Origin of the sequence: Bartonella sp. A1379B, assembly GCF_002022485.1 — a bacterium.
Lineage (GTDB): Bacteria > Pseudomonadota > Alphaproteobacteria > Rhizobiales > Rhizobiaceae > Bartonella > Bartonella rochalimae.
The window spans coordinates 173,014-230,684 of record NZ_CP019780.1 but is presented as its reverse complement, the minus strand read 5'-3'; the positions used below and the strand labels follow the sequence as shown (position 1 = coordinate 230,684).

Genomic DNA, 57,671 nt, shown 5'->3' with positions numbered 1-57,671 from the left:
TAATGTTTCAGCTCCAATTCTTTTTTATAATAAGGATATTTTTAAAAAAGCGGGGCTTGATCCAGAACAACCACCCAAAACATGGAAAGATATAGAAGATTTTTCACAAAAAATTCTTGATAGTAAAGCTGCAAGTTGTGGTTTTACAATGACTTATGCTGCACAATGGATTGGCGTAGAAAATTTTTCAGCATTTCATAACATTCCTGTAGGAACAAAAAGAAATGGACTTGATGGACTTGATGCAGAACTAACATTGAACAGTCCTTTGCAAATACGCATGTGGACAGATTTTAAAAGATGGTCAGATAAAGGTATTTTTCGTTACGGTGGCCCAGCTGGTGCACTCGATTCAACACCAATGTTTATGGCACAAAGTTGTGCAATTTTAATACAATCATCAGGATCACGTGGTGGAATCGTTTCAGAAGCCCAATTTAATGTTGGATTTGGTATGCTTCCCTATTATGATGATGTAAAAGATGCACCACAAAACTCAATTATTGGTGGTGCTTCTATTTGGATTTTGAAAGGTCATACATCTAAAGAATACGCGGGTGCAGCAGCTTTTCTTAAATTCCTCTCACAAACAAATAATCAAGCTAAATGGCATCAAAAAACAGGATACCTTCCTCTCACAAACGCCGCTTACGAATTAAGTCGAGAACAAAATTTTTATGATAAGAATCCAGGTGCAGATATTGCTATTCAACAAATCAATTTAAATCCACCAACAGAAAATTCAAAAGGAATAAGGTTTGGTAGCTTACCGCAAATTCGTTCGATTCTTGATCAAGAATTAGAGGCTGTTCTAAATGGTTCTAAATCACCAAAAGAGGGATTAGATGAAGTAGTTGAACGTGGTAATAAACTTTTACGTGAATTTGAAAAAGCCAATCATTAACGTTTCATGATCATTGTTCAAAGTTGAAAAATTAGATCTTGAAAAACGGTATATTTCAATTCCTTTTTCCCGATGACTCTTATTAAAGAGCCCTGCACATGCAAGAAAAACATGCATATTTCAGAAATAGCCTCCTTCCTTATTGGCTACTTTTTCCTCAACTTGTGGTAACTTTTTTATTTTTTCTTTGGCCCGCTGCTCAAGCAATAAAATCGTCCTTTGAACGTGAAGATCCTTTTGGTTTCTCAACAACCTTTATTGGTCTTGAAAACTACATAACTATCTTTTCTGATACTACTTATATACAATCACTGCTGACAACGATCATATTTTCTATTTCTGTCACACTTGTTTCGATGACAATATCACTTCTTCTAGCTGTTTCTGTTGACCGTGTTATTCGTGCAAAAAAAGCTTATACTATGCTTTTACTTTGGCCATACGCTGTTGCTCCTGTATTAGCAGGTGTATTATGGTTGTTTATTTTCCATCCAACTATCGGTACTTTTCCTTTTCTCCTTAAAAAAATAGGTATTATATGGAACCATCGTATTAACGGTGTGCAAGCTATGATTCTGGTTGTAATTGCTGCTAGCTGGCAACAAATTTCCTATAATTTTCTCTTTTTCTTTGCTGGTCTCCAATCCGTTCCTCACTCGCAAATAGAAGCAGCTGCCATTGATGGTGCCGGTCCTTTTAAACGATTTTGGACGATAATCTTTCCACAAATTTCACCAACAACTTTTTTTCTACTGATCATCAATATCAATTATGTCATGTTTGATACATTCGGCATTATTGATAACATGACTTCTGGAGGACCTGCACGAGCAACCAGCACAATCGTCTATAAAGTGTATGAAGATGGCTTTAAAAATCAAATGATTGGTGCATCAGCTGCACAATCAACCATATTAATGCTGATGGTTATTATTTTAACATTAATCCAATTCCGCTGGATTGAACGTCGGGTCCAATATTAGGAGAGAAGTTATGGTTGAAAACCGCCCTTTTTTGAACTTTTTAACTCATTTCATTCTCATTATTGGTATTCTTATCATCTGTTTTCCAGTCTATATTGCCATTATTGCATCAACACATAATTCAGCAACATTTAATGGAGGGACACTTCCACTCTTACCAGGACAATATGGCTTAGAAAATTATAAAGCAATTTTTGGTGATGGCCTTGTAAAACTTGGTCTTCCACGTCTCTGGCCACTTTTAATGAACTCATTTATTATGGCTATTGGCATTAGTATTGGAAAAATTACTATTTCACTCTTCTCTGCTTATGCAATTGTCTATATGCGTTTTCCCTTTCGTAAAACTGCTTTTGCTCTTATCTTTATTACATTAATGCTTCCTATAGAAGTCCGCATTATTCCAACATATACAATAGTTGCACAATTAGGAATGATAAACACTTATAGTGGAATGATTATTCCATTAATTGCATCAGCAACCGCTACATTTTTATTTCGTCAATTTTTCCTTACTGTCCCTGATGAGCTCTTAGAAGCTGCCCGCGTTGATGGTGCAGGACCATTGAAATTTTTTAAGGATATTGTTCTCCCTCTTAGCAAAAGCAATATTGCTGCTTTATTCATCATTATGTTCATTTACGGATGGATACAATATCTCTGGCCTCTTATTGCTACAACAGATCAAGACCATCAAACTGTTCTTGTTATCTTAAAACAACTCATTGTTGAATCACTTCAACATGATCCTCAATGGAATATCCTTATGGCAGTAGCGGTTGTTGCTATGGCCCCGCCCGTTTTAGTCGTTATCTTCATGCAGCGGCTTTTTGTCAAAGGTCTCATTGAAACGGAGAAATAATTGTGGCTACAATCCAACTATTTAATATAATGAAACAGTATGATAATGATAGTCTGGTTATTAATGACTTGAATTTAACTGTTTCTGATAAAGAACTTCTCGTTCTTGTTGGTCCATCAGGATGTGGAAAATCAACCCTATTACGTATTATTGCAGGACTTGAACAAGTTACCTCTGGTGAGCTCTATATTGACAATGAGCTTATTAATAATCGTGAGCCTGCAAATCGTGACATTGCTATGGTTTTTCAAAACTACGCACTTTATCCGCATATGACTGTACGTGGAAACTTAGAATATGGCCTCAAGAATCGAAAAACGCCTAAAGAGGAAATGAACAAACGTATTGCTCATGCTGCAAAACTTTTAGAAATAGAACCATTTCTTGATCGTAAACCGCGACAATTATCAGGAGGACAACGCCAACGTGTTGCAATGGGACGTGTTATTGTTCGCCAACCACGTGTTTTTCTCTTTGATGAACCACTCTCAAATCTTGACGCAAAATTACGCGCTCAAATGTGCATTGAAATTAAAACACTCCAGCGTTCATTAGGAACAACGAGCCTTTATGTCACACACGATCAATTAGAAGCTATGACATTAGCTGATCGAATAGTTGTCATGAATAAAGGACGTATTGAACAAATTGGAACGCCAATGGAAATCTATGATTACCCAGCTACAATCTTTGTTGCTGGCTTTATTGGTTCTCCACCTATTAATTTTCTTGATCGTCAAATCTTAGAGCAATATTTAGGCTTCTCATTTTCTTGTAACAAAGAAACTGATATTTTAGCATTTAGGCCAGAAGCGACTTTGTTGGGTGAATATCCGGAACAAGGGCCTGTTTTTCATGCACATATCGAACTTATAAAACCTGTAGGCACAGGATGCCATGTTTTAACACGTTGGAACAATATTATTTTCACTGTTGAAATCAAAGAACGTCTTACAAATGATTATGGACAAAAACTAAGCTTCACTGTTCCCAATCAGAATTTTCACACTTTTAATAAACAAACAGGAAAACGCACATAATCAACCTAGAAAAATTTTCTTCCAGATTACTTAATCAGTAAGAAAAGCTCTCTTTTTTCATTTTTGCGAACGTAATCGTAAAGCAAGATCAGGTTGGTCGGTTGTAATATAATGCACTGGCATATCAAGCCAATGAGCCAAACGAGACACTCCATTGACCGTCCATACACCTACATTGAAGCCAGAATCAAGAGCCGATTCAATAAAGTCTCGTGATACAATAGAGCTATCCAAACTTAGATCAGAATACCCTAATTTTTTCCATTCAGAAAAACAACAGGACATATCACCTTTAAAACTATCAATACATGGCCCAGATGTTATTCCTGCTTCAATAAAAGGACGAAGACTCCTAGCATCAAAACTAATTGCTGAAACTCGTTTTTCTAAGTTTCGACTTTTGATCAATTCAAGCGCTCTTTGAGATAAAAGAGTTTCACGCTCAATTTCACCACATGTTTTGATTTCAAGATGAAGCGCTACATTGGTTGGCACCAAAAGATCAAGTAGCTCTTCTAGTAAAGGAGGTGCTTCAGTACTCCCTTTCACACGGAGTTGCTGACGTGTGTCATTATCGATCTCATGAATATATCCTTTTTTCCCAATCAATTGTTCAAGGGAGAAATCATGAAATATAACAATTTCACCGCTTTTAAGAAGGTGAATATCGCATTCAATTTCGTCCACTCCCAATGCAATCGCATGACGAAATGCTGAAAGTGTATTTTCAGAATAAAGACCAGCTCCACCACGATGAGCTATAATTTTTTTTTTAAGCATATTTTCAAACTTCTCTTAATTTCAAATAATATTCGTTAAATAGGATTAATGACGATTAAAAATCATTAATACAAAGCCTTTAACAATTTTCTTTTTTTATTTTTTCTAATTTTCTGAAATGCTTTATCCTAAAAAACTATATCTTTACTATTCTTAATTTCAATCATTCCCACTCAATAGTCCCAGGAGGTTTGGAAGTTATATCGTAAACAACACGGTTAATACCCTCGACTTCATTAATAATACGTGTTGCCACTTTACTCAAAAATTCCATATCATACGGATAAAAGTCAGCGGTCATACCGTCTACAGATGTTACAGCACGAAGAGCGCAGACAAACTCATAAGTACGTGCATCACCCATTACACCAACGGTTTGAACAGGAAGAAGAACAGCAAAAGCTTGCCAAATTTTATCATAAAGGCCAGCTTTTCTGATTTCATCAAGATAAATAGCATCTGCCTCACGCAAAATTTCTAATTTTTCGCGTGTAATTGCACCCGGACATCGAATTGCCAAACCAGGTCCTGGAAAAGGATGACGCCCAATAAACTGCTCAGGTAAACCTAATTCTCGCCCTAAAGAACGAACATCATCCTTAAAAAGTTCACGCAATGGCTCTACAAGTTGCATTTTCATCCGTTCTGGTAGCCCACCTACATTATGATGACTTTTAATCGTTACGGCTTCACCAATCGCTGAAACACTTTCAATGACATCTGGATAAAGGGTTCCTTGTGCTAAGAACTCGGCGCCTCCTATTTTTTTTGTTTCTTCTTCAAAAACTTCAATAAAAAGGCGACCAATTATTTTCCGCTTTTTTTCTGGATCTGTTTCACCTTCAAGCGCATTGATAAACATATCAGCAGCATTCACATGAATCAGCTTTATATTATAATGTCCTCGAAAAAGTGTAAGAACTTCTTCTACCTCATTTTTACGCATCAACCCATGATCGACAAAAACACACGTTAGCTGATCGCCTACAGCCTCGTGAAGTAATATAGCTGCAACAGATGAATCAACACCACCTGAAAGACCGCAAATTACATGACTTTTTCCAACCTTTTCGCGTATTGCAGTAACTGCCTGTTCACGATAAGTAGCCATTGACCAATTACTTTTAAGACCAGAAATTTTATGAACAAAATTTTTTAAGAGTTTTGCTCCATCTGTTGTATGAACAACTTCAGGATGGAATTGCACTGCATAAAAACGACGTTTCTCGTCAGCAATAGCAGCATAAGGAGCTCCTTGTGATGCTCCAATGACATGAAAGCCTTCTGGCAAAGCAACCACACGATCACCATGACTCATCCAAACTTGATGGCACGATCCTTTCTCCCAAACACCATCAAAAGAGCACTTTCTTCTTTTATATCTAACAAAGCGCGTCCAAATTCACGTTCATGCCCTCTTTCAACTTTTCCACCAAGCTGAACACACATAACTTGCTCACCATAACAAATACCAAGAATCGGAATACCAGCATTAAAAATCTCCATTGGAACACGTGGCGAACCATCATCGACAGTCGAATAAGGACTGCCTGATAAAATAACAGCTTGAGGCTCGATTCGCTTAAATCCTTCTAAAGCAGATTGAAAAGGAACAATTTCAGAATAAACACCTATTTCTCGCACCCGTCGTGCAATAAGTTGCGTAACTTGTGAACCAAAATCAATGATAAGAATAGTATCTGAACGCAATGTGCTCATAAAAAACCAATCAATAATTACCTAAAATAAAAAAATGTATTATTCAATCTCTCTCTTTTCACAAGTCTATTGACGTAAGAAAAAGGTTATTGCCAATACAAGCGCGAAAAAAATCAAGATACGCATTAGAATTCCTTTTGTAAAATAGATAAAAAGAAACCATCTGTTTTAGTTGCTGCTGGTGATAAAGTCAGTCCATAATCTGAAAATGCCGGTTGCATAATTGAGGAACTAAAATGTCTATACCAAAGTTTCTGCATATTAATTGGAAGAAAATTAGAATGCTTTTGAAGAAACCGAGAAATTTGTTCTTCATTTTCATCATTAAAGAGAGAACAGGTAATATAAACTAAACGCCCTCCTGGCTTTATATAAATTAAGGCTTCATTCAAAATAGCGAACTGTTCTTCCTGACGTTGTTGCACTTTTTGTAAGGTCAAACGCCATTTCGCATCTGGACGACGGCGCCATGTTCCTGTCCCACTACATGGAGTATCCAATAAAACGATATCCATTTGACCTATTAATGATTTTAATTCTTCTTTATATACTCGTGGTTGTACATTATGAATACCAGCCCGTTGAAGTCGATTAAAGATAGGAGCCAAGCGAATCTTCTCTGAATCATAAGCATAAATTTGGCCTCGATTCTCCATATTGGCAGCTAATGCTAATGTTTTCCCCCCAGCTCCTGCACAATAATCTAATAACTGCATACCTGCTTTTGCTTCTACAAGATAAGAAACAAGTTGAGATCCCAAATCCTGTATTTCAAAATATCCTTTTTGAAAAGCGGGCTCAGCTTGAACATTAGGATGGCGCTCAAATTTTTCAATCGGTTCAATCCTTAATGCTTGCTGAAACCATGAAAAAGGCTTAACCTTTGTTTTTTCTAAGGCTTTAAGAACCTTCTTAGGCGTTGCCTTTAAACTGTTCACACGTAAATCTAAAGGAGGACGTGTTGCTAAAGCAGCTGCTTCCTTAATCCAATTATCTGCAAATAAAGGATATAGATGAGCTTTACACCATTGGGGAATATCAGCGCGAATATAGTCTGGTGCATTTACCAACTGACGTTGTTGCCATGCTTTCCTCTGCTGAGGTGCCAATAACTGCGGTGCAAATCGATCTCCCTCTAAAACTTTATCAACTTGCTCAATCGTTAACATACCAGAATCGAACAAAGTACCAAAAACTACATCTCGAATATTATTGCTATCCATACGCCATTGCAATGAATAACGCCGCCTTAAAGCATCATACACAATCGTCCCAATTGCTGCACGATCATTTACCCCAGCAAAACGATGAGAAAGTCCCCAATCTTTTAAAGCTTCACCCGCAGGGCGATAACGCGTTTCTATTTCTTGTAGAATATCTATTGCGGCCTGCAATCGCCCACCCAATCGCATTTACTTCTCCTATTCAATCTCTATACAATCTAAATGATTTAACTCAAAAACAAAAACTATCGTACTTATTTTTTAGCATTAACTTTAAAACAATAAAAATGGATATCGAAAACCGAATAGTGCTAGTACTATAACCTAGAATGTTTTATTCTAATGTGAAAGGGGGGCAATCATCTTATAATTTATAAACCCTAATAAAACTAATGAAGTATTCTATAACATGACAACATTGAGAAACTAGCAATGACAAAACCAATACTCGCTCTTATTGATTCTTCAATATATGCAAATCCTGTATGTGATTTAGCTTTATGGGCTGCTAAATCTATGCAAACAACAATTCGATTGTTATATGTATTAGATAAATCAGAAGAAGAAATTCATTTACCAGATACACAACAAATGGATATTAATAGCAATATCCTAAATCCATCTCTCCTAGCACAACAAGATCCCACTCTTGCTAAAGCACTCCTTGCTCAAAAAATCGGACAAACCGCTTTAGAAGAAGCCAAAAATTATCTCAATTCTCAAAGTCAAATCGAAGTTGAAATACGCCTGCGTCATGGAACTCTTTTAGATGCATTAAATATTTATACGAAACAATCATCAATGATTGTAATTGGAAAACGCGGTGAACAAACAGGACTTGATAAAAAGCGGTTAGGACTCAACTTCGAAAATATCGTACGCTCTTCTGAACTTCCAATTCTAGTTGCCTCCCGTCATTTCCAGAATATTCAACGAATTCTAATAGCCTTTGATGGTGGCCCATTAATTATGAAAGCTATTGATTTTATTTGCACACAAGAATTTTTTAAAAATGTAACCTTTATATTAGGGATGGCAGAACAGCAAACACAAACCATACAAAATAGCTTTGATGAAACCTTAACGCGGTTACAATCTGCAGGATTTAATGTTGAACCGCTTAGAATAGAAATTAATTTCGAAGAAATGGTTCTTCATAATATAAAACCACTTAATCTGAATATGCTCCTTATGGGTGCTTTCCATCATTCTAAAATGCACAATTTTTTATTTGGCTCTAAAAGTCAAACTATCATCCACAACGCACCTATTCCGGTCATGATTATGAGAGAATTATAAATTATTATCAAATCAGTAAAAACAAACATTGATTGCCTAAATAGGCAACTATAAATATTCAAAAGATGATATTCTGCAGAATTTTATTTTTCTGTGAAAAATGAAAATACATTTGAAAACATTCTATAGATTTATCTCTCCTCCTCAAAAAGCATAAACGAACTTTTTAGAAAATTATTGGAACTACTCTCTAGCATGACCGTTTGTCTTACAATTGGTATATGCCAAATAATTAAAAAGGAGAAAATAATGAAGACTTCTAGTCATGGAAAAACAACTGCATCCAAAAGCAGCCAAAATAAAATGCCCTCAAACGGTAGCAAGAAATCCGTCCAAGGTGATATGGCTAACAATCGCCAATATGCATCAAAAACAGGACGGAAGAACGTAAAAAGTTAACTTTATTTATATAACTTCTACATAACTACAACTTCCAGAAAGAATTGGAAATTAATACTCCAATTCTTTCCTTTTATTAAGTCTGAAATAATTAAAGAGGAAAACTCTTTACAAAGTAATCAACACCTTAATTATTTCATTCTAAGTACTGATAACCTTTACATATCAAATAGGTCCGCGATAATTCGGACTTTCACGCGTAATAGCAACATCATGTGTATGGCTTTCATAAAGACCAGCATTGGTAATACGTACGAAAGTTGCTTTTTCACGAAACTCAGCTAAATTTTGTGCTCCAACATACCCCATAGAAGCACGCAATCCACCTGCCAGTTGATGTAAAACTGATGCGATGGGGCCTTTATACGCCACTTGCCCTTCAACACCTTCAGGCACTAATTTGAGTGTATCTCGAACTTCAGCCTGAAAATAACGATCTGCTGATCCCCTTGCCATAGCACCAACTGACCCCATACCACGATAAGCCTTAAAGGATCGGCCCTGATAGAGATAAACTTCTCCTGGACTTTCTTCTGTACCAGCTAGAAGAGAACCAATCATAGCGGCACAAGCACCACCTGCTAAAGCTTTAGCAAAATCACCGGAAGCTTTGATACCCCCATCAGCAATAATAGGAATGCCTGCTTTATCAGCAATTTCTGCAGCTCCCATAATAGCTGCAAGTTGAGGAACACCAACGCCTGCAACAATTCGCGTTGTGCAAATAGAACCAGGCCCAATACCAACCTTTACCGCATCGGCACCACTATCAATCAAAGCTTGTGTTGCTTGAGGAGTTGCTACATTACCAGCAATAACAACCGTAGAAAAGGTCATTTTTTTAATACGTTTAACCATATCCAATACACGTTGAGAATGACCATGAGCCGTATCAATTACTAATAGATCAACGCCCGCATCAATTAAGTGTTCAGCACGTTCGATTCCTTCATTCCCCACACTACTCGCAGCAGCAACACGCAAACGACCTTGAGAATCTTTTGCAGCATTCGGATTTAATCGTGCCTTTTCAATATCTTTAACTGTCACCAAACCAACACAGCGATCTTGTTCATCTACAACAAGTAACTTTTCAATACGATGATGATGTAAAAGATATTTTGCTTCATCTAGTTGAACATTTTCACGCACTGTAATTAAATTTTCATGCGTCATTAATTCATAGATTTTTTGTTTTGGATCTGATGCAAAACGCACATCCCTATTCGTCAAAATGCCAACAAGTCGACCAGAAATTTTGCCTTTAGCACCACTTTCAACAACTGGAATACCTGAAATACTATGAGCACGCATCAAATCCTTAGCTTCTTCAAGTGTTGCATCAGGACCAATGGTCACTGGATTAACAACCATACCGGATTCAAATTTCTTCACTTGACGTACTTCTTCAGCTTGCTCCGCAGGAGACATATTCCGATGAATAACACCAAGACCACCCGCTTGAGCCATAGCAATTGCTAAACGAGACTCTGTAACCGTATCCATTGCAGCAGAAAGGAGTGGTAAATTCAACTCAATATCTGCTGCAATACGGGTTTTAAGATCCACTTGGCTAGGCATAACGAGAGAATGACCTGGCTGCAAAAGCACGTCATCAAAGGTTAGTGCCAATGCACCTGTGCTTGTTTCAATAATTTTTGCCATAGCCAAATTCCTCTAATACTAAAACACTGTGACAGTTATAGGGGCAACTTTAGTTCTCTTAAGTCACGAATTGGCGATCAATTATGCCATGTGACCGATAAAATGAAAAGAGAAAATAAATATTTTTCTAAAATAGAACGTGTACAATCTATAACTGCGACTCAATGGGTAACCAACTCATTATTTTTGCAAATGCACGACGCTTCAAATTACTTTCTGGTTCATAATCAACGCTGTATTTTTTCTCATTTTCAATAAAATCCCAGTAAATACGATCATTATCACCAAGACGTAAACAATAACTCATTTCACCGGTCGTTTCTTCAGAAAAAAGCAAATCTAATCTCGTTGCTATTGGTGGGCATTCAAAAAGAATCCCCATTTCTGTATTCAATGAAACGGAACGAGGATCAAAATTTAAAGATCCAATAAAAGCAGTTTTACAGTCAATTAAAAAAGCTTTTGTATGCAAACTCGCCTTATTAGATCTAAACAACCGCAATCGGTGAGTTCCTCCATCTGGTTTTAGTTCATAGAGTTGAACACCACTTTTCAATAACACTTTACGATAAGGCGCATAACCTCCATGTACAATGGCCACATCAGTAGCTGCCAAAGAATTAGTAAGAATTTTGACATTAATACCTTTTGATACCAAATTGCGGAAACTCCGTGTTCCTTCTTTACCCGGAACAAAATAAGGCGATGTAATCTGAATTGTTTTTTTTGCGCTATCAATAACCTGTGAAAGAGCTTCCATCAACCAATTTGCCGTATGCTTCCGTAATGCCTTTTCTGGAGGATCTGAAAGAACATCTACTTTATCTGCTACAAATAATCGTTTACCTATTTGAATAAAATATTCAAAATTGATATGCTTATTGACATAAGTTAAATAAACTTTGGCAACTTTTGAATTACGGAATTTACGTAATTTAGCTTTCCAAATATCGAGATCTCCTTCTCTGTCAGGAACAACCAAAGTATGTATCGGTAAAACCACAGCGCTATTCCAAAAATTATCAAAGATCGTTTCTATTTTTTTAACCGATGGTCCAATTAACATGAGATCTAAATCTCGAAAACTTGACTGTTTATTTACACCCAAATAAGCATCTGAAAGATTTCTCCCTCCTACTAAAGCTACACGCCCATCAACAATAAAGGCTTTATTGTGCATTCTGCGCGTTACCATAATCGCCCGTAATATAATCTCTAAACCACGGCGTAAACCACCTTTACGTACGCGCCCTGGATTAAACACTCTCACCTCAATATGAGGATGTTTATCAAGTGCAACATAAGCCGGATCACGCCCCTGAGCATTAATATCATCTAAAAGAAGACGCACTCGTACACCACGATCAGCTGCCTTAACTACTTCGCTAAGCAGCAAACGGCCTGTTAAATCATCATTCCAAATGTAATACATCAGATCAAGACTGCGTCCAGCTTTTGCTGCACCTATCGCACGAACACAAAATGCATCTAAATTGCTTACAATAAGTGAAAGAGCATCCTTATCAATTCCCACTCCATTTGTCTCTTTTGCTAATCTGCTTACTATACGATCAATTTCAGTCTCACTTTTCTCAACATTTAGTGCATAAGAAGACTCTCCTCTAGCACTTCTAATGAAACAACCATAAGTATAAATTGCTAACATAGAAGCAATAACGAAAAGTGCAGTGAAGCCAACAATAATGTTTAATAACGTCAAAGAGAGAAACTTTCTTTCTAAAAAATATCATACACTCAATAAATACGTAAAGAAACATTAGAATCAATGGTTCTATCTTTTAATCTGTAGAAAAAAGAATATGATCATTTTCTATAAGATATAACAAAAAACATCATTATTTTTAAAACTTTGATGTTCATATTCAAAAATTCTAAGCAACTTTACTATTGTTGTCCGAAAATATTTGAAACAAACAAATTATTGCAATAAATGACATTTCATTTTTATGGCTAATTTATGGCTAAAAAGACTTCTTTTTTGATGATAAAACAATCACACTCTGTTGAACTATTATAATTCGTAGATACAGATGTTTTGTTAAAAATTTTATTACTGCTTTTGATTATTTATTGTCTTCAATTCCTCTATTTTACGATAAAGAGTAGAACGCCCAATCTGAAGACGTCGAGCAATTTCACTCATACGTCCTTTATAATGTGCAACTGCCTTTTTAATAATATCACACTCCATCTCAGAAAAAGTGCGTACATGCCCATCAACATTAAAAAGTCGTATAAATTTTCTTTCATAGCGTTCTTGAATATCATTATCAGTTATCTTTGAAATATTCATGTGTGGATTTTTTATTAATTGCGGAAAATCTCTCACAGTTAATAATGGTCCTTCGCTCATCAAAACCGCACGAAATAGCAAATTTTCCAGTTCTCTATAATTACCAGGCCAATCATACTGCATAAACATAGAAATAACCGTCCCTCCTAAACCATGCACATGCGATTGCCCGGTTTCAGCAATAATATAGTCAATCAAACACTGAGAAATTTCTGGAAGTTCACCTCTCAACTCTCGCAAAGCAGGTATATTAATATATAATTGGGAAATTTTTTCAAAAAAACTATGTGTAAAAAAACCTACCTGGACTAAATCTGCAAGACGCGATGTTGAAAGAGCAATAATGCGAAAAGGCAGATTTTTATCTTTTGCTGCTTCTGCTCTCTCTTGAAGATAATGCGCAAAACGTTTTTGCTGTATTGGCTCTAATCGATCAATATCACATAAGCAAAGCGTCCCATGCTTAAGAGAAGAAACTAGCGGTACAAACTCTTTAAACCAAAAACGATTCTCTTCCTCTGGATCAAAAACTGGTAAACATTGGAAGCGAACAAAATTCCCCTTTGAAAAAAAACTTTCATCATGAATAATACGAGCTAATTTCTCACGACCAGTCCCTACTTCACCTTCTATCAAAAGATTCTGAAAAGAAGTTGCTGCACTTTTTGATTGTTCTAAAATGGCCTGCATTACAGTGCTTTTTTTATAGATATCAAAAAATCGTAAATGATTTTCTTTTTGCCTACGAACATACTGAATTTCATTTTCTAATGCGGAAATGAACGCAAGATTATTCAAAGTAACTCTCAACCGTAATGGGGTAACTGGATAGAACCAATAATCAATAGCTCCAGCTTTTAAAGCTTTTTGAATTAATTCTTGATTATCTTGCTTTGCTATAACAATGACTCGAATAGAGATTCGAGCCATTCTAATCATTTTAATTAGATCACTTACACCTAAATCACTAATAGTAACATCAAGCAACACAAGCGTAATATTTTTACGCCTATATAAAAGATCAATTATGCGTAAGCTATTTTCTGCTTCAATAACGCGGTAGCCAAATCCTCGAAGCATAGTAGAAAGCTCTGCACGCTTTCCGTGATCTTCCCCCGCAACGAGAATAGGACCAACCATAGCTTTAATAATCTCCTCTGAGACTACTAAATATATTTATAATAAGATTCATTACAAACCACAAAATATATTTTACCTTTTGTAACCGGCATGCTAATTTTACCAAATTATTCATTAAACACAATGTTTAAGAGTCTTTTCAATTTTTTGCCTTTACTTTAAACTTGTCATAAAAAGTAATAAAGAAAACGAAAACATATAGAGTAAAAAACATGAAACATATTTGCTGTATTTTATACCTGACAATAATTGCTTTAATATTAGTTGCTTGCAATCCTTCGCAAAATCGCAATAAATTCTTATTTATCAACAATATGCCAACTAGAATCGATGGAGAATGGATCGACACAAATGGTATTATTTCTTCTTTTCGTAGTGGTATTTTTGAAACACGAGCAGCAGATACAAAAGAAAAGCTTTCAGAAGGTACCTACAATTATATCAACACTCACCACGTAGAAATTGAGATATATTCGCTTGTTCGTGGAACCGTTTCTAGAGCAAGTTGCACAATATCTAATGATACAATGCAACTCCTCTGTACATCAAACACTGGTTCACAATTCTTCCTCAAACGCAAAACCTAAATAAAATTTAAAACTTTTTATAAAAATATAAAAAGTACTCTCACAGGAGAAAGTTCTTTCTTCCTGTGAGGAAATTATTATTAAAAGATATTACTATATCTATGATCTTACATTACCATAAACTTAACAAATAACCATTCACCAATAGATATATCTCAAGCATTCTTCCTCTCAAAAAGATTACTGCTATTATCTCATCATTTTTTGCTGATAAATATATTGCCCTCTCAATATTAATTAACTTATGCCACACCAATACGCAAAAGATCGTGAAAATGAACAATTCCAATAGGCTTTTTATTTTCAATCACGAAAAATGCTCCAATATGATGATCATTAATAAATGCTGTTGCTGCACCAACGAGTGTATCTGGGCCAACAGTCTTTGGATTTTTAGTCATTACCTCATCAACATTGAATTGTGACAAATCATTGTGAATATTGCGTGCAAGATCACCATCTGTTATAATTCCAATTAATTCACCTCTTGGATTTACAACACCAACACAACCAAAGTGTTTTTCAACCAAAATCTCCATAGCTGCTGTCATGGGCACTCCCTGTGTAACTAAAGGGACACGATCCCCTTGATGCATAATATCACGCACGTATTTAAGGTTTGCCCCAAGAGATCCCCCAGGGTGATAAATTTTGAAATCAGTCGCAGTAAAACCTCGCATTTCCAAAAGAGCAATAGCTAATGCGTCTCCTATCACTAATTGCATAGTTGTTGAAGTTGTCGGAGCAAGACCATGAGGACAAGCTTCCTCTACTTTTGGCAATAATAACACAATATCAGCTTGCCGTCCTAATATAGAGTGCTCACCAGATGTTATTGCAATTAGTGGTATACGAAAACGTGCAGCATGGCTTATAATACCACTTAACTCTGTAGTTTCCCCAGACCACGATAAAGCAAGAATAACATCATCAGAACAAATCATACCAAGATCACCATGATTAGCTTCCGCAGCATGGATAAAAAAAGCAGGTGTTCCAGTTGAAGCTAAAGTCGCGGCAATTTTTGTCCCTATATGACCGCTCTTACCAAGTCCAGTAATTACCACGTGACCATTTGCATTGCTAATGGCTTGGACAGCTGCTTTAAAAGAATCTGCAAGCTTCTCCTGAAAAGCCTTTTCAAGAACTTCAAGCCCTCGTTTTTCAATAGAAATAGTCTTAAGCGCTAAGATAACTGCATTTTGTAGATTTAACGTATTAGAAGACTGTATCGTCATAACTGAATTCGATAAATGAAATCACTCTTAAAGTCTATATCATTTTTCAACGTTAATTTTTTCAAGTAAGTTTTTCAGCGATGTAAAAAGTTGCTGATGCATATCAGTACGTGAAAGAGCAAATGCAACATTAGCCTCAATAAAGCCAATTTTAGATCCACAATCAAAAGTGCGCCCATCTAATTGAAAACCAAAAAAAGCTTGTTCATTTGAAAGTCGCACCATAGCATCCGTTAATTGAATCTCATTTCCTGTTCCTCGTTTTTGATCAGATAAAATATCAAAAATCTCTGGCTGCAAAATATAACGTCCATTAATATACAGATTAGATGGAGCCCTTTCTATAGCTGGTTTTTCTACCATTTGTGTGATTTCAAAACCATTTGCGACCTGCTTTCCTTTTCCTACGATACCGTATTTATATACTTCTTCATGATTGCACTCTTGAACAGCAATAATATTACCTCCTCCTGTTTTTTCATAAAGATGTATCATCTCAGAAAGACAACCTTTTTTAGTTTGCATGAGCATATCCGGTAATAATAAAGCAAAAGGCTCTTTTCCAACAAGCTCACGCGCACACCAAACAGCATGTCCTAATCCCAAAGGCTGCTGTTGCCGAGTGAAAGAAGTCATTCCTGGCTGCAATTGCAAATTTTTTAAATGCTCTAGCTCCTCTATTCTTTTACATTCAGCAAGAGTTGTATATAATTCAACCTGAGCATCAAAATAATCTTCAATAACTGCCTTATTGCGCCCAGTAATAAAAATGAAATGCTCAATACCTGCTTCACGTGCCTCATCTACCACGTATTGAATAACAGGCTTATCAACAACAGTTAGCATTTCTTTAGGAACTGCTTTTGTTGCTGGAAGAAAACGAGTACCAAGACCCGCTACAGGAAATACTGCCTTACGGATTTTACACACATTCATCTTCCTACTTACCAATACAATATTTGTTAGATAATCCTCTGATACAATTTATCATTATATTTTAACTACAAATAAATAAAAATGTTCTATTTTCTAAATTTTCATATAATAAACATAGAAAAGACGCAATAATTAATTAAATCGTTTCATTTTAAGACAAATTTTACTTGATCTGATATAGATTTTATTAAATACGAAAATAAAATAACTGCACATCCGAACACTTTTACATAGATAAAAATTAGAAAATGAAAACAATAAAATTTAGTCCATTATTTTTTTTAAAAAAAACTATAAATCAAAGGTTATCTTTCATTCGCTTACTCTCTACCTTTGCCACTCTTCTAATAGTTTTTTCCTCGCCTACATATGCCGATAGTAGTTTTCAACACTGGATTAATGAATTCAAAAAAACGGCTTTAGCCAACAATATTTCACCATCCACATTTGATATGGCTTTTAAAACAATTCATACAATTGACCAAGAAGTCTTAAAAAAAGCAGCATATCAACCAGAGTTTGTTGATATGCCATGGGAATATTTTGACAATCGCATTCATGACGATGCAATTGTAGAAGGAAAACAGCAAGCTAAAAAATGGCAACAGTGGTTACAAAAAATTGAAAAGCGTTTTGGTGTTAATCGTAATCTCCTCCTCGCCATTTGGTCGATGGAAAGCAACTATGGAAAAATTTTAACAAATAAAGGCATAATGCGTGATACTATCCGTTCACTTGCAACTTTAGCTTATGCCGACCCAAAACGTCAAAAATACGCGCGCACGCAACTTATTGCAGCAATGAAAATTCTACAAAGAGGTGAAATTCACCGCTCTCAACTCGTGGGATCTTGGGCAGGAGCACTAGGACATACGCAATTTATTCCAAGCAGTTATCTCATCTACGCTATTGATATGGATGGAAGTGGGCGCTCTGATATTTGGAATTCGATTCCTGATTCACTTGCTACTTCTGCTAACCTTCTCTATACGAATGGTTGGCAATCTAATCTTGTCTGGGGAATTGAAGTTAAATTACCAAATAACGAAAAATTACCTGAAAATTGGTTATCCTTTAAACAATGGAAAGAGTTAGGTGTTCAACACGCACATGGAAAACCTTTTCCTTCTTTATCTGAACAAGCAATATTGAAATTTCCTGACGGTCCAAAAGGACCTGCATTTCTGGTAACAAAAAATTTCTTTGTGCTTAAACGTTATAATAATGCAGATCGTTATGCTTTCGCTGTTGGCCTTCTTTCTGATCGTATTGCTGGACATCCTAAATTATTCCAAGATTGGAATCGACCATTTAAACCTATTACTTTCAAAGAGCGTATAGAATTGCAATCTCGTTTAGCAAAACTTGGAGATTATGAAGGAGAAATTGATGGTAAAATTGGTATAGCTTCCAAGAAAGCGATTAAAGCTTTTCAGCTACGTCATGGTTTAGAAGGAAATGGATATCCAAGCTACGAAACTCTCTCTCATATCAGAAAACAATAACCTTAAAGTCAAACACTTATCTCATGGTTTATTTTCCTTAATGATTATCTAACATCTTAAAATTGAAAAAAATTCTTAGTTTTATGGTGATTGTCTTGTTTATAAAAAGATTTCTAAAATAAATTGAAGTGAAACCTGTACTTTATGAAACGCATCATGCAATTAGAAAAAATGCTATAACTGCTAACTATGCTTTTCAAAAATAAAGACTTCGTTGCATTATTCAAATACAATCATATCTCTAAAAATTTTAATAAAATTATTTAAAACTATAGATTTATCATTTAATAATACCATAAGAAATATGAGCTTTAGTTAAAGCTAAAATTAAAATAGATAACATACAAAATTTTAGTTCTAGATTTCAAAAATCATAGTATTTCATCAATGTCTTAATTTATCCGCAGATAAAATCGTATATCGACACCCTACTTTATCTTTACAATCCACGTTTCTTTATCATTGATTCTGGTGAAGGTAATCGCCCTCGAAAAGATTCATAGAGTTTCTCAGGATCATAACTTCCTCCAGCAGAATAGACAAAACGCTTTAATCGACTAGCAAGTTCTGGATTGAAAACATCGCCTGTTTCTTCAAAAGCTTGAAAAGCATCAGCATCAAGGACTTCTGACCACATATAAGAATAATAACCAGCCGCATAACCATCACCTGAAAATATGTGTGCAAAATGCGGAGGACGATGACGCATAATAATTGTATCAGGCATTCCTAATTTTTCTAATTCCTTACGTTCAAAAAATGTTGGATCCACCACTTTTTCTTCTTGATGAAAAGCCATATCTACTAAAGCAGATGAAAGAAATTCAACAGCATTAAAACCAGCATTAAATGTATGTGCTGACAAAATTTTATCCAACAAAGCTTGCGGCAAAGAAGTACCTTTTTCCACATGCGTAGCATATGATTGCAATACTTCTGGTACAATGAGCCAATGCTCATAAAGTTGAGAAGGAAGCTCAACAAAATCACGCACAACTGATGTTCCCGCAACAGATGGCCATGTAACATCAGACAGCAAACCGTGCAATGCATGCCCAAACTCGTGGAAAAGTGTGCGTGCATCATCAAGCGATAAAAGAGCAAGCTTCCCTTTAGAGGGCTTCGCAAAATTACATACATTGTAAACAATAGGCTTTTGCCCTCCGTTCAATTTATGCTGTGATTGTAATCTGCTCATCCACGCTCCAGATCGTTTTGAAGAACGTGCAAAATAATCACCAATAAAATGCCCAAGTAAACTTCCATCAGATTTTTTGACCTCCCATAAGCGTGCATCAGGATGCCAAAGTGCAACATCAGTTTTTTCTTCAAATGAAATCCCAAAAAGTTTTTTTGCAACGAAAAAAGCTGCTTCAATCATGCGATCAAGCTGCAAATAATATTTTACTTCTGTTTCATCAAATAAAAACTTCTCAGTGCGCAACTTTTCAGCATAATAACGCCAATCCCAAGCTTTTAAAGGCTCATTATCTCCTTGATTTTTTGCAAAATTTTGTAATTCAGCCTGTTCAGTAGCAGCCTTAACTTTTGCCCGCTCCCATACAGGGATAAGCAAATTCATAACTGCATCAACATTTTTAGCCATAGTATTGTCAAGCTTTAAATCCGCAAAAGATTTATACCCCAACAATTTTGCCTTTTCGCTCCGAAGTGCAATCATCTCCACAATAATTGCTTTATTATCATGAGTATTTTCACCCCGTTGAGACCAAGCTTGAAAAGCTGTTTTACGCAAATCACGACGATGAGAGAATTTTAAAAAAGGTTCAACAATCGAGCGCGTTAAGATTAATGCATACAGTCCATCACGGCCTCTCTCACAAGCAATTTCTTTCATAGAAGCAATAAGATCATCTGGTAAACCAGATAAATCTGTTTGTTCCAAAAACAAAATCCATTCAGCCTCATCTTTTAAGATATGCTGACCAAAAGTAGCACCTAAAAGGGCAAGCCTTTCATCAATTTCAACAAGACGTTTTTTACCCTTTTCATCAAGTTTTGCACCATTATGAACAAATCTCTTCCACCCTAATTCAAGCACACGTTCAGTTTCATGGTCATACAAACCTTGCTGTGCTTTTTTATAGAGCATATCCATTTTCGCAAATATCCGCGTATCCATCATAATTTTTGAAGAATAACGTGAAAGTTTAACAACAAATTCTTGTTCTAATTTTTGAATCAATTCATTACTGTGTGCACTCGCACGCAGAAAAAATATAGAGCATACGCGATCAAGATTCTTACCAGCGAGCTCAAAAGGCTGCAAAAAATTCTCAAGTGTTGGTAATTCTTCCAAAGCAGCAATAACTTCTATTTCCTCTTCAGCCTCTTTCAGTGCCTGTTCAAAAGCAGGTTTAAAATCATCATCATTTATTGAAGAAAAATCAGGAAAACCTGACAATTCCATCCAGTCGAACATTGCTGCTTGTGTCATAATATTATACTGCCTACATTAGTAAATTTAAAATCAAATAGTCACCTATGTGATATGGCCTATTAATAATAATTTTATACTCTAAAATAGCCTTGTAAATTTAAATTTTTATATAAAAATATTATTTTATTATTTTGGAATATGCACAAAAAATTCTTTTTCTGGCCTCATGAAATTGTTTACAGTTTTTACAAATTGCAATCTATCCTTGACTTTATTTTGAATATTAACAATTGAAAAACTTGTATTCTAAGTTGTCTATAATTTTGATTCATTCTATCTATATATCTCTAATCTTTTAGAAGGCACTTCGCTATGACTGAAATCAAAACATCTACTAGCAACCTCAAAGATTTACCTTCTGAAGCCCTTGCTGAAGAATTAAAAAATCTTCATTTTGCCGACTCGATTGATATCATTAATGGTCTTGATATTATGGAACGGGTAATTATCCTCAGTCTTTTGCCTATTGATTATGCCATTGAACTTTTTGACAAACCAGAACTTGAAAGCCCAGCTGCTATTCTTGAACTTTTGCCCGTGAATCTTGCTGTCGAAATTCTTGACGGTATGTCTGCAGATGCTGCTGCGGACGTCTTCCAAGAAATGAATCAAGAAACGCGTAAACGGTTTTATGCTTTACTAAAATCTTTAACTCGGACTGAACTCAAAAAACTTACCAGTTATCCAGATCATACAGCTGGTGCATTGATGACAACAGAGTTTATAGCAGTACCAGCGAATTGGACTGTAAAAAAAACTTTAGATCATATTCGGGATGTTGAAAGAACACGTGAGACAGTATACACAAGCTATGTCATTGATCCGAAAACAAGTACCCTTCTCAAAGCCGTTTCTCTCCGTAACCTTATTCTTGCCTCACCTGATGATAAAATTTTAAACGTCTCCACACACGATACACCTATCACAATATCACCCTTTACACACCACGAAGATATTGCTCGTCTCTTTCAACGTCATGATCTTCTTTCTGTACCAGTTATTGATGACAGCAATCATGTGATTGGTATTGTAACAGTTGACGATGTACTTGACTCTATGGTCGATGAAATGAGTGAAGATGCCTATAAATTTGGAGGATTGGAAGCTTTAGATAAACCATATATGCAGATAAATTTTTTGGGAATGATGAAAAAACGCGGTGGCTGGCTGGCTTTACTCTTTATGGGTGAAATGTTAACAGCAAGCGCCATGCAATATTTCGAAACAGAACTTGAAAAAGTAATTGCTCTTACATTATTCATTCCTCTTATTATGAGTTCAGGAGGAAACTCTGGTTCACAAGCAACGTCTCTTATTATTCGTGCATTAGCCTTACGGGAACTCACACTCAAAGACTGGTGGAAAGTCATTATTCGTGAAATTCCAACAGGCATCTCCCTTGGTATTTTACTCGGAATCATCGGTATTATACGGATTGCTGTTTGGCAACAACTCGGAATTTATAACTATGGTGATTATTGGTTTTTTATTGCTATAACTGTAGGAATAGCTTTAGTTGGAATTGTTACATTCGGTTCTTTAGTCGGATCTATGCTGCCCTTTATTCTTAAACGCTTAAAATTTGACCCGGCAAGTGCTTCGGCTCCCTTTGTTGCGACCTTAGTAGATGTCATGGGTATTATAATTTACTTTTCCGTTGCTTCTTTTATTTTAACTGGAATCTTACTTTAATATGGCACGTATTAAAATCTCTCTTTCATTTTTATAAAAAATGTTCTTCCTCTTCCCAAAGTCTAAAAAAAACTGTAAAAGATCTGAAACTGTAAAGAGAAAAGCTTTACTTCAAAGAGAATTTCATTAAACGAAAAGAAGAAAATTTATGCAATTGCGTAATATTGCTATCATCGCCCACGTTGACCACGGTAAAACAACACTTGTAGACGAACTCCTCAAACAATCAGGAAATTTTCGTGATAACCAGCGCACAAGCGAGCGCATGATGGATTCAAATGATATCGAAAAAGAACGCGGTATTACAATTCTAGCAAAAGTAACATCTGTTGTTTGGAAAGATACCCGAATTAATATTGTTGATACCCCTGGTCACGCCGATTTCGGTGGTGAAGTAGAACGTATCCTTAATATGGTAGACGGAGCTATTGTCCTTGTTGATGCTGCTGAAGGTCCTATGCCACAAACCAAATTTGTTGTTGGAAAAGCGTTAAAAGTAGGATTACGTCCTATTGTTGCAATCAATAAAATTGATCGACCTGACGCCCGAGCTGATGAAGTTGTCAATGAAGTTTTTGACCTTTTTGCAGCTCTTGATGCAACCGATGAACAATTGGATTTCCCTATTCTTTATGGATCAGGTCGTGATGGATGGATGGCTGTATCTCCTGAAGGACCCAAAGATCAAGGATTAAGTGCCTTGTTTGATCTTGTAGTCCGTCATGTACCTACACCAACCATTGCTGAAGGACCATTCCGCATGATCGGTACTATCCTTGAAGCCGATCCTTTTTTGGGACGAATCATTACAGGACGCGTTCATTCGGGCTCAATTAAACCCAATCAAAATATTAAAGTTCTGGGACAAGATGGAAAACTTTTAGAAACTGGGCGTATTTCAAAAATTTTAGCATTCCGTGGATTAGAACGACAACCTATTGAAGAAAGTGCTGCTGGAGATATTATAGCAATTGCAGGACTCCAAAAAGGAACTGTTGCTGATACCTTCTGTGATCTTTCCGTCAATGAGTCTCTTATTGCTCAACCAATTGATCCACCCACTGTTACTATGAGCTTTCTTGTGAATGATAGTCCCCTTGCTGGTACAGAAGGAGATAAAGTAACAAGTCGAATTATCCGTGACCGTTTGTTAAAAGAGGCAGAAGGAAATGTAGCTCTTAAAATTGAAGAATCAGATGATAAAGACTCTTTTTATGTTTCAGGACGAGGAGAATTACAGCTCGCGGTCCTTATTGAAAACATGCGTCGTGAAGGATTTGAACTAAGTGTTTCACGACCACGCGTAGTTATGCAAAAAGATGAAAATGGAATAACTTTAGAACCAATTGAAGAAGTTGTAATCGATGTTGATGAAGAATATTCCGGAACCATTGTTCAAAAAATGTCAGAACGCAAAGGAGAAATGATTGAACTCCGTCCATCAGGTGGAAATCGTGTACGCCTTGTGTTTTATGCACCAACCCGCGGACTTATTGGCTATCAATCTGAACTTTTAACGGATACACGTGGTACAGCAATTATGAATCGTCTTTTCCATGCCTATGAGCCTTATAAGGGAGAAATTAGTGGCCGTACCAATGGTGTAATGATTTCAAATGATAATGGTGAAGCTGTTGCCTATGCGCTTTTTAATCTTGAAGATCGTGGCCCTATGATGATCGATGCTGGCGTAAAAGTTTATCAAGGTATGATTGTTGGCATACACTCACGCGATAATGACTTAGAAGTAAATGTTTTAAAAGGGAAGAAGCTAACAAACATGCGTGCTTCTGGTAAAGATGAAGCCGTAAAATTAAGCCCTCCAATCAAAATGACCTTAGAACGTGCACTGTCATGGATACAAGATGACGAGCTAGTAGAAGTGACGCCTAAAAATATTCGTTTGCGTAAACTCTACCTAGATCCAAATGAACGTAAACGTTTCGAAAAAACACGTTCATCACTTGCCTGATGATGAATCTCTTTACCTTAATGTACTATTCTGTTTGATTTTATTTAATTCTAGAAAGGGTAATTACGTGAACATTAATGAAATACCTATCGGCAAAAATCCACCAGAAGATGTTAATGTTATCATTGAAGTTGCTATTGATAGTCAACCAATAAAATATGAAATGGATAAAAAATCTGGATTATTATTTGTTGACCGTTTCCTCCATACACCAATGACTTATCCTGGAAATTATGGCTTCATCCCGCATACACTTTCGGAAGATGGTGATCCCATTGATGTTCTCATCAGTAGCACCCGTCCTCTTATTCCAGGTTGTGTCATTAATGTATACCCAATCGGTGTTCTTATGATGGAAGATGATGGCGGCAAAGACGAAAAAATTATTGCTATTCCTGCTCAAAAATTAACAAAACGCTACATTAATGTTCATAATTATACAGATCTTCCAGAAATCACATTAAAACAAATTGAGCATTTTTTTGGACATTACAAAGATCTTGAACCTGGAAAATGGGTTAAAATTGAAGGTTGGCGCGATAAAGACTATGCACATGAATTGATTAAAAAAGCGATTGAACGTAATAAACAACATAACTGTTCGCTTTAAATAAAAACACAGCCTGTATCTTCACAGGCTGTCATCTTCTTAATTTTATAGGATTATACTCTAAAAGATTGTAATATTTTCTCTACTTCTTTTAAATATTTTGAAAAATAAAGCTGTTTATAGTGTGATGTTGCTCCACTTCCAAGAGAGATGCAAGACGATGGTATCTTCCATTGCTTCGCCAAAAATTTAATCAATGCTTTATTTGCTTTGCCGTTTTCAGGAATAGCACGCAGACGTATAATTAAATACTGTTTCCCATCATCTCTATTCTCAACCTTTATTATACTATCAACTGAGGCTTTTGGAATCAAACGGACAAATAAAATCAAACGATGAGCATCAACTCGATAAAACATCTTATTTCGCCTAAGGAAATATCTTCACTTTTATAAAAGCATTCCTGCATAAGCACGCCACATGAAAATACGAATAAAGTAAATAATCATAAAAACCACAATAGGTGAAATATCAATTGTCCCAAGATTAGGTAAAAAACGTCGAATATAGCATAAAATTGGTTCTGTTGTACGATATAGAAAATTACCGATCATAGTGACAAAAACATTCCGGGTATTGACAATATTAAATGTATAAAGCCAAGAAAAAATAGCATGAGCTACTAAGATAGCAATGTAAATACTAAAGATTAGATCCAGCACACTAAGAAAAGCATAGATCATTCGTATTTCCTTTACCAATCAATAGAATGGAGGTTCATATAGAAAACTTTATGCAAATAAAGTCTTTATTAAAATAGTCTCACCAATTATTCTTCTTTTTCATTTCAAATAAAAATTAATATTTTTAGCATATATCATCATACCGCAATGTCATAAAATATTAAAGTGAAGCAATAATACACCAAAATAGAAAAAGAATTTACAAAAGTTCTCATCCTTCATTTAATTAGTCAGCTGGCTAATTAATTTTTGTTTTCCTCATAAACTATTCTAAATAGTATCGGCCTTTAAAGGCCGATTTTCTTTTTATTATAAAATTACATTTGCAAAGCAATAAAACGATTCAGTGCATCGCTAAAACCACTTAATTGCACAAACAAATCATTCAGAGCTGGCTCTCCTGGAGTAGAAACTGTCATCGCTAAATTCAACTTTTTTCCTGCACGTAAAGCTGCCACATAATTTTTGTCAAAAGCTACTGGAACAATGCAACCTGCTGGTATACAAGTCCGAATGTTTGTTTCAATAACATTCTTTCCACCATCTACTTGTAAACGAATAGGTTTAGAAACTAAAATACCAAAAGGAACTGTCAAAGTTCCTGTCAAAGTACCATCAGAATTGGAAGAAATGTTCATAGCTAATATGACACGATTTTGATCATTAACTTCTTGGCGATACATAAAGCAAACTTTTTTTCCGTCCTGTAGATTACAGTTAACATTCCACAAACCATAAGTCTCGGTTAAAGAAGAAGCACCGTTCGGCAATGAAGCTTCAGAAAGCTTTGTTGTAGTCGGCTTTGTACTCTGCGCAAATGCAACAGAAACACTCAAGAGTGTAAAAGTTATAAAGAAATTAAATATTTTTTTCATCTCACATCCTAATTTTTAAACACACAATAGAATCACTGCTATTATTTCTGATAACAAGACATAATACAAAGCTTCTTAAGAAAAAATAGCTTTTACAATTATAAGATTTATAAACATCTAGCACTATTTCGAAATTCTTTCACAACTTTTGTATAAACATGCTTTTTAAAAGAAACAACAATTGAAGGAATCTCTTCCAAATCAATCCATTTCCACTGATCAAACTCTGCCGTATTACCATCAGGTGGTGGATTAATGGTAATTTCAGAAGTCTCTCCCGTAAACTGAAAAGAAAACCATTTTTGTATTTGACCACGATATTTATTATTTAAAACATGTCCCATAAGTTCTTGTGGGAAATCATACTTAAACCAATCCTGAGCTTCCTTAATCAACTTAATGGATTGGATACCTGTTTCTTCATAAAGTTCACGTCGTGCTGCATCTATCGGCTTTTCTCCTGGATTAATTCCCCCCTGTGGTAACTGCCAAAGTTTGGACATGTCAACTTGTGCGTCAGCAACTGCCATCAAACGGCGTCCAACCCAAACTTTACCTTCATGATTAAACACAAGAATTCCCACACATTTCCGATAAGGGAGAGCTTTAAAACCAACAATTGTATCCACCTCATTATCCCTTATAAAAATACAGCTCATATAAAACTATAAGCTGTACAGCTTTCTTCTTATTTTAAAATACCTTGATGAGGATCTGGTGGAAATGCCTTATGCGTTATCTCACCCCGTAAAAGCTTATAAGCTTCATTCAATTGCACATCATCCTTAGGATCTTTAGGAACAAAAGCAGCTGAACCAGAGCCTTTCTCACTTTCTTGTTTTCCTTTGATATGTCCTTTTAACTCAGATTCACCAAGCGTTACATCATAACCCTTATATTTTTCAGGCAATGGCTGCTCAACAATAATATCAGGGGTAATCCCAGTTCCTTGAATTGATGTACCCATCGGGGTGTAATAAAGCGCTGTCGTTAAACGTAAAGCTCCATTTTCACCTAAAGGAATAATGGTTTGAACAGATCCCTTACCAAAAGATTGTGTTCCTAAAATTGTAGCGCGACGATGATCTTGTAAAGCCCCTGCAACAATTTCAGAAGCACTTGCTGAACCACCATTAATAAGAACAATGAGAGGCTTCCCATTAATCAGATCTCCTGGTCTAGCATCAAATCTCGTCACATCTTTCTTTCTACGACCACGAATCGATACAATTTCGCCTCTATTAAGAAAAGCACCTGAAATACTAACCGCCTGTTCTAAAAGGCCTCCAGGATTAAGGCGTAAATCAAGCACATACCCTTTCAAACGATCTTGAGAAATTTTGGATTGAATGTCTTTAACTGCAGCTTGAAGATCACCAAAAGTCTGCTCAGAAAATTGAATAAGTTTTAAATAACCAATATCATTTTCAACACGATACTTAACCGCCTTCACTTTGATAATATCACGAATAACTTTGATCTCAAGAGGTTTATCAACACCAGAACGAATAATTGTTAGCGTAACCGGTGTACCAACAGCACCTCTCATTTGATTCACAGCTTCATTCAAAGACTGACCTTTTACCTGTTTACCATCAATCTTTAAAATCACATCTCCTGCTAAAATACCAGCTTTTGAAGCTGGTGTATCCTCCATCGGGGAAACAATCTTAAGAAGACTCTTTTCCATGGTTACTTCAATACCAAGACCACCAAACTCTCCCTTAGTAGAAGCTCTCATGTCTTTAGCGGCTTCAGCATCCATATAAGAGGAATGAGGATCAAGCGAAGAAAGCATTCCATTAATAGCATTCTCAACAAGCTTTTTATCATTTGGAACTGTAACATAGTGCATCCGCACTCGTTCAAAGATATCACCAAATATAGCCAACTGTTTATAAATATTACTGTCATTATTCGCAGCAACAGATTGCACTATAATCGTTGAACTGACGCTGAGCAATATCACAGCGACCGAAAGTATAACTTTACGAATCATTTTTGTTCCTTTTTAATTGTTCAGTCTGCCACCAAGGTTTTGGATCCACAGGTTTTCCATGCTTTCTAAACTCAATGTAAAGCATTGGAGTCTTTTTGCCTATATCCAATGCAATAGTATTCGCAATAAATTCCGTTCCCATCATACCAATAGGTTCACCTGAAAGAACAAACTGCCCCTGTGTTACATTGATTTTAGCCATTCCGATAAGAGTAATATAGTAACCATGTCCAACATTAAGAATAATTAATTGTCCATAAGAACGAAATGATCCAGAAAAAGCCACAAGGGCATCAGCGGGAGCTATAACTATAGCTTCTGGTTCTGTTGCAATAATTTCACCAAAACGCGCAACATGCGAACTATTATTAAAATGTTGAATTTTTTTTCCTGAAACAGGTAAAAGAAAATGACCCTTTTTATTTTGAAGATCTCTCTGCTCTAATAATTGTAAACTTTTCCGTATATTCTCTGATGAAGTGGAATCAGACTGTGCTTGATAATCAAGCTCTAAAATTAATTCTTCTAAAGACTGCGCTTTCTTAATAAGAGTAATATTTTTCTGTCGCAGCATTATAAGCTCTTTTTGTGATCTTTTCTGTAATTTTTCTTTTTCATCTAACAAAAACTCTAAATATTTAAGCTGCTCTGCTTGATTTTGCATTTTAGCTTTTAAATCTACGCATTCCATAGCAATAACATGACCTAAATTAGTCAATTTTTTTAGATTTTTTGTTAAATTCTGTGTTTTTTCTTGCATATCAGGAATGATAGCTCCCAATAAAATAGAGCTGCGTATGGAGGCAAGAATATCTTTAGGTTGCGCTATAAGAGCAGGAGGTGGTTTTAATCCTGTCCGTGCTAAAATAGCTAATATCTCTGAAAATTCAGCCTGGCGATTTTTTAAATTTTGATACACTTGCGTCTTCTGTTCTAAAAGTTGCTTAAGCTTTTCCTCCCTTTCAATAATATCATTTGCTAAATTACGCTCTACTTTAGCAACTTTTATGAGTTCATCAGTCAAAGCACGTTGATCTTTTTTCAAAAGGTCAACTTGTTGTATCAATGAAGCAATATGTTTACGCGATACAGAGATATTATTGCGAATGTCCATTAATGTTTTTTGTACTACTTCGCGACTGTCCATATCTTCAGCATATGAAATAGATGTCTGAATATCCGTACTTAATATCAGCAACAGCAATATCATGCACTTCTTGCATAAATATTGCATCTTTATCTTTTCATGAAGAAACCTCTTCATTTATCCAACCATCAAACTCAATTATATAAACTAACAATGCTTTAAATGCTGTCACCTAAAACAATGTTAACAAGTGCATGAATAGGTATAAAATAAAATTTAAAAACGATGATAAGGGTGATGACCAATAATTGTTATGGCTCTATACAGCTGTTCTGTAAGTAATATACGTGCGATCTGATGCGGCCAGGTCATAAACCCAAAAGATAAAATAAAATCAGCGTGGTTTCTAACTTGTTCACTATGCCCATCAGGTCCTCCTAAAGCAAGTATTAAATCACGAACACCCTCATCACGATAAAATACTAATTTCTCAGCAAAAATAGATGATGATATTGACTTTCCACGCTCATCCAATACAATTAATCGGCATTTTTCAGGTAAATACTCAAAAAGTTTTTTTCCTTCTTCTTTCATACGTTGACAGGGCGTCTGAGCACGACTTTCTGATATTTCTTGCATTTTTCCAAACTGAAAACCTATAGCCCCAGCACTTTTAGAAAAACGATCTAAATAACGGTGAACTAATATCTGTTCAGCACCTTGTTTCATACGACCAACAGCAAAAATAGAAACTTGCATATCAGTTGTCTCCAACAAGAATTGATTCAATATTCTCCAAACCTGAATCAAGCCATATTTTTTCTAAATTATAAAAAGTGCGAATTTCCGGACGAAAAAGGTGAATAATGATATCGCTTGCATCAATTAGTACCCAATCCCCTCCAGCCATTCCCTCTACCCTCGCGTTACCATATCCACTTCCTTTCCAAACAGATAAAAGACGATCAGTGATAGCCAAAACATGACGCTGAGAACACCCAGAAGCAATAACCATATAATCAGCTAAAGAAGACCTTCCCCGTAGATCAATAGAAATAATATCTTCTGCTTTTATATCTTCTAAACTACTCAGAATAATTTTAAGACCATTCGTAACTGACAAGCATTTTTCTTCTGCTGAAGAAGCAATAATATTACAACGTTTTTGTACAAATTTTTCCAGACTAATATCCTTTCTTATTATTATTAAAACATAAGAGTTAAGAGTAAAAGAAGAATACTCTAAAATAGTTGCAGAATCCTATAAAATCTTCAAGAAGAATCATTTCCTTCTAAACGCAGCTTTGTTGAAGATTGAAAAGATAAAGGCCCATGTAAATAAATCCAAGCAGGTGGTGCCATAAAAGGCAATAGCGTACTTGCTCTCTCATCCACACGAGAATAACAATAAGTTCTAGCCATAGGAGAAGAAAGTGTTGACATCCGTGCTAAAGGGCGATCAATGATTGCAACAGGAATCATAGACATAATATCCCGCCACCTATGCCAATAATGAAACGTTGCTAAATTATCTGCTCCCATAACCCACACAAAATGCACTCTCCTATAACGTTTAAGGATATAAGAAATCGTATCAACTGATATTTTACTTCCTATAGTCTTTTCAAAACCTGTTACGCGAATTTTGGGATGATTAAGAAATTCCGAGCTTAACTGCATTCTCTTATGCAAAGATGGCAATTGTATACAATCTTTTAAAGGATTTCCTGGAGTTATCATCCACCATAATTGATTAAGACGCAAACGCAAAATTGCAGTTTTTGCAACAAGAAGATGACCCGCATGTGGTGGATTAAATGATCCACCAAAAAGGCCAACAACATTGGACTTTTCAACATGTGGTATACGATTTTCCCATGGAAAAAAAAGTTGTTTCAAGGCCTAACCTGCCCATTTCCACTAATGTGATATTGAAATGATGTCAACTGTTCAACCCCTATCGGTCCACGTGCATGCATTTTCCCTGTTGCAATACCAATTTCTGCTCCAAAACCAAATTCCCCTCCATCAGCAAATTGTGTTGATGCATTATGAAGCAAAATGGCTGAATCTAAACGATCAAAAAACATTTTAACCACTCCCATATCCTCACTAATAATTGATTCAGTATGTCCTGACGAATAACGCTGAATGTGTGCAATGGCTCCCTCAATACCATCAACCGTTTTAGCAGATAAAATTGCATCAAGATATTCACAAGACCAATCTTCTTCACAGGCTAATCTAGCTCCTTGCATAAGCGAGATGATATCTTCTGTCACACGAACTTCACATCCCTTCTCCTGTAAAGCAATGAGAACAGGAAGAAACTTTTTTAATGCCTGACGGTCAATCAAAACTGTCTCAACAGCTCCACATATACCTGTACGCCGTAATTTTGCATTTAATACAATTTCACGTGCCATATCTAAATCCGCTGACTTATCAATATAAATATGACAAAGGCCTTCTAAATGTGCAAAAATAGGAACACGCGCATCAGATTGAATACGTGCTACCAGATTTTTCCCACCACGGGGTATAATAACATCAATTGCGCCATCTAAACCCTTAAGCATTTCTCCAACAGCATCACGATCTTTTGTTTTCACTATTTGAATAGCGCTCTTAGGCAAGCCTGCTTGTTCCAGCCCTTTTACTAATGCCGAATGAAGCGCAAGTGCAGAATGAAAACTATCTGAACCACCACGCAAAATTGCAGCATTTCCAGATTTTAAACACAAAGCACTTGCATCAATCGTAACATTTGGCCGACTTTCATAAATAATACCGATGACACCAAGTGGTGTTCGCACACGACGGATATGAAGCCCATTTGGACGCGTCCATTCACTAATCACTTCTCCAACAGGATCCGGCAAGCAAGCGATCTGACGAACACTATCAATTATTGCATGTAAACGCGATTCATCCAACTTCAGCCGATCCATCATCGCGGATGATAAACTATTCCGAGCAGCATTTTCTAAATCTTGACGATTAGCACATAAAATTTCAACCGACCGAGATTCTAGATTTAGAGCAATCATTTCCAAAGCACTTTTTCTTTGGTCAGCAGAAGCACTTGCAAGTATTGAAGCAACATCATGTGCTTTCTGCCCCATAACTCTCATCTGTTCTGCTAAAGTCATATCATCACTCATTCACAAAAAAAGAAGAACTTTTATATTCAATCCGATAAGCAACGTAAAACCATATCATTGCGATGCACTACAACGGAACGCACTCCATTCCCAAGAATATAGTCTATTTCTTCACTCTTACGGCCTATAATAACTCTCGCTTCATCTGCCCCATAATTTACAAGACCACGAGCAATCTCAATTCCATTTTTATCAACAATTGCAACCATATCGCCACGATCAAACACTCCCTCAACCGCAGCAACTCCGGCAGCAAGTAATGATTTTCCAGATTCAAGCGCTTTAATGGCCCCCTGATCAATAGTCAAAATGCCCGATGGATCTAAATGACCAGAAATCCATTTTTTCCAAGCATTTACCGGCTTCTCACTTGCAGCAAAAAAACTACTGCGTTCTCCTTTGTCAATTGCTAAAAGGGGATTCATACGCTTTCCTAAAGTAATAACCATTGCTGTTCCAGCAGCAGTAGCTATTTTCCCTGCCTCAAGTTTAGTCTTCATTCCACCCCGTGAAAACTCTGAAGCAGCAACACCTGCCATGTTCTCAATATCACGTGTAATTGATGAAACAAAAGAAATAAATTCAGCATCTGGATTCAAATGAGGAGAACACGTATAAAGACCATCAACATCAGATAAAAGGATTAAAAGATCCGACCCTATCATCGTTGCAACACGTGCTGCTAAACGATCATTATCGCCATAACGAATTTCACTTGTCGCTACGGTATCATTTTCATTGATAACAGGAACGACTCCAAAACGTAAAAGTGTATCAATAGTAGCACGTGCATTAAGATAACGGCGACGTTCTTCGGTATCGGATAATGTCAGCAAAATCTGACCTGTTCTCAATCCATGTTGGGCCAATACATCGCTATAAGCTTTAGCAAGTTCAATCTGACCTAAGGCAGCACACGCCTGACTCTCTTCTAATTTTAAAACACCCTTAGAGAGATGAAGTGAGGTACGCCCTAAAGCAATAGCACCAGAAGAAACAAATAAAACCTCAACACCTTTTTGGCGTAATTGAACAGCATCATTAATTAAACTTTTAAGCCACTCAACGCGTAAACCTTTTTGAGGATCCACTAAAAGCGCAGAACCAACTTTAATCACAATACGCTTATATTGTGAAAGTTTTCGCATTCCAATGGTCACCGTCATGAATCCTATTTACGCTTCACGAACATTATTTGTTCGTTCTTTTTCAATGATATGTGCAATAGCACGCAATACATGATCTAAGCCTTCATGACTTACCGCAGAAACCATCATAACCGATTTACCAGATGCCTTTTGCAACATTTCCTGTTTGACGACACGCTCTTCAATAGGCAGAGTATCGATTTGGCTTAAAGCCACAATTTCAGTTTTATCACTCAAATGATGTCCATATAGCGTGAGCTCATGGCGAATAGTGTGATAAGCTTTTGCCACATCTTCTTCTTGAGCGGAAACCAAATGAAGTAAAACACGGCAACGTTCCACATGCCCTAAAAAGCGGTCACCGATTCCCACACCTTCATGAGCTCCCTCTATCAAACCAGGAATATCAGCCAAAACAAATTCACGAGCATCAACAGATGCAACACCAAGATGAGGATGCAAAGTAGTAAAAGGATAACTAGCAATTTTCGGCTTTGCGGCCGTTACTGCCGCCAAAAAAGTTGATTTTCCAGCATTTGGCAAACCAATAAGCCCCCCATCAGCAATTAATTTCAAACGTAGCCAAAGTGTACGTTCTTCTCCACTCAAGCCTGGATTTGCATGCCGAGGTGCTCGATTCGTAGAAGTTGTAAAATGAAGATTACCGAAACCGCCATTGCCTCCTTTAGCCAGACGATAACGTTGACCAACTTCTATCAAATCACAAATCAATGTTTTATTATCTTCTTCAAAAATCTGTGTTCCAACTGGCACTTTAAGAATGACATCATCACCCTTTACGCCTGTCATATTGCGCCCCTTACCATGCCCTCCTGTTTTTGCTCTAAAATGCTGCTGATAACGATAATCAATCAGTGTATTGAGCCCATCGACAACAAGAGCCCATACATCACCGCCACGTCCGCCATTCCCTCCATCTGGACCTCCAAATTCTATAAACTTTTCACGACGGAATGATACTGCTCCTGCTCCACCATTACCAGAACGAATATAAACTTTAGCCTGATCAAGAAATTTCATAAAATGCTCATTGAGGAATTCGCTTTTTCTATTTATACAAAAATACGTTTATTTGTTTATTTTATGGGTTTTTATTCTGTACAAAAAACAAACAATAATTACTATAAATTGATTAAAAAAGTTTTTGTGTTATCAATCAAATCAAATAACTTTTAGCTTTTTATATATAAAAGCTATTTTTGTGTTTCAGTTATACCCTTAAATTCAAGAGCTAAAAGATAAAGTTCAACTGATTCTGCTCGGCTTGCAGGAGGTTTGACATGATGAACCGTTTTAAAATTCTGTTTTAATGTAGTGAGAAGAGTATTCTCTGCTCCTCCCTGAAAAGCCTTTGCTAAAAAATGACCTCCAGGTTTAAGAACGGAAAGAGCAAAATCCGCAGCCACTTCACATAAATATACTGTTCTTAAATGATCCGTTTGACGATGCCCCGTTGTTGGTGCTGCCATATCAGAAAGCACTATATCTGGCTGTTCTCCTAAAGCATTCATCAACTTCTGCGGTGCATTTTCATGTAAAAAATCCATCTCCAATATGACAACTCCCGGTAGTGGATCCATTGGTAAATAATCAATACCAACAACACTAGGCTTTTGATCACTTGATTCCACTTTACGGGCTGCAACCTGACACCATCCCCCAGGAGCAGCTCCTAGATCAATGATTTTCTGGCCTTTTTTGAAGATCTTATAACGCTCATCAATTTCAATAAGTTTATAAGCGGACCGTGAACGATAACCATCCACTTTTGATTGATGAACATAAGGATCATTCAAATGCCTCTCTAACCATCGCCGTGATGATGCTTTAATCGTTCCTGCTTTCTTTTTCACACGCTGATATAGCACATGTGATCCCGAACCACCTCTACCACCTTTTGATGTTGTTTTTTTCATAAACTTACTATTTCTACATTCTGATAATTTTTAATACTTAAAACACTTGTTTTTATGATGATATCCCAAACACTATCATTCAACATTCAGTTGTAGTAAAATTTCTTACTTTGCTTCATAAGCTGCGACTCTTGAATCACTCACTGAATAAAATTTAAATACCATCTAAAATAGCACAACTCGCTCAAACTACATTTTTCCTTTTGTCTTCAATACAAAAAGTAGTTACCCATTTTTCTATATCCTACAACAATAAATTTTTTATCATAAGGATCGTAGCTACTTAAGCTCTTGATCAAAAAATCCTCAATTTGGCTCTGATCATACTCTTTGTAATTGAGATGGATCCCTACTCAATAAAATCATTATTATTCCAGAAGTTCCCAAAAGATAAAATTTTAAGCCTTGCAATAAAATGTCTCATCTATAAGGATCTGAAAAATTCTCACATAATTTTTCAAGGATCTGAAACCATCTGACCACATATCTTTTTTCTAAAAATTAAAAAATTGAATGAGCATAACAACTCAAATAAATAAAAATACCCAATCTGTTTCTTCTCAACAATCTTTAATTCAAGACCAGTTTCATCTAAAATACGCTCAATAAAACAGCATGTATCCACTGCAACTAAACGATAACATTTAATGAGTCTTTTCTTCAATTTTAAACGACAAACTTTTAACCCTTCAGTCACATAATTTATTGTTTTTATAATAAAAAATCATCTTTTTTCTAACCTTAAAATCAATGAACAAGTCGCGCGATAAGAAAACGACAATTACTGGTTTGCAAACCAATTGCCACATAAAAGATAAAGATTTTAAATGAGAAAAATTTTTGATGTTACAACTGCAACTATTTAATCATACAATTTATGCACTCTATCCAGTTGAATAAGAATATTGATCTCCACCATTTCTTGCGTGGTTGCTGTTGCTTCATAATAAAATAAAGTTAACTTTATCTACCACAACACAAAACGATTATTTAATCATTCCTACGAAAATACACACTTTCTTCTTAAGAGTGTTTATCATGTAAAATTGATATACAAAAATATACTCTTTTTCTAAAATCTATTAAACTTATCTATAAAAATAAAATACAATTGTTCTTGATATTATATATACTTAAAAGTAAATATAGCTGATCAGTTTTTTTATTTTATTATTTCAATTCAAAAAAAATAATGACTACTTAGCTAAAATAAAAATCTCTTTTTTCTTCAGCTTATTACATCTCTTATCGTTGTAAAGAAAATAGTGCTTCACTCAACCCATTAAATGGTAAAATAAAAGAGAGTGTTTTTCCTTCTTTAAGGTTATAAGAAATACGTACACTCTTCTTTTTTTCTATTTGATCACTTAAGATAGGACTCAAACCTGACTGTGCTAAACAGACTGTTTCATCACACTGCGTATAACGAACCAAACTAGGTTCTTTAATACCTTCCATAAATATTTTTATAGGGACAGTCGTATCAGCATTTGGCAATGTACGGAAGAGTATAGCTGGTTGACCATTTTTTGTAGAAACAAGAGACCAACTAAAAACTGTATTATCTTCTTCATCATGGACCGTTTGCGTTACATTACATACACCTTGGTTCAAGATTGTGTTTTCATCACAAATTAAGGTCCAATTATAAAACTGCATAATGAGTCGTCGTATTTCTCCAGGTTTTCCTGACGGAACAGACAATTGAGGTGGCTGCACTGTATATGTATTATTTTTTTCATGAGCAAAGCTTTCCCCTTTGCCTAATAAGGCAAAGGGGAAAAAAATACTTACAAAAACACTCGAACGTTTTATCATTATTATTTATCTCATCATTACTTCAGTCTTACACTTATACCTGCGCCTATACCCCAATGACCACCCGCAGTTGTTACAGAGAAATTAGAGCGAATATCTCCACTTTCAGATGTATAGCCAGCACCGAACGCAATTGCAGATTGGCTGTGCCATGAACCGCTACTAAATGCAACACTTAATGCACCAGGAGCATCTTCATAACGCAAATTAGCTGCTGCTAGACCAATAGCTGCTGCTTGTCTTGCTTCCTTTTTTACGCCCTCAATATTATAATTCAGGCTCTCAAACTTCATGTCAGTGTAATCTTTAGCTTCCTGTACCTTCTCGTCTGTATACTTCTTTGAATCATCGAGAACAATTGCCATTTTCTCATACAATTGACCTCCATTAATAGCTTCTTTCGAATCTTTCTCAACTTTACCATCACCAACATTATCAATCACAACAGGTGCACTGGCATCGCCTCCTACTAACGTAACTTTATTGGTTTTCTTCCCATCCTTATCTTTATCATATTGAACTGCTCCCTCTGCCTTCTGATTAGTTTCATTCTGGAACTTGTCAAATTCATTTTCAAGTTTATCGACTCTTTGATTCGTATCCCAAAGTTGTCCACCATTAACTGCTTCAGTAGAGCCTTCGCTTACATCACCATCTTTCACACCAGTAATTGTTGTGCTTTCCATTTTTCCATCTTTATTTTTACGGCTTGCATCATAAGCACCTTTATTCTCATCCCATTTTATCGTATCATCTTTTGTCTGTTCTACCTGATTTTTGACATCATCTAAACGATTATTCAAATTTTTCAGACCTTCATTAACACCATCAAAAGCACTAGCTACACTCTTATACTCTTTGTCTTCCGGTCCACCACCTTTACCACCAAAATTGAATTGAACAATATTAAACGTGGGACCAGTCCATACACCATCTTTATATTCAGCTCCCCCACCTAAATATTTAGCAAGTTGCATGTTTGCTTCATCAAATCGTGTGTTTGTTTTATAAAGCTGTGCTCCTGTGATCGCTTCAGTCGAGCTCGCTGAAAGCGTTCCATCTTTCAAGCCAGAAAGCGTCCGACCTTCTCCATCTTGGTTCGTAAGATTAATTTCCGTTCCACCTGTCTTCGCACCTATCGTAATGCGGCCACTCTCATCTTCACTTTTTTCTTGTTGTATAAGATTAGTCTCTAAAGCTGTTGTGAAGGAGCTGCTAATATTCTCTAAAGCATCCGCTACATTCTTATATTCTTTCTTTTCTGTAGAACCATCTTCTTGTAGCACATTAATCGTGAAAGTAGGATCTACCCATTTTCCATCTTCATAGCCCGCTCCGCCACCTAAATATTCAGAGACCTTCTTATTCGTAAGGTAAAGTTGGTTTCCAGTAACTGCCTGGTTCGAGCCTTCCGAAATAGCTCCATCACCCAAACCAGAGAGAACACGTGCAACTGACTGATTATTCAATAAACTAATTTCCGTACCACCCGTCTTCGCACCTATCGTGATACGACCACTCCCATCTTCACTTTTCTCTTTTTGAACAAGGCTCTTACTTCCAGATCCTGATAGTTCCTTATAAATATCTGAAAAGGAACTATCAACGCCAGCAAAAGCTTCACCCACATTACTGTAATCATTACCCTGGACTTTATAACTTGGTGCTATGCCTCCAAGAATATCCGCTCCGCCTCCTAAATATTTCGACGTATTATTTGCAATCGTTGAGACATCTCCTTGGACTTTATCCATACTCGTGCTCAAATTAGAAACTGTTTCTTTTGTCTCTTTCAGATTGCTATCAACTTCATAAAGCTGTTTTCCAGTAACTGCTTCAGTCGAACTGTCAGAAAGCTCTCCATCTTTCAAGCCAGAAAGCGTCCGAACTTCTCCATCTTTGTTCGTAAGATTAATTTCCGTTCCACCTGTATTCGCACCTATCGTAATGCGGCCACTCTCATCTTCACTTTCTTCTTGTTGAATTAGGTTTGTCTCTACAACCGTCGTAAAGGAGCTGCTAATATCCTTTAATGCATCCGCTACATTCTTATATTCTTTCTCTTCTGTAGAACCATCTTCTTGCAGCACATTAATCGTGAAGGTAGGATCTGCCCATTGCCCATCTTCATAGCTCGCTCCTCCACCTAAATATGCAGCAAGTTTTGTGTTTGTTTCATAAAGCTGGTTCCCAGTAACAGCCTGATTCGAGCCTTCCGAAATAGCACCATCACCTAAACCAGAAAGAACACGTGCAACTGACTGATTATTCAATAAACTAATTTCCGTTCCACCCGTCTTCGCACCTATTGTAATACGATCATTCTCTCCTTCTTCTTGTTGAACAAGGCTCTTACTTCCAGATCCTGATAGTTCCTTATAAATATCTGAAAGGGAACTATCAACGCCAGCAAAAGCTTCACCCACATTACTGTAATCATTACCCTGGACTTTATAACTTGGTGCTATGCCTCCAAGAATATCCGCTCCACCTCCTAAATAGGATGAGGCATTCTTCGCAATCTTTTTGGCATCATCTTGGACTTTTGTAACATCTTGTGTAGTCTTAGTAAGCTTGTTATCAACTTCATAAAGCTGTTTTCCAGTAACTGCTTCAGTCGAACTGTCGGAAAGCGTTCCATCTTTCAAGCCAGAAAGTGTACGACCTTCTCCATCTTGGTTCGTAAGATCAATTGCCGTGCCACCAACTTTCGAACCTATCAGGATGCGACCATTGCCACTCTCTTCTTGTTCTTGCTCAACAAGACTACCCCCTGCTACACTCGCAATCTTTGAATAAATATCTGTAATCGAACCATCAACACCAGCAAACGCTGAGCCTACATCATGATGCTCTGTATTCTGGACTTTATATGTTGGAGCTTCACCACCAAGAATATTCGATCCGCCTCCCAAATATTTTGATGTATTGTTTGCAATCGTTGAGACATCTCCTTGGATTTTCGTAACATCGCCTTGGACTTTATCCATACTCGTAGATAAATTTGCTACGTTTTGCGTGGTCTTAGTGAGCTTGCTATCAACTTCATAAAGCTGTTTTCCAGTAACTGCTTCTGTCGAGTTTTCTGAAAGTTCTCCATCTTTCAAGCCAGAAAGCGTCCGACCTTCTCCATCTTGGTTCGTAAGATTAATTTCCGTTCCACCTGTCTTCGCACCTATCGTAATGCGGCCACTCTCATCTTCACTTTCTTCTTGTTGAATTAGGTTTGTCTCTACAACCGTCGTGAAGGAGCTGCTAATATCTTTTAATGCATCCGCTACATTCTTATATTCTTTCTCTTCTGTAGAACCATCTTCTTGTAGCACATTAATCGTGAAAGTAGGATCTACCCATTCTCCATCTTCATAGCCTGCTCCGCCACCTAAATATTCAGAGACCTTCTTATTCGTAAGGTAAAGTTGGTTTCCAGTAACTGCCTGGTTCGAGCCTTCCGAAATAGCACCATCACCTAAACCAGAAAGGACACGTGCAACTGACTGATTATTCAATAAATTAATTTCCGTACCACCAACTTTCGAACCTATCGTAATACGACCTTTGCTACTCTCTTCTTGTTCTTGCTCAACAAGACTACCCCCTGCTACACCCGCAATCTTTGAATAAAGATCTGTAATCAAACCATCAACACCAACAAATGCTGAACCGACATCATGATGATTTGAACCTTGAATCTTATAAGTTGGAGCTTTTCCACCAAGAATGTCCGCTCCACCTCCTAAATAGGCAGAAGCGTTCTTCGCAATCGTTGAGACATTTCCTTGAACTTTTGTAACATCCCCTTGGATTTTTGTAATATCACCTTGGACTTTTGTAACATCTTGTGTGGTCTTAGTGAGCTTGGTATCAACATCATAAAGCTGTTTGCCTGTAACCGCTTCTGTCGAACTGTCTGAAAGCTTTCCATCCTTCAAGCCAGAAAGCGTACGACCTTCTCCGTCTTTGTTCGTAAGATTAACTTCCGTACCACCAACCTTCGAACCTATCAGGATGCGACCGCTTTCATCTTCACTTTCTTCTTGTTGAATTAGGTTTGTCTCTACAACCGTCGTGAAGGAGCTGCTAATATCTTTTAATGCATCCGCTACATTCTTATATTCTTTCTCTTCTGTAGAACCATCTTCTTGTAGCACATTAATCGTGAAAGTAGGATCTACCCATTCTCCATCTTCATAGCCTGCTCCACCACCTAAATATTCAGAGACCTTCTTATTCGTAAGGTAAAGTTGGTTTCCAGTAACTGCCTGGTTCGAGCCTTCCGAAATAGCACCATCACCTAAACCAGAAAGGACACGTGCAACTGACTGATTATTCAATAAATTAATTTCCGTACCACCAACTTTCGAACCTATCGTAATACGACCTTTGCTACTCTCTTCTTGTTCTTGCTCAACAAGACTACCCCCTGCTACACCCGCAATCTTTGAATAAAGATCTGTAATCAAACCATCAACACCAACAAATGCTGAACCGACATCACGATGATTTGAACCTTGAATCTTATAAGTTGGAGCTTTCCCACCAAGAATGTCCGCTCCACCTCCTAAATAGGCAGAGGTATTCTTCGCAATCGTTGCGACTTCTCCTTGGACTTTTGTAACATCCCCCTGAACTTTCGTAACATCCCCCTGAACTTTCGTAACATCCCCTTGGATTTTTGTAATATCACCTTGGACTTTTGTAACATCTTGTGTGGTCTTAGTGAGCTTGGTATCAACATCATAAAGCTGTTTGCCTGTAACCGCTTCTGTCGAACTGTCTGAAAGTTCTCCATCCTTCAAGCCAGAAAGCGTACGACCTTCTCCGTCTTTGTTCGTAAGATTAACTTCCGTACCACCAACCTTCGAACCTATCAGGATGCGACCGCTTTCATCTTCACTTTCTTCTTGTTGAATTAGGTTTGTCTCTACAACCGTCGTGAAGGAGCTGCTAATATCTTTTAATGCATCCGCTACATTCTTATATTCTTTCTCTTCTGTAGAACCATCTTCTTGTAGCACATTAATCGTGAAAGTAGGATCTACCCATTCTCCATCTTCATAGCCTGCTCCGCCACCTAAATATTCAGAGACCTTCTTATTCGTAAGGTAAAGTTGGTTTCCAGTAACTGCATGGTTCGAGCCTTCCGAAATAGCACCATCACCTAAACCAGAAAGGACACGTGCAACTGACTGATTATTCAATAAATTAATTTCCGTACCACCAACTTTCGAACCTATCGTAATACGACCTTTGCTACTCTCTTCTTGTTCTTGCTCAACAAGACTACCCCCTGCTACACCCGCAATCTTTGAATAAAGATCTGTAATCAAACCATCAACACCAACAAATGCTGAACCGACATCATGATGATTTGAACCTTGAATCTTATAAGTTGGAGCTTTCCCACCAAGAATGTCCGCTCCACCTCCTAAATAGGCAGAGGTATTCTTCGCAATCGTTGCGACTTCTCCTTGGACTTTTGTAACATCCCCCTGAACTTTCGTAACATCCCCTTGGATTTTCGTAATATCACCTCGGACTTTTGTAACATCTTGTGTGGTTTTAGTGAGCTTGGTATCAACATCATAAAGCTGTTTCCCTGTAACCGCTTCTGTCGAACTATCCGAAAGCTTTCCATCCGCCAAACCAGAAAGCCTCCGACCTTGGCCTTCTTTATTCGTAAGATCTATTGCTGTTCCACCAACTTTCGAGCCTATCGTGATACGACCGCTCTCCCCTTCTTCTTGCTCAACAAAGTTATCCCCTGCTACATTCGCAATCTTTGAATAAAGATCACTAATCGAGCCATCAACACCCTTAAATGCCGATCCTACATCACGATGATTTGAACCTTGAATCTTATAAGTTGGAGCTTTCCCATCAAGAATGTCCGCTCCGCCCCCTAAAGAGGCAGAAACATCATTTGCAATCTTTGCTGTCCATTGTCTTAAAGCCTGCAGCTGAGCAACATTCACAGCATCAGTATCCTTTATCCCAGCTGCTACTCCGGTAAGTAGTCGTGAGCTTCCATTAGCAGGATCAGCAATAGAGACTATCCCGAGAGTAAATCTCCATATATAATCAGTCTTAGCCGACATACCATCTTTCCAAGCATCATAACCTGGTGCACGAAGGATTCCACCAGCCACAGATTGAGAACCTAAAGCAACCGATTTACTTGCATCGGCACGAGCATCAAAACCTATAGCGATAGAATGAGTCATTACCTTAGCCCCACTACCGATACTAATTTCCGAACTTTCCGGAAGCAATGCCCCTGTCGACCTATTACTCAAAACACGTGTCTCATACACATCAAGAACTGTATTTTTACCATCAACAGTCCAAGTGGCTTGTTGAACTCCAAAACCACGAGAGCACCAATTATCAAATTTGTGATGTGTAAGAAGATTTACATAACTTTCCTCACTGATTATCTTCTTTGAATCAGAGGAATTAGAAACAACGATATTGTCGATACCACAGTAACGATTACTCGCAAAAACAGAATCACGAGATTTTTTTGAAGCTTTCTCAGGAGCTTTTAAGGAAATCACACCTGTGCCCTTAAGACTCTGTGAACTTTGTATCGTTGTTTGCTGCTCTGTTGGAGAAAAATTAGATGCAACGACAGGCGCAACACTCGATAGGAGCGCTGCCATAGCTATTCCTAATGAAGCAGCTTTCAACAAAGGTGAACGACGAGAAAAAGAATATCCCCTTAAATCACCGCTTTTTAAGATAAGATATGATTTTTTCATAAGAAATCCTCCAATAATAAAAAATGTTTTTTTGACATCAAAAAGACACATTTAGGGGTTATTGAAGAACATGAGATGAGGTAGTAGTCATTTTAAGAATTCTTCAATTAATGAGATTGTAGTTTTTTTGTTTAGGGTTTGGTGCATTTTATAAAGATTTTTTGGTTAGAGTGATTGACATTAAAAAGACATAATTTTGTTTTAGTAGTTTGTATTGTGGTTTTATAGAGTTTATTTTTAAGAGGTTGGTTTGTTTTTGGTTTAATAGTAAAGTGTATTTTAATTATAGTTATAGAAATTAACAGTTGGTCTTATTGTGTCTATTGTTATTGCCATTGCGTGTCTTATAGAGCATAAATGGTGAGATCTCAAGTATTTTTTTGGATTTTATGTTTTTTTTAAGTATTTGGACATTTTTTTGCCAAAAAAAACTTCCGCTTTTGATTATAAAGCGAAAGTTCTTTGTTTAAAATTAGCTGTTATTTAGGGGGTTAATTAAGTGTAAATTGTATACCTCCACCTATACCCCAATTTGTGCCTGAATTTGTTATAGAAATATTAGAGCGTATATTACCGTTTTCAGATGTATAGCCAGCACCAAAAGCAAAGGCAGATTGGTTTCTCCATAAACCGCTACTAACCGCAATGCTTAGTTTTCCAGGCATTTCATTATAACGAAGATTAGCTGCTGCTAGACCAATAGCTGCTGCTTGTCTTGCTTCCTTTTTTACGCCCTCAATATTATAATTCAGGCTCTCAAACTTCTTATCAGTGTAATCTTTAGCTTCCTGTACCTTTTCGTCTGTATACTTCTTTGAATCATCGAGAACAAGTGCCATCTTCTCATACAATTGACCTCCATTAATAGCTTCTTTCGAACCTTTCTCAACTTTACCATCACCAACATTATCGATCACAACAGGTGCACTGGCATCGCCTCCTGCTAACGTAATTTTATTGGTTTTCTTCCCATCCTTATCTTTATCATATTGAACTGCTCCCTCTGCCTTCTGACCAGTTTCATTCTTAAAATCATTAAATTCATTTTCAAGTTTATCAACTTTTTGATTCGTATTCCAAAGCTGATTCCCGGTAACTGCTTCAGTAGAGCCTTCGCTTACATCACCATCTTTCACACCAGTAATTGTTGTGCTTTCCATTTTTCCATCTTTATTTTTACGGCTTGCGTCATAAGCACCTTTATTCTCATCCCATTTTATCGTATCATTTTTTGCCTGTTCTGTCTGATTTTCGACATCACCTAAACGATTATTCAAATCTTTCAGACTTTGATTAACACCATCAAAAGCACCAGCTACACTATTATACTCTTTGTATTCCGGTCCATTAGCTTTACCACCAAAATTAAATTGAACAATATTAAACGTAGGAGCAGTCCATACACCATCTTTATATCCAGCTCCACCTCCTAAATATTCAGAAAGTTGCATGTTTGCTTCATCAAATCGTTTGTTTGTTTTATAAAGCTGTGCTCCTGTGATCGCTTCAGTCGAATCCTCTGCTATATCTCCATCAAGAAGAAACTTAAGTTTACTATTTTTTTCTTGTCCTTTTTTACCATGACGTGCAACAAAAGCCTGCTCACTATCACTCCACAATAAGCTATTTTGTGCAACATTTTCAGTACTTTCAGTCATTTCTTGACGGATCTCTGTCAATGTTGTGTCAACGCCAGCAAAGGCCTCACCTACATTACTATAATCACTACCCTGGACTTTATAACTTGGCGCTATACCTCCAAGAATATCCGATCCGCCTCCCAAATAGGATGAGGCATTCTTCACAATCGTTGTAACATCTCCTTGAACTTTATCCATACTCGTAGAAAGATCAGCTACGTTCTTGCTCACATCAGAAACTTTTTGCGTGGTTTCAGTTAGCTTGGTGTCAACTTCATAAAGCTGTTTGCCTGTAACTGCTTCTGTCGAACTGTCAGAAAGCTTTCCATCCTTCAAGCCAGAAAGCGTACGACCTTCTCCGTCTTTGTTTGTAAGATTAACTTCCGATCCACCCGTCTTCGAGCCTATCGTGATACGACCACTCTTATCTTCACTTTCTTCTTGTTGAATTAGGTTTGTCTCTACAACCGTCGTGAAGGAGCTGCTAATATCCTTTAATGCATCCGCTACATTCTTATATTCTTTCTCTTCCGTAGCGCCATCTTCTTGTAGCACATTAATCGTGAAAGTAGGATCTACCCATTCCCCATCTTCATAGCCTGCTCCGCCACCAAAATATTCAGAGACCTTCTTATTCGTAAGGTAAAGTTGGTTTCCAGTAACTGCATGGTTCGAGCCTTCCGAAATAGCACCATCACCTAAACCAGAAAGAACACGTGCAACTGACTGATTATTCAATAAACTCATTTCCGTGCCACCCGTCTTCGCACCTATCGTGATACGACCGCTCTCCCCTTCTTCTTGTTGTACAAGGCTCTTACTTCCAACACCCGAAAGTTCTTTATAAATATCTGAAAGGCTATCATCAACACCTGCAAATGCTTCTCCTACATTACTGTAATCACTACCCTGGACTTTATAACTTGGTGCTATACCTCCAAGAATATCCGATCCACCTCCTAAATAGGATGAGGCATTCTTCGCAATCGTTGTAACATCTCCTTGAACTTTATCCATACTCGTAGAAAGATCAGCTACGTTCTTGCTCACATCAGAAACTTTTTGCGTGGTTTCAGTTAGCTTGGTGTCAACCTTGTAAAGCTGCTTCCCGGTAACTGCTTCAGTTGAACGACCTGAAAGCTTTCCATCTTTCAAGCCAGAAAGGGTTCGACCTTTGCCGTCTTTGTTCGTAAGATCAACTTTCGTGCCACCCGTCTTCGTACCTATCGTGATACGACCACTCTCCCCTTCTTCTTGTTGTACAAGGCTCTTACTTCCAACACCCGAAAGTTCTTTATAAATATCTGAAAGGCTATCATCAACACCTGCAAATGCTTCTCCTACATTACTGTAATCACTACCCTGGACTTTATAACTTGGTGCTATACCTCCAAGAATATCCGATCCACCTCCTAAATAGGATGAGGCATTCTTCGCAATCGTTGTAACATCTCCTTGAACTTTATCCATACTCGTAGAAAGATCAGCTACGTTCTTGCTCACATCAGAAACTTTTTCAGTTAGCTTGGTGTCAACCTCATAAAGCTGCTTTCCAGTAACCGCTTCTGTCGAACTGTCTGAAAGCTTTCCATCCGTTAAGCCAGAAAGCGTACGACCTTTGCCGTCTTTGTTCGTAAGATCAACTTTCGTGCCACCCGTCTTCGCACCTATCGTGATACGACCGCTCTCCCCTTCTTCTTGTTGTACAAGGCTCTTACTTCCAACACCCGAAAGTTCCTTATAAATATCTGAAAGACTACCATCAACACCTGCAAATGCTTCTCCTACATTACTGTAATCACTACCCTGGACTTTATAACTTGGTGCTATACCTCCAAGAATATCCGATCCACCTCCCAAATAGGATGAGGCATTCTTCGCAATCGTTGTAACATCTCCTTGAACTTTATCCATACTCGTAGAAAGATCAGCTACGTTCTTGCTCACATCAGAAACTTTTTCAGTTAGCTTGGTGTCAACCTCATAAAGCTGCTTTCCAGTAACCGCTTCTGTCGAACTGTCTGAAAGCTTTCCATCCGTTAAGCCAGAAAGCGTACGACCTTTGCCGTCTTTGTTCGTAAGATCAACTTTCGTGCCACCCGTCTTCGCACCTATCGTGATACGACCGCTCTCCCCTTCTTCTTGTTGTACAAGGCTCTTACTTCCAACACCCGAAAGTTCCTTATAAATATCTGAAAGACTACCATCAACACCTGCAAATGCTTCTCCTACATTACTGTAATCACTACCCTGGACTTTATAACTTGGTGCTATACCTCCAAGAATATCCGATCCGCCTCCCAAATAGGATGAGGCATTCTTCGCAATCGTTGTAACATCTCCTTGAACTTTATCCATACTCGTAGAAAGATCAGCTACGTTCTTGCTCACATCAGAAACTTTTTCAGTTAGCTTGGTGTCAACCTCATAAAGCTGCTTTCCAGTAACCGCTTCTGTCGAACTGTCTGAAAGCTTTCCATCCGTTAAGCCAGAAAGCGTACGACCTTTGCCGTCTTTGTTCGTAAGATCAACTTTCGTGCCACCCGTCTTCGCACCTATCGTGATACGACCGCTCTCCCCTTCTTCTTGTTGTACAAGGCTCTTACTTCCAACACCCGAAAGTTCCTTATAAATATCTGAAAGACTATCATCAACGCCTGCAAATGCTAATCCTACATTATTGTAATCATTGCCCTGGACTTTATAAGTCGGCGCTTCTCCACCAAGAATATCCGATCCACCCCCTAAATAAGATGAGGCATTCTTCGCAATCGTTGTAACATCTCCTTGAACTTTATCCATACTCGTAGAAAGATCAGCTACGTTCTTGCTCACATCAGAAACTTTTTCAGTTAGCTTGGTGTCAACCTCATAAAGCTGCTTTCCAGTAACCGCTTCTGTCGAACTGTCTGAAAGCTTTCCATCCGTTAAGCCAGAAAGCGTACGACCTTTGCCGTCTTTGTTCGTAAGATCAACTTTCGTGCCACCCGTCTTCGCACCTATCGTGATACGACCGCTCTCCCCTTCTTCTTGTTGTACAAGGCTCTTACTTCCAACACCCGAAAGTTCCTTATAAATATCTGAAAGACTACCATCAACACCTGCAAATGCTTCTCCTACATTACTGTAATCACTACCCTGGACTTTATAACTTGGTGCTATACCTCCAAGAATATCCGATCCGCCTCCCAAATAGGATGAGGCATTCTTCGCAATCGTTGTAACATCTCCTTGAACTTTATCCATACTCGTAGAAAGATCAGCTACGTTCTTGCTCACATCAGAAACTTTTTCAGTTAGCTTGGTGTCAACCTCATAAAGCTGCTTTCCAGTAACCGCTTCTGTCGAACTGTCTGAAAGCTTTCCATCCGTTAAGCCAGAAAGCGTACGACCTTTGCCGTCTTTGTTCGTAAGATCAACTTTCGTGCCACCCGTCTTCGCACCTATCGTGATACGACCGCTCTCCCCTTCTTCTTGTTGTACAAGGCTCTTACTTCCAACACCCGAAAGTTCCTTATAAATATCTGAAAGACTACCATCAACACCTGCAAATGCTTCTCCTACATTACTGTAATCACTACCCTGGACTTTATAACTTGGTGCTATACCTCCAAGAATATCCGATCCACCTCCTAAATAGGATGAGGCATTCTTCGCAATCGTTGTAACATCTCCTTGAACTTTATCCATACTCGTAGAAAGATTAGCTACGTTCTTGCTCACATCAGAAACTTTTTCAGTTAGCTTGGTGTCAACCTCATAAAGCTGCTTTCCAGTAACCGCTTCTGTCGAACTGTCTGAAAGCTTTCCATCCGTTAAGCCAGAAAGCGTACGACCTTTGCCGTCTTTGTTCGTAAGATCAACTTTCGTGCCACCCGTCTTCGCACCTATCGTGATACGACCGCTCTCCCCTTCTTCTTGTTGTACAAGGCTCTTACTTCCAACACCCGAAAGTTCCTTATAAATATCTGAAAGACTATCATCAACGCCTGCAAATGCTAATCCTACATTATTGTAATCATTGCCCTGGACTTTATAAGTCGGCGCTTCTCCACCAAGAATATCCGATCCACCCCCTAAATAAGATGAGGCATTCTTCGCAATCGTTGTAACATCTCCTTGAACTTTATCCATACTCGTAGAAAGATTAGCTACGTTCTTGCTCACATCAGAAACTTTTTCAGTTAGCTTGGTGTCAACCTCGTAAAGCTGCTTTCCAGTAACCGCTTCTGTCGAACTGTCTGAAAGCTTTCCATCCGTTAAGCCAGAAAGCGTACGACCTTTGCCGTCTTTGTTCGTAAGATCAACTTTCGTGCCACCCGTCTTCGCACCTATCGTGATACGACCACTCTCCCCTTCTTCTTGTTGTACAAGGCTCTTACTTCCAACACCCGAAAGTTCTTTATAAATATCTGAAAGGCTACCATCAACACCTGCAAATGCTTCTCCTACATTACTGTAATCACTACCCTGGACTTTATAACTTGGTGCTATACCTCCAAGAATATCCGATCCACCTCCTAAATAGGATGAGGCATTCTTCGCAATCGTTGTAACATCTCCTTGAACTTTATCCATACTCGTAGAAAGATCAGCTACGTTCTTGCTCACATCAGAAACTTTTTCAGTTAGCTTGGTGTCAACCTCATAAAGCTGCTTTCCAGTAACCGCTTCTGTCGAACTGTCGGAAAGCTTTCCATCCTTCAAGCCAGAAAGCGTACGACCTTCTCCATCTTTGTTCGTAAAATTAACTTCCGTACCACCAACCTTCGAACCTATCGTAATACGACCTTTGCTACTCTCTTCTTGTTCTTGCTCAACAAGACTACCCCCTGCTACACCCACAATCTTTGAATAAAGATCTGTAATCGAACTATCAACACCAACAAATGCTGAACCGACATCATGATGATTTGAACCTTGAATCTTATAAGTTGGAGCTTCACCACTAAGAATATCTGCTCCACCTCCTAAATAGGCTGAAGCATTCTTCGCAATCGTTGACACTTCTCCTTGGACTTTCGTAACATCGCCTTGAACTTTATCCATACTCGTAGAAAGATCAGCTACGTTCTTGCTCACATCAGAAACTTTTTCAGTTAGCTTAGTATCAACCTCATAAAGCTGCTTTCCAGTAACCGCTTCTGTCGAACTGTCGGAAAGCTTTCCATCCTTCAAGCCAGAAAGCGTACGACCTTCTCCGTCTTTGTTCGTAAGATTAACTTCCGTACCACCAACCTTCGAACCTATCAGGATGCGACCGCTTTCATCTTCACTTTCTTCTTGTTGAATTAGGTTTGTCTCTACAACCGTCGTGAAGGAGCTGCTAATATCTTTTAATGCATCCGCTACATTCTTATATTCTTTCTCTTCTGTAGAACCATCTTCTTGTAGCACATTAATCGTGAAAGTAGGATCTACCCATTCTCCATCTTCATAGCCTGCTCCACCACCTAAATATTCAGAGACCTTCTTATTCGTAAGGTAAAGTTGGTTTCCAGTAACTGCATGGTTCGAGCCTTCCGAAATAGCTCCATCACCCAAACCAGAGAGAACACGTGCAACTGACTGATTATTCAATAAATTAATTTCCGTGCCACCCGTCTTCGCACCTATCGTGATACGACCACTCTCCCCTTCTTCTTGTTGTACAAGGCTCTTACTTCCAACACCCGAAAGTTCTTTATAAATATCTGAAAGGCTACCATCAACACCTGCAAATGCTTCTCCTACATTACTGTAATCACTACCCTGGACTTTATAACTTGGTGCTATACCTCCAAGAATATCCGATCCACCTCCTAAATAGGATGAGGCATTCTTCGCAATCGTTGTAACATCTCCTTGAACTTTATCCATACTCGTAGAAAGATCAGCTACGTTCTTGCTCACATCAGAAACTTTTTCAGTTAGCTTGGTGTCAACCTCATAAAGCTGCTTTCCAGTAACCGCTTCTGTCGAACTGTCGGAAAGCTTTCCATCCTTCAAGCCAGAAAGCGTACGACCTTCTCCATCTTTGTTCGTAAAATTAACTTCCGTACCACCAACCTTCGAACCTATCGTAATACGACCTTTGCTACTCTCTTCTTGTTCTTGCTCAACAAGACTACCCCCTGCTACACCCACAATCTTTGAATAAAGATCTGTAATCGAACTATCAACACCAACAAATGCTGAACCGACATCATGATGATTTGAACCTTGAATCTTATAAGTTGGAGCTTCACCACTAAGAATATCTGCTCCACCTCCTAAATAGGCTGAAGCATTCTTCGCAATCGTTGACACTTCTCCTTGGACTTTCGTAACATCGCCTTGAACTTTATCCATACTCGTGGAAAGATCAGCTACGTTCTTGCTCACATCAGAAACTTTTTCAGTTAGCTTAGTATCAACCTCATAAAGCTGCTTTCCAGTAACCGCTTCTGTCGAACTGTCGGAAAGCTTTCCATCCTTCAAGCCAGAAAGCGTACGACCTTCTCCGTCTTTGTTCGTAAGATTAACTTCCGTACCACCAACCTTCGAACCTATCAGGATGCGACCGCTTTCATCTTCACTTTCTTCTTGTTGAATTAGGTTTGTCTCTACAACCGTCGTGAAGGAGCTGCTAATATCTTTTAATGCATCCGCTACATTCTTATATTCTTTCTCTTCTGTAGAACCATCTTCTTGTAGCACATTAATCGTGAAAGTAGGATCTACCCATTCTCCATCTTCATAGCCTGCTCCACCACCTAAATATTCAGAGACCTTCTTATTCGTAAGGTAAAGTTGGTTTCCAGTAACTGCATGGTTCGAGCCTTCCGAAATAGCTCCATCACCTAAACCAGAAAGAACACGTGCAACTGACTGATTATTCAATAAATTAATTTCCGTGCCACCCGTCTTCGCACCTATCGTGATACGACCACTCTCCCCTTCTTCTTGTTGTACAAGGCTCTTACTTCCAACACCCGAAAGTTCTTTATAAATATCTGAAAGACTATCATCAACGCCTGCAAATGCTAATCCTACATTATTGTAATCATTGCCCTGGACTTTATAAGTCGGCGCTTCTCCACCAAGAATATCTGCTCCGCCTCCTAAATAGGCTGAAGCATTCCTCGCAATCGTTGACACTTCTCCTTGGACTTTCGTAACATTTTGCGTGGTCTCAGTAAGCTTGGTATCAACCTCATAAAGCTGCTTTCCAGTAACCGCTTCTGTCGAACTGTCGGAAAGCTTTCCATCCTTCAAGCCAGAAAGCGTACGACCTTCTCCATCTTTGTTCGTAAAATTAACTTCCGTACCACCAACTTTCGAACCTATCGTAATACGACCTTTGCTACTCTCTTCTTGTTCTTGCTCAACAAGACTACCCCCTGCTACACCCGCAATCTTTGAATAAAGATCTGTAATCGAACCATCAACACCAACAAATGCTGAACCGACATCATGATGATTTGAACCTTGAATCTTATAAGTTGGAGCTTCACCACTAAGAATATCTGCTCCGCCTCCTAAATGGGCTGAAGCATTCTTCGCAATCGTTGACACTTCTCCTTGGACTTTCGTAACATCGCCTTGAACTTTATCCATACTCGTAGAAAGATCAGCTACGTTCTTGCTCACATCAGAAACTTTTTCAGTTAGCTTAGTATCAACCTCATAAAGCTGCTTTCCAGTAACCGCTTCTGTCGAACTGTCGGAAAGCTTTCCATCCTTCAAGCCAGAAAGCGTACGACCTTCTCCGTCTTTGTTCGTAAGATTAACTTCCGTACCACCAACCTTCGAACCTATCAGGATGCGACCGCTTTCATCTTCACTTTCTTCTTGTTGAATTAGGTTTGTCTCTACAACCGTCGTGAAGGAGCTGCTAATATCTTTTAATGCATCCGCTACATTCTTATATTCTTTCTCTTCTGTAGAACCATCTTCTTGTAGCACATTAATCGTGAAAGTAGGATCTACCCATTCTCCATCTTCATAGCCTGCTCCACCACCTAAATATTCAGAGACCTTCTTATTCGTAAGGTAAAGTTGGTTTCCAGTAACTGCATGGTTCGAGCCTTCCGAAATAGCTCCATCACCCAAACCAGAGAGAACACGTGCAACTGACTGATTATTCAATAAATTAATTTCCGTGCCACCAACTTTCGAACCTATCGTAATACGACCTTTGCTACTCTCTTCTTGTTCTTGCTCAACAAGACTACCCCCTGCTACACCCGCAATCTTTGAATAAAGATCTGTAATCGAACCATCAACACCAACAAATGCTGAACCGACATCATGATGATTTGAACCTTGAATCTTATAAGTTGGAGCTTCACCACTAAGAATATCTGCTCCGCCTCCTAAATGGGCTGAAGCATTCTTCGCAATCGTTGACACTTCTCCTTGGACTTTCGTAACATCGCCTTGAACTTTATCCATACTCGTAGAAAGATCAGCTACGTTCTTGCTCACATCAGAAACTTTTTCAGTTAGCTTAGTATCAACCTCATAAAGCTGCTTTCCAGTAACCGCTTCTGTCGAACTGTCGGAAAGCTTTCCATCCTTCAAGCCAGAAAGCGTACGACCTTCTCCGTCTTTGTTCGTAAGATTAACTTCCGTACCACCAACCTTCGAACCTATCAGGATGCGACCGCTTTCATCTTCACTTTCTTCTTGTTGAATTAGGTTTGTCTCTACAACCGTCGTGAAGGAGCTGCTAATATCTTTTAATGCATCCGCTACATTCTTATATTCTTTCTCTTCTGTAGAACCATCTTCTTGTAGCACATTAATCGTGAAAGTAGGATCTACCCATTCTCCATCTTCATAGCCTGCTCCACCACCTAAATATTCAGAGACCTTCTTATTCGTAAGGTAAAGTTGGTTTCCAGTAACTGCATGGTTCGAGCCTTCCGAAATAGCTCCATCACCCAAACCAGAGAGAACACGTGCAACTGACTGATTATTCAATAAATTAATTTCCGTGCCACCAACTTTCGAACCTATCGTAATACGACCTTTGCTACTCTCTTCTTGTTCTTGCTCAACAAGACTACCCCCTGCTACACCCGCAATCTTTGAATAAAGATCTGTAATCGAACCATCAACACCAACAAATGCTGAACCGACATCATGATGATTTGAACCTTGAATCTTATAAGTTGGAGCTTCACCACTAAGAATATCTGCTCCGCCTCCTAAATGGGCTGAAGCATTCTTCGCAATCGTTGACACTTCTCCTTGGACTTTCGTAACATCGCCTTGAACTTTATCCATACTCGTAGAAAGATCAGCTACGTTCTTGCTCACATCAGAAACTTTTTCAGTTAGCTTAGTATCAACCTCATAAAGCTGCTTTCCAGTAACCGCTTCTGTCGAACTGTCGGAAAGCTTTCCATCCTTCAAGCCAGAAAGCGTACGACCTTCTCCGTCTTTGTTCGTAAGATTAACTTCCGTACCACCAACCTTCGAACCTATCAGGATGCGACCGCTTTCATCTTCACTTTCTTCTTGTTGAATTAGGTTTGTCTCTACAACCGTCGTGAAGGAGCTGCTAATATCTTTTAATGCATCCGCTACATTCTTATATTCTTTCTCTTCTGTAGAACCATCTTCTTGTAGCACATTAATCGTGAAAGTAGGATCTACCCATTCTCCATCTTCATAGCCTGCTCCACCACCTAAATATTCAGAGACCTTCTTATTCGTAAGGTAAAGTTGGTTTCCAGTAACTGCATGGTTCGAGCCTTCCGAAATAGCTCCATCACCCAAACCAGAGAGAACACGTGCAACTGACTGATTATTCAATAAATTAATTTCCGTGCCACCAACTTTCGAACCTATCGTAATACGACCTTTGCTACTCTCTTCTTGTTCTTGCTCAACAAGACTACCCCCTGCTACACCCGCAATCTTTGAATAAAGATCTGTAATCGAACCATCAACACCAACAAATGCTGAACCGACATCATGATGATTTGAACCTTGAATCTTATAAGTTGGAGCTTCACCACTAAGAATATCTGCTCCGCCTCCTAAATGGGCTGAAGCATTCTTCGCAATCGTTGACACTTCTCCTTGGACTTTCGTAACATCGCCTTGAACTTTATCCATACTCGTAGAAAGATCAGCTACGTTCTTGCTCACATCAGAAACTTTTTCAGTTAGCTTAGTATCAACCTCATAAAGCTGCTTTCCAGTAACCGCTTCTGTCGAACTGTCGGAAAGCTTTCCATCCTTCAAGCCAGAAAGCGTACGACCTTCTCCGTCTTTGTTCGTAAGATTAACTTCCGTACCACCAACCTTCGAACCTATCAGGATGCGACCGCTTTCATCTTCACTTTCTTCTTGTTGAATTAGGTTTGTCTCTACAACCGTCGTGAAGGAGCTGCTAATATCTTTTAATGCATCCGCTACATTCTTATATTCTTTCTCTTCTGTAGAACCATCTTCTTGTAGCACATTAATCGTGAAAGTAGGATCTACCCATTCTCCATCTTCATAGCCTGCTCCACCACCTAAATATTCAGAGACCTTCTTATTCGTAAGGTAAAGTTGGTTTCCAGTAACTGCATGGTTCGAGCCTTCCGAAATAGCTCCATCACCCAAACCAGAGAGAACACGTGCAACTGACTGATTATTCAATAAATTAATTTCCGTGCCACCAACTTTCGAACCTATCGTAATACGACCTTTGCTACTCTCTTCTTGTTCTTGCTCAACAAGACTACCCCCTGCTACACCCGCAATCTTTGAATAAAGATCTGTAATCGAACCATCAACACCAACAAATGCTGAACCGACATCATGATGATTTGAACCTTGAATCTTATAAGTTGGAGCTTCACCACTAAGAATATCTGCTCCGCCTCCTAAATGGGCTGAAGCATTCTTCGCAATCGTTGACACTTCTCCTTGGACTTTCGTAACATCGCCTTGAACTTTATCCATACTCGTAGAAAGATCAGCTACGTTCTTGCTCACATCAGAAACTTTTTCAGTTAGCTTAGTATCAACCTCATAAAGCTGCTTTCCAGTAACCGCTTCTGTCGAACTGTCGGAAAGCTTTCCATCCTTCAAGCCAGAAAGCGTACGACCTTCTCCGTCTTTGTTCGTAAGATTAACTTCCGTACCACCAACCTTCGAACCTATCAGGATGCGACCGCTTTCATCTTCACTTTCTTCTTGTTGAATTAGGTTTGTCTCTACAACCGTCGTGAAGGAGCTGCTAATATCTTTTAATGCATCCGCTACA

General features: G+C 37.8%; 36 protein-coding genes and 1 pseudogene (2 of these 37 only partly in view). 11 read left to right on the top strand and 26 right to left on the bottom strand.

From position 1 onward, the window contains the following. The 4 genes from ugpB to BA1379B_RS00920 form a co-directional block, all read left to right on the top strand. Positions 1–904, top strand: the 3' portion of a protein-coding gene (ugpB, locus tag BA1379B_RS00935; protein ID WP_078673583.1) for a sn-glycerol-3-phosphate ABC transporter substrate-binding protein UgpB. The gene continues 422 nt to the left of window position 1, outside the view; the window shows 904 of its 1,326 coding nt (coding positions 423–1,326); its start codon lies beyond the left edge, outside the window; its stop codon occupies positions 902–904. Positions 905–1,002: 98 nt separating this feature from the next. After that, positions 1,003–1,887, top strand: a complete 885-nt coding sequence (ugpA, locus tag BA1379B_RS00930) for a sn-glycerol-3-phosphate ABC transporter permease UgpA (RefSeq protein ID WP_078692296.1) — start codon at positions 1,003–1,005, stop codon at positions 1,885–1,887. Positions 1,888–1,897: 10 nt separating this feature from the next. Next, positions 1,898–2,749 carry a sn-glycerol-3-phosphate ABC transporter permease UgpE gene (ugpE, locus tag BA1379B_RS00925; RefSeq protein ID WP_078673582.1) on the top strand — a complete coding sequence of 284 codons (852 nt, stop codon included), beginning with the start codon at positions 1,898–1,900 and terminating at the stop codon, positions 2,747–2,749. A gap of 2 nt (positions 2,750–2,751) precedes the next feature. Beyond that, entirely contained in the window at positions 2,752–3,789 is a 1,038-nt protein-coding gene (locus BA1379B_RS00920) for a sn-glycerol-3-phosphate import ATP-binding protein UgpC (protein ID WP_035006280.1), read from the top strand. A 57-nt stretch (positions 3,790–3,846) separates the two neighbouring features. Here the strand turns inward: BA1379B_RS00920 and BA1379B_RS00915 are convergent, their stop codons facing one another. From BA1379B_RS00915 to BA1379B_RS00905, 3 genes and pseudogenes are all read right to left on the bottom strand, one after another. Further along, positions 3,847–4,569, bottom strand: a complete 723-nt coding sequence (locus tag BA1379B_RS00915) for a glycerophosphodiester phosphodiesterase (protein WP_035006281.1) — start codon at positions 4,567–4,569, stop codon at positions 3,847–3,849. 163 nt (positions 4,570–4,732) lie between these two features. Next, a pseudogene (gene guaA, locus BA1379B_RS00910) lies at positions 4,733–6,288 on the bottom strand (glutamine-hydrolyzing GMP synthase). Between the two features lie 125 nt (positions 6,289–6,413). Then, complete coding sequence (locus BA1379B_RS00905; RefSeq protein ID WP_078673580.1) at positions 6,414–7,700, bottom strand: RsmB/NOP family class I SAM-dependent RNA methyltransferase; 1,287 nt, start codon at positions 7,698–7,700, stop codon at positions 6,414–6,416. 243 nt (positions 7,701–7,943) lie between these two features. Between BA1379B_RS00905 and BA1379B_RS00900 the strand changes: the two genes are divergently transcribed. Both BA1379B_RS00900 and BA1379B_RS06850 read left to right on the top strand, forming a co-directional pair. Then, positions 7,944–8,810, top strand: a complete 867-nt coding sequence (locus BA1379B_RS00900) for a universal stress protein (protein ID WP_078692295.1) — start codon at positions 7,944–7,946, stop codon at positions 8,808–8,810. 249 nt (positions 8,811–9,059) lie between these two features. Continuing rightward, a complete protein-coding gene (locus tag BA1379B_RS06850; protein ID WP_167884994.1) occupies positions 9,060–9,209 on the top strand; it encodes a hypothetical protein in 150 nt (49 codons plus the stop codon). Positions 9,210–9,374: 165 nt separating this feature from the next. Here the strand turns inward: BA1379B_RS06850 and guaB are convergent, their stop codons facing one another. The 3 genes from guaB to BA1379B_RS00885 form a co-directional block, all read right to left on the bottom strand. Next, positions 9,375–10,874: an IMP dehydrogenase gene (guaB, locus tag BA1379B_RS00895; protein WP_035006285.1), complete on the bottom strand. Its 1,500-nt coding sequence runs from the start codon at positions 10,872–10,874 to the stop codon at positions 9,375–9,377. 148 nt (positions 10,875–11,022) lie between these two features. Beyond that, the gene (locus tag BA1379B_RS00890; RefSeq protein ID WP_078673579.1) at positions 11,023–12,594 is read right to left on the bottom strand and encodes a phospholipase D family protein; all 1,572 of its coding nucleotides are present in this window, start codon (positions 12,592–12,594) and stop codon (positions 11,023–11,025) included. 351 nt (positions 12,595–12,945) lie between these two features. Next, complete coding sequence (locus tag BA1379B_RS00885; RefSeq protein ID WP_035006287.1) at positions 12,946–14,328, bottom strand: sigma-54-dependent transcriptional regulator; 1,383 nt, start codon at positions 14,326–14,328, stop codon at positions 12,946–12,948. 212 nt (positions 14,329–14,540) lie between these two features. Here BA1379B_RS00885 and BA1379B_RS00880 point away from each other — a divergent pair, with 212 nt between their 5' ends. Next, complete coding sequence (locus BA1379B_RS00880; protein WP_035006288.1) at positions 14,541–14,915, top strand: hypothetical protein; 375 nt, start codon at positions 14,541–14,543, stop codon at positions 14,913–14,915. 242 nt (positions 14,916–15,157) lie between these two features. Here BA1379B_RS00880 and BA1379B_RS00875 read toward each other — a convergent pair whose 3' ends face one another. Together BA1379B_RS00875 and galU are read right to left on the bottom strand one after the other, a co-directional pair. Further along, positions 15,158–16,153 (bottom strand): KpsF/GutQ family sugar-phosphate isomerase, encoded by a 996-nt coding sequence (locus BA1379B_RS00875; protein WP_035006289.1) that lies wholly within the window; start codon positions 16,151–16,153, stop codon positions 15,158–15,160. 39 nt (positions 16,154–16,192) lie between these two features. Next, complete coding sequence (galU, locus tag BA1379B_RS00870; protein ID WP_078673577.1) at positions 16,193–17,083, bottom strand: UTP--glucose-1-phosphate uridylyltransferase GalU; 891 nt, start codon at positions 17,081–17,083, stop codon at positions 16,193–16,195. A gap of 254 nt (positions 17,084–17,337) precedes the next feature. Here galU and BA1379B_RS00865 point away from each other — a divergent pair, with 254 nt between their 5' ends. Next, positions 17,338–18,594, top strand: a complete 1,257-nt coding sequence (locus BA1379B_RS00865) for a lytic murein transglycosylase (RefSeq protein WP_035006291.1) — start codon at positions 17,338–17,340, stop codon at positions 18,592–18,594. Between the two features lie 439 nt (positions 18,595–19,033). Here BA1379B_RS00865 and BA1379B_RS00860 read toward each other — a convergent pair whose 3' ends face one another. Further along, positions 19,034–21,052: a M3 family metallopeptidase gene (locus BA1379B_RS00860; RefSeq protein WP_078673576.1), complete on the bottom strand. Its 2,019-nt coding sequence runs from the start codon at positions 21,050–21,052 to the stop codon at positions 19,034–19,036. 315 nt (positions 21,053–21,367) lie between these two features. On the opposite strand from BA1379B_RS00860, the gene mgtE reads away from it, so the two are divergent. The 3 genes from mgtE to ppa all read left to right on the top strand — a co-directional run bounded on the left by mgtE (position 21,368) and on the right by ppa (position 25,329). After that, on the top strand, positions 21,368–22,747 hold the full coding sequence (gene mgtE / locus BA1379B_RS00855) for a magnesium transporter (protein ID WP_078673575.1): 1,380 nt from the start codon (positions 21,368–21,370) through the stop codon (positions 22,745–22,747). A 148-nt stretch (positions 22,748–22,895) separates the two neighbouring features. After that, positions 22,896–24,719, top strand: a complete 1,824-nt coding sequence (gene typA, locus BA1379B_RS00850) for a translational GTPase TypA (RefSeq protein ID WP_078673574.1) — start codon at positions 22,896–22,898, stop codon at positions 24,717–24,719. Positions 24,720–24,786: 67 nt separating this feature from the next. Beyond that, positions 24,787–25,329 carry an inorganic diphosphatase gene (gene ppa / locus BA1379B_RS00845; RefSeq protein WP_078692294.1) on the top strand — a complete coding sequence of 181 codons (543 nt, stop codon included), beginning with the start codon at positions 24,787–24,789 and terminating at the stop codon, positions 25,327–25,329. A 53-nt stretch (positions 25,330–25,382) separates the two neighbouring features. On the opposite strand, the gene BA1379B_RS00840 is transcribed toward ppa, so the two are convergent. From BA1379B_RS00840 to BA1379B_RS06960, 17 genes are all read right to left on the bottom strand, one after another. Then, the gene (locus BA1379B_RS00840; protein WP_035006296.1) at positions 25,383–25,688 is read right to left on the bottom strand and encodes a DUF167 domain-containing protein; all 306 of its coding nucleotides are present in this window, start codon (positions 25,686–25,688) and stop codon (positions 25,383–25,385) included. Positions 25,689–25,718: 30 nt separating this feature from the next. Then, complete coding sequence (locus BA1379B_RS00835; RefSeq protein ID WP_035006297.1) at positions 25,719–26,012, bottom strand: YggT family protein; 294 nt, start codon at positions 26,010–26,012, stop codon at positions 25,719–25,721. A 317-nt stretch (positions 26,013–26,329) separates the two neighbouring features. Beyond that, on the bottom strand, positions 26,330–26,887 hold the full coding sequence (locus BA1379B_RS00830) for an invasion associated locus B family protein (RefSeq protein WP_035006298.1): 558 nt from the start codon (positions 26,885–26,887) through the stop codon (positions 26,330–26,332). Positions 26,888–26,994: 107 nt separating this feature from the next. Further along, positions 26,995–27,546, bottom strand: a complete 552-nt coding sequence (locus BA1379B_RS00825; RefSeq protein ID WP_371455293.1) for an RNA pyrophosphohydrolase — start codon at positions 27,544–27,546, stop codon at positions 26,995–26,997. Between the two features lie 29 nt (positions 27,547–27,575). Beyond that, positions 27,576–28,886, bottom strand: a complete 1,311-nt coding sequence (locus BA1379B_RS00820; RefSeq protein ID WP_035006300.1) for a S41 family peptidase — start codon at positions 28,884–28,886, stop codon at positions 27,576–27,578. Next, complete coding sequence (locus BA1379B_RS00815; RefSeq protein ID WP_078673572.1) at positions 28,876–30,120, bottom strand: peptidoglycan DD-metalloendopeptidase family protein; 1,245 nt, start codon at positions 30,118–30,120, stop codon at positions 28,876–28,878. The genes BA1379B_RS00820 and BA1379B_RS00815 overlap by 11 nt, the downstream gene beginning before the upstream one ends. Before the next feature lie 129 nt (positions 30,121–30,249). Continuing rightward, on the bottom strand, positions 30,250–30,732 hold the full coding sequence (gene rlmH / locus BA1379B_RS00810; protein ID WP_078673571.1) for a 23S rRNA (pseudouridine(1915)-N(3))-methyltransferase RlmH: 483 nt from the start codon (positions 30,730–30,732) through the stop codon (positions 30,250–30,252). Position 30,733: 1 nt separating this feature from the next. Continuing rightward, entirely contained in the window at positions 30,734–31,177 is a 444-nt protein-coding gene (rsfS, locus tag BA1379B_RS00805) for a ribosome silencing factor (protein WP_078673570.1), read from the bottom strand. Between the two features lie 68 nt (positions 31,178–31,245). Then, positions 31,246–31,839 (bottom strand): nicotinate-nucleotide adenylyltransferase, encoded by a 594-nt coding sequence (locus BA1379B_RS00800; RefSeq protein WP_078674082.1) that lies wholly within the window; start codon positions 31,837–31,839, stop codon positions 31,246–31,248. A 29-nt stretch (positions 31,840–31,868) separates the two neighbouring features. Continuing rightward, positions 31,869–33,125, bottom strand: coding sequence for a glutamate-5-semialdehyde dehydrogenase (locus tag BA1379B_RS00795; RefSeq protein ID WP_078673569.1), 1,257 nt, complete (start codon positions 33,123–33,125; stop codon positions 31,869–31,871). 38 nt (positions 33,126–33,163) lie between these two features. Beyond that, positions 33,164–34,303 carry a glutamate 5-kinase gene (proB, locus tag BA1379B_RS00790; RefSeq protein WP_407636704.1) on the bottom strand — a complete coding sequence of 380 codons (1,140 nt, stop codon included), beginning with the start codon at positions 34,301–34,303 and terminating at the stop codon, positions 33,164–33,166. Between the two features lie 9 nt (positions 34,304–34,312). Continuing rightward, positions 34,313–35,326, bottom strand: a complete 1,014-nt coding sequence (gene obgE, locus BA1379B_RS00785; protein ID WP_035006306.1) for a GTPase ObgE — start codon at positions 35,324–35,326, stop codon at positions 34,313–34,315. A gap of 173 nt (positions 35,327–35,499) precedes the next feature. Further along, positions 35,500–36,222 carry an RlmE family RNA methyltransferase gene (locus BA1379B_RS00780; RefSeq protein ID WP_035006307.1) on the bottom strand — a complete coding sequence of 241 codons (723 nt, stop codon included), beginning with the start codon at positions 36,220–36,222 and terminating at the stop codon, positions 35,500–35,502. A 457-nt stretch (positions 36,223–36,679) separates the two neighbouring features. Then, a complete protein-coding gene (locus BA1379B_RS00775) occupies positions 36,680–36,919 on the bottom strand; it encodes a hypothetical protein (protein ID WP_035006308.1) in 240 nt (79 codons plus the stop codon). Positions 36,920–37,467: 548 nt separating this feature from the next. Continuing rightward, positions 37,468–38,040, bottom strand: coding sequence for an invasion associated locus B family protein (locus tag BA1379B_RS00770; RefSeq protein ID WP_078692293.1), 573 nt, complete (start codon positions 38,038–38,040; stop codon positions 37,468–37,470). Between the two features lie 17 nt (positions 38,041–38,057). Further along, positions 38,058–44,801 carry a YadA-like family protein gene (locus tag BA1379B_RS06965; protein WP_236829063.1) on the bottom strand — a complete coding sequence of 2,248 codons (6,744 nt, stop codon included), beginning with the start codon at positions 44,799–44,801 and terminating at the stop codon, positions 38,058–38,060. Positions 44,802–45,292: 491 nt separating this feature from the next. Further along, on the bottom strand, positions 45,293–57,671 hold the 3' portion of the coding sequence (locus tag BA1379B_RS06960; protein WP_236829062.1) for a YadA-like family protein. The gene runs 2,747 nt beyond the window's last position; 12,379 of the gene's 15,126 nt are visible here — the last part of the coding sequence; the start codon falls outside the window, past its right edge — the gene reads right to left on this strand; its stop codon occupies positions 45,293–45,295.

Bases quoted from the DNA above. Each gene is read 5' to 3' on its own strand.
- ugpA (WP_078692296.1), top strand. From the start codon at position 1,003: ATGCAAGAAAAACATGCATATTTCAGAAATAGCCTCCTTCCTTATTGG.
- ugpE (WP_078673582.1), top strand. From the start codon at position 1,898: ATGGTTGAAAACCGCCCTTTTTTGAACTTTTTAACTCATTTCATTCTC.
- BA1379B_RS00915 (WP_035006281.1), bottom strand. From the start codon at position 4,569: ATGCTTAAAAAAAAAATTATAGCTCATCGTGGTGGAGCTGGTCTTTAT.
- BA1379B_RS00905 (WP_078673580.1), bottom strand. From the start codon at position 7,700: ATGCGATTGGGTGGGCGATTGCAGGCCGCAATAGATATTCTACAAGAA.
- BA1379B_RS00900 (WP_078692295.1), top strand. From the start codon at position 7,944: ATGACAAAACCAATACTCGCTCTTATTGATTCTTCAATATATGCAAAT.
- BA1379B_RS06850 (WP_167884994.1), top strand. From the start codon at position 9,060: ATGAAGACTTCTAGTCATGGAAAAACAACTGCATCCAAAAGCAGCCAA.
- guaB (WP_035006285.1), bottom strand. From the start codon at position 10,874: ATGGCAAAAATTATTGAAACAAGCACAGGTGCATTGGCACTAACCTTT.
- BA1379B_RS00885 (WP_035006287.1), bottom strand. From the start codon at position 14,328: ATGGTTGGTCCTATTCTCGTTGCGGGGGAAGATCACGGAAAGCGTGCA.
- BA1379B_RS00880 (WP_035006288.1), top strand. From the start codon at position 14,541: ATGAAACATATTTGCTGTATTTTATACCTGACAATAATTGCTTTAATA.
- BA1379B_RS00875 (WP_035006289.1), bottom strand. From the start codon at position 16,153: ATGACGATACAGTCTTCTAATACGTTAAATCTACAAAATGCAGTTATC.
- BA1379B_RS00865 (WP_035006291.1), top strand. From the start codon at position 17,338: ATGAAAACAATAAAATTTAGTCCATTATTTTTTTTAAAAAAAACTATA.
- BA1379B_RS00860 (WP_078673576.1), bottom strand. From the start codon at position 21,052: ATGACACAAGCAGCAATGTTCGACTGGATGGAATTGTCAGGTTTTCCT.
- mgtE (WP_078673575.1), top strand. From the start codon at position 21,368: ATGACTGAAATCAAAACATCTACTAGCAACCTCAAAGATTTACCTTCT.
- typA (WP_078673574.1), top strand. From the start codon at position 22,896: ATGCAATTGCGTAATATTGCTATCATCGCCCACGTTGACCACGGTAAA.
- BA1379B_RS00840 (WP_035006296.1), bottom strand. From the start codon at position 25,688: ATGTTTTATCGAGTTGATGCTCATCGTTTGATTTTATTTGTCCGTTTG.
- BA1379B_RS00835 (WP_035006297.1), bottom strand. From the start codon at position 26,012: ATGATCTATGCTTTTCTTAGTGTGCTGGATCTAATCTTTAGTATTTAC.
- BA1379B_RS00830 (WP_035006298.1), bottom strand. From the start codon at position 26,887: ATGAAAAAAATATTTAATTTCTTTATAACTTTTACACTCTTGAGTGTT.
- BA1379B_RS00825 (WP_371455293.1), bottom strand. From the start codon at position 27,546: ATGAGCTGTATTTTTATAAGGGATAATGAGGTGGATACAATTGTTGGT.
- BA1379B_RS00820 (WP_035006300.1), bottom strand. From the start codon at position 28,886: ATGATTCGTAAAGTTATACTTTCGGTCGCTGTGATATTGCTCAGCGTC.
- BA1379B_RS00815 (WP_078673572.1), bottom strand. From the start codon at position 30,120: ATGCAATATTTATGCAAGAAGTGCATGATATTGCTGTTGCTGATATTA.
- rlmH (WP_078673571.1), bottom strand. From the start codon at position 30,732: ATGCAAGTTTCTATTTTTGCTGTTGGTCGTATGAAACAAGGTGCTGAA.
- BA1379B_RS00795 (WP_078673569.1), bottom strand. From the start codon at position 33,125: ATGACTTTAGCAGAACAGATGAGAGTTATGGGGCAGAAAGCACATGAT.
- proB (WP_407636704.1), bottom strand. From the start codon at position 34,303: ATGACGGTGACCATTGGAATGCGAAAACTTTCACAATATAAGCGTATT.
- obgE (WP_035006306.1), bottom strand. From the start codon at position 35,326: ATGAAATTTCTTGATCAGGCTAAAGTTTATATTCGTTCTGGTAATGGT.
- BA1379B_RS00780 (WP_035006307.1), bottom strand. From the start codon at position 36,222: ATGAAAAAAACAACATCAAAAGGTGGTAGAGGTGGTTCGGGATCACAT.
- BA1379B_RS00770 (WP_078692293.1), bottom strand. From the start codon at position 38,040: ATGATAAAACGTTCGAGTGTTTTTGTAAGTATTTTTTTCCCCTTTGCC.
- BA1379B_RS06965 (WP_236829063.1), bottom strand. From the start codon at position 44,801: ATGAAAAAATCATATCTTATCTTAAAAAGCGGTGATTTAAGGGGATAT.